This window comes from Nostoc flagelliforme FACHB-838 (assembly GCF_014698065.1).
Classification (GTDB): domain Bacteria; phylum Cyanobacteriota; class Cyanobacteriia; order Cyanobacteriales; family Nostocaceae; genus Nostoc; species Nostoc flagelliforme_B.
Window position 1 is genome coordinate 1 of record NZ_JACJSI010000048.1, and the last position, 50,570, is coordinate 50,570.

47 protein-coding genes, 1 tRNA gene and 2 pseudogenes are annotated in these 50,570 nt (G+C 47.4%); 40 read left to right on the forward strand and 10 right to left on the reverse strand.

The annotated features are described in order from the left end of the window. The 30 genes and pseudogenes from H6G97_RS21480 to H6G97_RS21610 all read left to right on the forward strand — a co-directional run. A partial coding sequence (locus tag H6G97_RS21480; protein WP_422394201.1) for a PAS domain-containing protein occupies positions 1-4,257 on the forward strand: 4,257 nt, incomplete at its 5' end. Continuing rightward, entirely contained in the window at positions 4,254-4,883 is a 630-nt protein-coding gene (locus H6G97_RS21485) for a response regulator (RefSeq protein ID WP_190913447.1), read from the forward strand. The genes H6G97_RS21480 and H6G97_RS21485, both read left to right, overlap by 4 nt. A 205-nt stretch (positions 4,884-5,088) precedes the next feature. After that, the gene (locus tag H6G97_RS21490; protein ID WP_190942712.1) at positions 5,089-5,646 is read left to right on the forward strand and encodes a DsbA family protein; all 558 of its coding nucleotides are present in this window, start codon (positions 5,089-5,091) and stop codon (positions 5,644-5,646) included. Between the two features lie 388 nt (positions 5,647-6,034). Continuing rightward, positions 6,035-6,502, forward strand: a complete 468-nt coding sequence (locus H6G97_RS21495; RefSeq protein ID WP_190942713.1) for a VOC family protein — start codon at positions 6,035-6,037, stop codon at positions 6,500-6,502. Between the two features lie 160 nt (positions 6,503-6,662). Continuing rightward, positions 6,663-7,604 (forward strand): NAD-dependent epimerase/dehydratase family protein, encoded by a 942-nt coding sequence (locus H6G97_RS21500; RefSeq protein WP_190942714.1) that lies wholly within the window; start codon positions 6,663-6,665, stop codon positions 7,602-7,604. Between the two features lie 110 nt (positions 7,605-7,714). Continuing rightward, a complete protein-coding gene (locus tag H6G97_RS21505; protein WP_242055061.1) occupies positions 7,715-8,014 on the forward strand; it encodes a hypothetical protein in 300 nt (99 codons plus the stop codon). A gap of 233 nt (positions 8,015-8,247) precedes the next feature. Beyond that, on the forward strand, positions 8,248-8,586 hold the full coding sequence (locus tag H6G97_RS21510; RefSeq protein ID WP_190942715.1) for a DUF2721 domain-containing protein: 339 nt from the start codon (positions 8,248-8,250) through the stop codon (positions 8,584-8,586). A 103-nt stretch (positions 8,587-8,689) separates the two neighbouring features. Beyond that, positions 8,690-8,908, forward strand: a complete 219-nt coding sequence (locus H6G97_RS21515; protein ID WP_190942716.1) for a hypothetical protein — start codon at positions 8,690-8,692, stop codon at positions 8,906-8,908. A gap of 92 nt (positions 8,909-9,000) precedes the next feature. Then, complete coding sequence (locus H6G97_RS21520; RefSeq protein ID WP_190942717.1) at positions 9,001-9,153, forward strand: hypothetical protein; 153 nt, start codon at positions 9,001-9,003, stop codon at positions 9,151-9,153. 48 nt (positions 9,154-9,201) lie between these two features. Continuing rightward, positions 9,202-10,068 carry an oxidoreductase gene (locus tag H6G97_RS21525; RefSeq protein ID WP_190942718.1) on the forward strand — a complete coding sequence of 289 codons (867 nt, stop codon included), beginning with the start codon at positions 9,202-9,204 and terminating at the stop codon, positions 10,066-10,068. A gap of 38 nt (positions 10,069-10,106) precedes the next feature. Next, the gene (locus H6G97_RS51380) at positions 10,107-10,283 is read left to right on the forward strand and encodes a hypothetical protein (protein WP_199349527.1); all 177 of its coding nucleotides are present in this window, start codon (positions 10,107-10,109) and stop codon (positions 10,281-10,283) included. 16 nt (positions 10,284-10,299) lie between these two features. Further along, positions 10,300-11,997: a GMC family oxidoreductase gene (locus tag H6G97_RS21535; RefSeq protein WP_190942719.1), complete on the forward strand. Its 1,698-nt coding sequence runs from the start codon at positions 10,300-10,302 to the stop codon at positions 11,995-11,997. Between the two features lie 318 nt (positions 11,998-12,315). Next, the gene (locus H6G97_RS21540) at positions 12,316-13,026 is read left to right on the forward strand and encodes an SDR family NAD(P)-dependent oxidoreductase (RefSeq protein WP_190942720.1); all 711 of its coding nucleotides are present in this window, start codon (positions 12,316-12,318) and stop codon (positions 13,024-13,026) included. A gap of 81 nt (positions 13,027-13,107) precedes the next feature. Next, positions 13,108-13,437: an NIPSNAP family protein gene (locus tag H6G97_RS21545; protein WP_190942721.1), complete on the forward strand. Its 330-nt coding sequence runs from the start codon at positions 13,108-13,110 to the stop codon at positions 13,435-13,437. Between the two features lie 142 nt (positions 13,438-13,579). Then, positions 13,580-14,638 carry an NAD(P)H-dependent flavin oxidoreductase gene (locus H6G97_RS21550; protein WP_190942722.1) on the forward strand — a complete coding sequence of 353 codons (1,059 nt, stop codon included), beginning with the start codon at positions 13,580-13,582 and terminating at the stop codon, positions 14,636-14,638. A gap of 374 nt (positions 14,639-15,012) precedes the next feature. Further along, the gene (locus H6G97_RS21555) at positions 15,013-15,699 is read left to right on the forward strand and encodes a VOC family protein (protein ID WP_190942723.1); all 687 of its coding nucleotides are present in this window, start codon (positions 15,013-15,015) and stop codon (positions 15,697-15,699) included. 170 nt (positions 15,700-15,869) lie between these two features. Beyond that, the gene (locus H6G97_RS54830) at positions 15,870-16,001 is read left to right on the forward strand and encodes a hypothetical protein (RefSeq protein ID WP_277883314.1); all 132 of its coding nucleotides are present in this window, start codon (positions 15,870-15,872) and stop codon (positions 15,999-16,001) included. Between the two features lie 183 nt (positions 16,002-16,184). Beyond that, on the forward strand, positions 16,185-16,778 hold the full coding sequence (locus tag H6G97_RS21560) for a DUF6130 family protein (RefSeq protein ID WP_199349528.1): 594 nt from the start codon (positions 16,185-16,187) through the stop codon (positions 16,776-16,778). A 398-nt stretch (positions 16,779-17,176) separates the two neighbouring features. After that, a pseudogene (locus H6G97_RS56010) lies at positions 17,177-17,710 on the forward strand (epoxide hydrolase family protein); the annotation flags it as partial. A gap of 19 nt (positions 17,711-17,729) precedes the next feature. Continuing rightward, a complete protein-coding gene (locus tag H6G97_RS51385; RefSeq protein ID WP_242055062.1) occupies positions 17,730-18,365 on the forward strand; it encodes a hypothetical protein in 636 nt (211 codons plus the stop codon). Between the two features lie 81 nt (positions 18,366-18,446). Beyond that, positions 18,447-19,433, forward strand: a complete 987-nt coding sequence (locus H6G97_RS21570) for a nitrilase-related carbon-nitrogen hydrolase (protein ID WP_199349531.1) — start codon at positions 18,447-18,449, stop codon at positions 19,431-19,433. 43 nt (positions 19,434-19,476) lie between these two features. Then, complete coding sequence (locus tag H6G97_RS21575; RefSeq protein WP_199349532.1) at positions 19,477-20,568, forward strand: redoxin domain-containing protein; 1,092 nt, start codon at positions 19,477-19,479, stop codon at positions 20,566-20,568. A gap of 60 nt (positions 20,569-20,628) precedes the next feature. Next, a complete protein-coding gene (locus H6G97_RS21580) occupies positions 20,629-21,564 on the forward strand; it encodes an NmrA family NAD(P)-binding protein (RefSeq protein WP_242055064.1) in 936 nt (311 codons plus the stop codon). Positions 21,565-21,683: 119 nt separating this feature from the next. Continuing rightward, positions 21,684-22,547 (forward strand): alpha/beta fold hydrolase, encoded by an 864-nt coding sequence (locus H6G97_RS21585; protein WP_190942725.1) that lies wholly within the window; start codon positions 21,684-21,686, stop codon positions 22,545-22,547. Further along, complete coding sequence (locus tag H6G97_RS56015) at positions 22,465-22,731, forward strand: 2Fe-2S iron-sulfur cluster-binding protein (RefSeq protein WP_422394202.1); 267 nt, start codon at positions 22,465-22,467, stop codon at positions 22,729-22,731. The genes H6G97_RS21585 and H6G97_RS56015 overlap by 83 nt, the downstream gene beginning before the upstream one ends. 119 nt (positions 22,732-22,850) lie before the next feature. Beyond that, entirely contained in the window at positions 22,851-23,447 is a 597-nt protein-coding gene (locus tag H6G97_RS21590; RefSeq protein WP_190942726.1) for a redoxin domain-containing protein, read from the forward strand. A 246-nt stretch (positions 23,448-23,693) separates the two neighbouring features. Further along, a complete protein-coding gene (locus H6G97_RS21595) occupies positions 23,694-24,746 on the forward strand; it encodes an alpha/beta fold hydrolase (RefSeq protein ID WP_190942727.1) in 1,053 nt (350 codons plus the stop codon). 53 nt (positions 24,747-24,799) lie between these two features. Beyond that, positions 24,800-26,164, forward strand: coding sequence for an epoxide hydrolase family protein (locus H6G97_RS21600; protein WP_190942728.1), 1,365 nt, complete (start codon positions 24,800-24,802; stop codon positions 26,162-26,164). Between the two features lie 142 nt (positions 26,165-26,306). After that, entirely contained in the window at positions 26,307-27,683 is a 1,377-nt protein-coding gene (locus tag H6G97_RS21605) for a dihydrolipoyl dehydrogenase family protein (RefSeq protein ID WP_190942729.1), read from the forward strand. A 58-nt stretch (positions 27,684-27,741) separates the two neighbouring features. Further along, positions 27,742-27,903 carry an alpha/beta fold hydrolase gene (locus H6G97_RS21610; protein ID WP_277883315.1) on the forward strand — a complete coding sequence of 54 codons (162 nt, stop codon included), beginning with the start codon at positions 27,742-27,744 and terminating at the stop codon, positions 27,901-27,903. A 173-nt stretch (positions 27,904-28,076) separates the two neighbouring features. Here the strand turns inward: H6G97_RS21610 and H6G97_RS21615 are convergent, their stop codons facing one another. The 3 genes from H6G97_RS21615 to H6G97_RS21620 are packed head-to-tail and all read right to left on the reverse strand — an operon-like array spanning position 28,077 to position 29,774. Beyond that, complete coding sequence (locus tag H6G97_RS21615) at positions 28,077-28,925, reverse strand: acyl-CoA dehydrogenase family protein (RefSeq protein ID WP_338421811.1); 849 nt, start codon at positions 28,923-28,925, stop codon at positions 28,077-28,079. Next, on the reverse strand, positions 28,882-29,298 hold the full coding sequence (locus H6G97_RS52765; protein WP_242055067.1) for an acyl-CoA dehydrogenase family protein: 417 nt from the start codon (positions 29,296-29,298) through the stop codon (positions 28,882-28,884). The genes H6G97_RS21615 and H6G97_RS52765 overlap by 44 nt, the downstream gene beginning before the upstream one ends. 38 nt (positions 29,299-29,336) lie before the next feature. Next, on the reverse strand, positions 29,337-29,774 hold the full coding sequence (locus tag H6G97_RS21620; protein ID WP_190942730.1) for a cupin domain-containing protein: 438 nt from the start codon (positions 29,772-29,774) through the stop codon (positions 29,337-29,339). A gap of 397 nt (positions 29,775-30,171) precedes the next feature. On the opposite strand from H6G97_RS21620, the gene H6G97_RS21625 reads away from it, so the two are divergent. The 5 genes from H6G97_RS21625 (at position 30,172) to rppA (ending at position 40,521) form a co-directional block, all read left to right on the forward strand. Continuing rightward, on the forward strand, positions 30,172-33,801 hold the full coding sequence (locus H6G97_RS21625) for a WD40 domain-containing protein (protein WP_190942731.1): 3,630 nt from the start codon (positions 30,172-30,174) through the stop codon (positions 33,799-33,801). 495 nt (positions 33,802-34,296) lie between these two features. Then, positions 34,297-35,937 carry an efflux RND transporter periplasmic adaptor subunit gene (locus tag H6G97_RS21630; RefSeq protein WP_190942732.1) on the forward strand — a complete coding sequence of 547 codons (1,641 nt, stop codon included), beginning with the start codon at positions 34,297-34,299 and terminating at the stop codon, positions 35,935-35,937. 53 nt (positions 35,938-35,990) lie between these two features. Continuing rightward, positions 35,991-39,116 (forward strand): efflux RND transporter permease subunit, encoded by a 3,126-nt coding sequence (locus tag H6G97_RS21635; protein WP_190942733.1) that lies wholly within the window; start codon positions 35,991-35,993, stop codon positions 39,114-39,116. A gap of 58 nt (positions 39,117-39,174) precedes the next feature. Next, the gene (locus tag H6G97_RS21640) at positions 39,175-39,657 is read left to right on the forward strand and encodes a hypothetical protein (RefSeq protein WP_190942734.1); all 483 of its coding nucleotides are present in this window, start codon (positions 39,175-39,177) and stop codon (positions 39,655-39,657) included. A 156-nt stretch (positions 39,658-39,813) separates the two neighbouring features. Next, positions 39,814-40,521: a two-component system response regulator RppA gene (rppA, locus tag H6G97_RS21645; RefSeq protein ID WP_190942735.1), complete on the forward strand. Its 708-nt coding sequence runs from the start codon at positions 39,814-39,816 to the stop codon at positions 40,519-40,521. 43 nt (positions 40,522-40,564) lie between these two features. Here rppA and H6G97_RS21650 read toward each other — a convergent pair whose 3' ends face one another. Then, positions 40,565-41,590 (reverse strand): hypothetical protein, encoded by a 1,026-nt coding sequence (locus tag H6G97_RS21650; RefSeq protein ID WP_190942736.1) that lies wholly within the window; start codon positions 41,588-41,590, stop codon positions 40,565-40,567. A gap of 192 nt (positions 41,591-41,782) precedes the next feature. Here H6G97_RS21650 and rppB point away from each other — a divergent pair, with 192 nt between their 5' ends. After that, positions 41,783-43,159 carry a two-component system sensor histidine kinase RppB gene (gene rppB, locus H6G97_RS21655; RefSeq protein WP_190942737.1) on the forward strand — a complete coding sequence of 459 codons (1,377 nt, stop codon included), beginning with the start codon at positions 41,783-41,785 and terminating at the stop codon, positions 43,157-43,159. Positions 43,160-43,410: 251 nt separating this feature from the next. Here rppB and dnaA read toward each other — a convergent pair whose 3' ends face one another. Then, positions 43,411-44,793, reverse strand: coding sequence for a chromosomal replication initiator protein DnaA (gene dnaA / locus H6G97_RS21660; RefSeq protein ID WP_190942738.1), 1,383 nt, complete (start codon positions 44,791-44,793; stop codon positions 43,411-43,413). Positions 44,794-44,957: 164 nt separating this feature from the next. Here dnaA and H6G97_RS21665 point away from each other — a divergent pair, with 164 nt between their 5' ends. From H6G97_RS21665 to H6G97_RS21680, 4 genes are all read left to right on the forward strand, one after another. Further along, positions 44,958-46,217 (forward strand): HhoA/HhoB/HtrA family serine endopeptidase, encoded by a 1,260-nt coding sequence (locus H6G97_RS21665; RefSeq protein ID WP_190942739.1) that lies wholly within the window; start codon positions 44,958-44,960, stop codon positions 46,215-46,217. A gap of 84 nt (positions 46,218-46,301) precedes the next feature. Continuing rightward, positions 46,302-46,835 (forward strand): peptide deformylase, encoded by a 534-nt coding sequence (def, locus tag H6G97_RS21670; protein ID WP_190942740.1) that lies wholly within the window; start codon positions 46,302-46,304, stop codon positions 46,833-46,835. A gap of 60 nt (positions 46,836-46,895) precedes the next feature. Beyond that, positions 46,896-47,516 carry a hypothetical protein gene (locus H6G97_RS21675; protein ID WP_190942741.1) on the forward strand — a complete coding sequence of 207 codons (621 nt, stop codon included), beginning with the start codon at positions 46,896-46,898 and terminating at the stop codon, positions 47,514-47,516. A gap of 379 nt (positions 47,517-47,895) precedes the next feature. Next, positions 47,896-47,969 (forward strand) — tRNA-Val (locus H6G97_RS21680). Positions 47,970-48,132: 163 nt separating this feature from the next. Here the strand turns inward: H6G97_RS21680 and H6G97_RS21685 are convergent. The 5 genes and pseudogenes from H6G97_RS21685 to H6G97_RS21700 all read right to left on the reverse strand — a co-directional run. Continuing rightward, positions 48,133-48,543 carry a TetR/AcrR family transcriptional regulator gene (locus H6G97_RS21685; protein ID WP_242055072.1) on the reverse strand — a complete coding sequence of 137 codons (411 nt, stop codon included), beginning with the start codon at positions 48,541-48,543 and terminating at the stop codon, positions 48,133-48,135. Between the two features lie 42 nt (positions 48,544-48,585). Beyond that, a pseudogene (locus H6G97_RS56020) lies at positions 48,586-48,723 on the reverse strand (TniQ family protein); the annotation flags it as partial. A 6-nt stretch (positions 48,724-48,729) separates the two neighbouring features. Further along, positions 48,730-49,095, reverse strand: coding sequence for a TniQ family protein (locus H6G97_RS21690; RefSeq protein ID WP_190942743.1), 366 nt, complete (start codon positions 49,093-49,095; stop codon positions 48,730-48,732). Further along, on the reverse strand, positions 49,085-50,083 hold the full coding sequence (locus tag H6G97_RS21695; protein ID WP_190942744.1) for an AAA family ATPase: 999 nt from the start codon (positions 50,081-50,083) through the stop codon (positions 49,085-49,087). The genes H6G97_RS21690 and H6G97_RS21695 overlap by 11 nt, the downstream gene beginning before the upstream one ends. A 20-nt stretch (positions 50,084-50,103) precedes the next feature. Then, a partial coding sequence (locus H6G97_RS21700; protein ID WP_190942745.1) for an ISAs1 family transposase occupies positions 50,104-50,570 on the reverse strand: 467 nt, incomplete at its 5' end.

Consider the following 50,570-nt stretch of genomic DNA (forward strand, 5'->3'; position numbering starts at 1 on the left):
AACGAATTTTTGAGGACGCTGTATAGCGAAAATCTGTTGACCTTTGATACACAACATTTAAGCTGGCAATGGAACATTGCTCAAATTGAAGCCCAAGATATTACCGATAATGTGGTGGAGTTGCTACTGATCCAGTTAAATAAATTACCAGAAAACACACAGCAAATTCTCCAGTTAGCAGCTTGTATCGGTGCTGAATTTAATTTAAACACGTTAGCGATTGTTTGCGAACAATCTCCTAAAGCAATTTCTCTAGATTTACTAGTAGCCATTCAAGCTGGATTAATTCAACCTATATCTGAATTAGATGAAAACCTGTTAGTTCAAGAATATAAGTTTTTGCACGATCGCGTACAGCAAGCTGCATACACCTTAATCGATGAGTCGCAAAAACTTGGGGTACATTTGCAAATCGGTCACAATTTACTCGAAAAGACTTCGCCACAGCAGCTAGCAGAGCGGTTGTTTGAAATTGTTGACCAACTCAATTATGGAACTGAGTTAATCAGTGAGCAATCCCAACGGAATGAGATTGCCAAACTGAATTTGCAAGCAGGTCAGAAAGCGCTGGCAGCGACGGCTTATGAAGCAGCTTTCAAGTATTTCAATGCAGGGCTTAAACTCCTTGATGTGGAAAGTTGGCAGCGTGAATATGACCTAACTTTGGTGTTGCATTCAGAGGCAGCAGAGGCAGCATACCTCAGTGGTCACTTTGACGAAATGGAGCGGCTTGTAGAAGAAGTTCTCAACCGTGCGAAGACATCGCTCGATAAAGTGAAAGCTTACGATAGCAGAATTCAAGCATGGCTGTCGCAGGGAGACCCTGAAGAAGCACTTAAAACTGGCTTGGAAGTGCTGCAACTCTTGGGAATTAGTTTAGTAGAAGCTCCAAGTCAGTTAGACGTTCAAGCAGGATTAGAGGAAACAGCTTTACAATTGGCTGGGCGGGAAATTGAAGATTTAATTGATCTGCCAGAGATGACTGAACCTGTGCCACTGGCAGCAATCCACATTTTAGTAAGTACAGTGGGTGCGGCCTTTAATGTGTCACCTGCTCTGATGGTGATGATTGTGTCCAAGATGGTGAATTTATCAATCGCCAATGGAAACGCTATCTGGTCGCTTCTCGGTTATGCTGCATACGGCATGATGCTATGTGGAGTTGTACAAGACATTGAACTGGGCTATCGATTTGGCAAACTATCCTTAAATTTAACGAAAAGATTAAGTAGCAAGAGAGGTAAGTGCAAAGCATTGCTGATGGTGAATTTTCACATAATTCACTGGAAAGCCCACCTTAAAGACACGTTCCCCGCTTTAGCGGATGCTTATCAAAGCGGGATAGAAAGTGGAGAGTTTGAATTTGCAGGTTATTGTGCATTTAGCCTATGTTATTGCCCCTTTTTTGCAGGACAAGAACTGACAGAACTGGAAGAACAAACAGCGATTTATCGTAAAGCCACCAATCAAATTAGACGAGAGACTGTTTCCACTTGGCTAGCGATGTTGCAGCAAACGATCCTGAACCTGCGAGGTCAATCTGAAAATCCAAGTCGCTTAGTAGGTTGTATTTATGATGAAGAGCAAGCACTAGCACAGGCGATCGCGGTCAAGGATGGAACTAGCCTTCACTACTTTTACTTAAATAAGCTGATTTTATGCTATCTGTTTGGGGATTATGAGCAAGCTGCAAAAACGGCTACTTTAGCAGAACAATATTTAAGCGCAGCCACAGCATTAGTCTCTGTACCTCCATTTCATTTCTATGATTCCCTCATATTTTTGAGCTTGTTTGCGGATGCTTCAAACTCTGAAAAAGCAGCTTGGTTGAATCGCGTTAAGGCCAACCAAGAGAAGATGCAGAAATGGGCACACCACGCCCCCATGAATTTTTTGCATAAGTTTCAGTTAGTTGAGGCAGAAAAAGCACGAGTTTTGGGTCAGTTTTTTGAGGCAGAGGAGTTTTACGAACAAGCAATTCTTGGTGCTAAAGAAAACGAGTACCTTCAAGAAGAAGCTTTAGGCTATGAGTTAGCTGCCAAACATTACTTAGCTCGTGGTCGAGAAAGATTTGCTCAACTTTATATGAAGGAAGCCCATTACTGCTATGAGCGGTGGGGAGCAACCGCAAAAGCCAAAGATTTAGAGACTCGCTATCCACAATTTTTTCCTCAGTCACTGAATCTGGCTCCCACACCAATTTACACCACTGCTGGAACTACTTCTAACACTTCACATATTGCTTTCGATTTAGCAACAGTGATCAGAGCATTCCAAGCCATCTCTCGCGAAATTGAACTGGATCAGTTACTCAATTCTTTGATGCAGATATTAATTGAGAACGCTGGGGCACAAACTGGATGCTTGATTTTGGAAAACGCAGGAGAATGGGCGATCGAGGCTGCTTGTGAATTCAATGATGGTGCGAATATTTGTACTACACAAGTACTGCAATCGGTTTCAATAGTAAATCGCTTACCCGAATCTATCATTCATTATGTGATTCGGACTCATGAATCTGTGATCTTAAATGATGCAACTCGTGAAGGTAATTTCATCAATGAGCCATATATTCAGCAGAACCAAACGAAATCACTTCTTTGTTTGCCGCTGTTGAATCAAAGTAAACTTGTTGGTGTGCTGTATCTGGAAAATCAATTAGCAACTGGAGCATTTACACCGGAGCGATTCTCCGAAGGAGACGCTATGCGAACGCAACTTCTAAATCTACTATCTACTCAGGCAGCAATTGCGATCGAGAATGCCAAACTCTACTCAAAGCTACGCACTAGCGAAAGTCAGATGGCTCAATTTCTAGAAGCGATTCCAGTTGGAATTGGCATCGTCGATGCGGCAGGTCGTCCTTATTACGCAAATCAACGGGGTATCCAGTTAATGGGTAGAGGGATTGATCCTTCCGTACCACCTAATCAAATCGCTGAGGTTTATCAGTTCTATGTGACCGAAACGAATCAAATCTATCCAACAGAGAGACTGCCAGCCATCCGGGCGTTGAGCGGCGAACGTACCAAGATTGATGATGTAGATATCCGGCAGAACAATACAACCATTCCAATTGAGGTATGGGGCACTCCTGTCTTTGATGAACAGGGCAATGTAGTTTATGGAATCGTTGCCTTTCAAGACATTACCGAACGCAAGAAAGCTGAGAGACTACTTGCTGATTATAATCGCACCTTAGAACAACAGGTTGCAGCACGGACAGCAGCTTTACAGCAAAGCGAAGCAGAACTACGTTATCGAGAACAGGAATTACGAGTGATTACGAACGCTCTACCTGTTTGTATCACATACATAGATGCCAACCAGCGTTATCGGTTTGCCAACCGCACTTACGAGGAATGGTTTCACCGTAGTCCAGGTGAGATTCTAGGCAAGCATGTTTGCGAAAACTTAGGTGAAGCGTCTTATCAAGTTGTACAACCATACATCAATCAAGCGCTGGCAGGCCAAATCACAACCTATGAGGCAGAAATTCCTTGTGTGTTTGGCAAGAAATATATCAGTAATTCCCTCATCCCTGATTTCGATGACAATGGTCAAGTGAAAGGATACTATGGTCTGATTGCAGACATTAGCGATCGCAGACGTGCTGAAGAAACTTCAATTCTGGAAGAGCGCAACCGCATGGCACGAGAAATTCACGATTCGTTAGCACAGGCTTTTACAGGCATTTTGCTTCATGTAGGATCTGTAACACAAATGCTGGTAGATGATTCAGGCTCTGCTCAGATATATCTGGAAAGGCTGGAAAAGATTGATGAATTAGCTCGAACTGGACTTGCTGAAGCTCGTCGTTCAGTGGTAGCGCTCCGTCCCCAGTTGTTAGAAGAGAATACTTTACAGAGTGCTTTACATCGCCTTGTGACTCAAATGCGCTCAACTACTAAGACGACTTTAATCTACGAAAGCAAGGGTATAATTTACTCTCTTCCAACTGAAGTGGAAAATCATTTACTACGGATTGGACAGGAAGCTTTAACAAACGCCATCAAGTACGCAAATGCTAGTATAATTCTGGTTGAGCTAGTGTATGAGGATACTCAATGTCTTCTGCACATTAAAGATGATGGACAGGGCTTTGGCGTTGGGAGCCTTTCATCACTTGGTGGCTTTGGTTTGTTGGGAATGAGCGAGCGAGCAGAACGGATTGGCGCACACCTGGCAATTCAAAGCCAACCTGGGCAAGGAACAGAAATTATTGTCACTGTCAATCGGGAGCGAGAATCATCATGAGTCAATCCACTAAAATTCGGGTTCTGATTGTTGACGATCACTCCCTCGTTACAGAAGGATTGGCAAACATCATTAACTATGATCCAGAAATGACAGTGGTTGCTCAAGCAGAGGACGGACAACAGGCGATCGACCGTTATCGTGAACATCAGCCTGATGTCACCCTCATGGATTTACGAATGCCGAGAATGGCAGGGGTTGAAGCCATTACTGCGATTTGTGCTGAATTTAAGTCAGCTCGAATTATTGTGCTAACCACATACGATGGTGACGAAGATATTTATCGAGGATTGCGAGCAGGTGCTCAGGGCTATCTGCTTAAAGATGCAAAACCAAATGAACTTTTGAATGCAATCCGCATCGTTCATAATGGTCAGCAGTATGTTTCTCCGACCGTGGGAAGAAAATTGGTAGAACGGATGAACAACCCAGTACTCAGTGAGCGAGAGCTAGAAGTGCTCCGTTTAATGGCGCAGGGATTGAGTAATCAAGACATTGGAACTGCTCTAAATATTGGTGAAAGCACTGTTAAATCGCATGTGACTCGTATTTTGAGCAAGCTGGGAGTTAGCGATCGCACCCAAGCCGTCATTGTTGCTGTTAAACGTGGGCTTGTTAATTTATAGGTTTCACTTTAGTTAAGGCTTGGATTACGACTTTAGTCTGAGTCAATCTACTGCTTTTGATGGATTACTTCGTCCATCCTTATGTTGTCCCAAATTATGGACTTTCAGTGGATGACATATAGGAATCAATTACCTATATTGAGTTCATGCAAACGCTAACAGCAATTTAGTTGCAGGGTTTAAGTTTGCTTGACAGGTCTGAAAGATGGCTGACGATCGCAAGCATCATTCTTTGTTTGTCCCGCCTTTAATTCAGGATCACATTCAAGGTGTGCTAAGTGCCAGTGTTGTACTCATCATGTATGGAGATTATGAATGTTTTCAAAGTGCAAACGCCTATAGGTTGATTAAAGCCGCTCAACAGCAGTTAAGTCCTTCTTTCGCGGAGAATGATGTGTGTTTTATCTTTCGTCATTTTCCCCAGAAACAGATTCATCCTCATGCTCAACGGGCAGCAGAAGCAGCGGAAGCAGCAGCAATGCAAGGTCAGTTTTGGCAGATGCATGAGATGCTCTTTATCTATCAACAAGCCTTAGAGAACGGATACCTTGTGGAATATGCGAATCGTCTGGGACTTGACATTCCTCGATTTTTGCAAGACTTATCCAAAGGAGTTTATGTCGATCACATCATTGCAGACATTCAAGGTGGATATCGAAGTGGGGTAAAAGCTGCACCAGCTTTGTTTGTTAATGAGATTCGTTATCGTGAGCGTTGGACTATTGAGCAATTGATAGTAGCCATTGTGGCGGCAATTAACTAACGTTTTTGATGTTTATCCCAACAAAGGTTTTCATGAGGAGCGCTTCATGACTTTAACTTCAAATCACATGGATTAGAGGTATCAGTTCAATTCATCCCAACCTTTGGTACACCGAAACTAAATTCACTTGAATGTTGAAAGTATAGGAGGACACACATCACAAATATATCCACATTACAGTGCCGCTTAATCGGCGAATGATGCGATCTTTCCCTAAAGCAGATTAAATCTAACTACTGCCAGATCATTTCCTGCTGCTTTCCTCCAATGCCGAACAATTAAATCACGTTTTAACTCAAAGAACTTGAGTGGTCTAAATTGAGCGATCGCCCAAGAATGAAAAGTAACGAAGCTGAACAGCAAATCCACCAATCTAAAGGAGAACAAGATGAGTAGCAATTCTGTAACTAGTCAAGACATGAAACTCGAAGTTGTGGTGATACCCGTTGCCGATGTCGATCGCTCCAAAGACTTTTACAAAACGTTGGGATGGCGACTCGATGCTGACTTTCCTGGCGAAAATGGTTTCCGAGTCGTGCAATTTACCCCGCCTGGATCGCAAGCATCAATCATCTTTGGGAAAGGAGTATCGTTAGCCGAGCCAGGCTCAGTTCAAGGCTTGTATCTCATCGTTTACGACATCGAAGCAGCCCGTGCCGAACTCGTTGAGCGGGGTGTGGAGGTGAGTAAAGTATTCCACGACATCGGCGGGATCTTTCACCATGCCGGAACTGAGGGACGAGTACTAGGCCCCGATCCAAAGCGTGGCGATTATGCTTCCTATGCCTCGTTCAGTGATCCTGACGGCAATGGTTGGATACTCCAAGAGGTCAGGGTGCGGCTTCCCGGACGGTAATGGAACATTGATTGCTTAAGGACAGAAGCGAAGTTCACGACAGAGGTTATGACAAGGAAATGGGTGGAGAAGTAGAGGAGCTACTATTATCCCCTCTACCTCCTCCGCTATCAACGCAATGTAGTACCATACTAGCCAACAAGTTTTGGAGGATTTACAAATGAAGATTTTTGTTGCCGGGGCAACAGGAGCGATCGGTCGCCCACTACTCGACCAATTACTTGCCAAAGGACACAACGTAGTCGCGCTGACCCGCTCCCAAGAAAGAGCAGAGTCATTAGCGGCACAGGGAATCGAACCGGCGATCGCAGATGTATTCGACGCAGATTCAGTCAAAGCGGCTATTAGTCAGGCTCAACCGGAGGTGGTGATTGAACAACTCACCGCCTTACCCAAAACTTACAGCCGCGAATCAATGAGTGCAGCAGGGCCTCTGAATACGCGCATTCGGTTAGAAGGCGGAGCCAATGTGCTGGCGGCAGCACAGGCAGCAGGGGTGCGCCGTTACCTGAGACAGTCGGTCGCCTTCTGGGGAATTCCCGGTGCTGGATTGGCAGATGAGGAAACACCGTTATCGCTTGATGCCTCCACCGCCGTTGCCGCAGATGCTCGCCTCGTAACTGAGATTGAACGTCGTTTATTGGAAACATCCAATCTCGAAGGAATTGCTTTACGCTATGGTTTCTTCTACGGACCCGGCACTTGGTTCAACCCTGATGGCGATGTAGCGCAACAAGTGCGGCAGCAACAGTTTCCGATCGTCAGGAATGGTGATGGCGTCTGGTCGTGGTTACACATTGAGGATGCAGCGATCGCAACAGTTGCAGCCGCAGAGCAGGGCAACAGGGGTGTTTATCTGATTGTGGATGATCAGCCTTTAGCGGTGCGCGATTGGCTGCCTGCGTTTGCTCGATCACTGAATGCTCCACCCCCACCGCGAGTATCCATTGAAGATGCTCTCAAACTGGAGGGGGGTGCGGACATTGTTTACTACCAAACTCAAATGCGAGGCGCATCAAACGCCAAGGCAAAACGTGAACTGAATTTTCAGCCTCGACCATTGGAATGGATGGTTAACACCGTTGCGGCTCATGCTAACTAACCAGTTCAAAAACCTGTTACTTGCCTAAGCAGCATGGTTTCATCGCAACTTGACTGCGTCTGGGTATGAAAAAGTTTGACCAGTAATTTCAACAACATTGGAGAATAATTATGACTCAAGCAAATATGACTCAAGCAAAGCATCCTGCTGATCCAACCCCTCCAACCCTGGAAGGGAAACTGGCTCTGTTACAGAAATTAAGGGATGAATTGGGCAGTGGTGATACCATTCGTCGCCTCTTTTTTGGCGACTTGGAACCCATTGCCCTTCAACCTGGCGGAGCGAACACGGTCGTTCATCTTTACAACAAAGCTGATGATGTCACGATTGCCTATTGCACTTCCTACGATGTATTTCTGGCTGCCCGTCTGGGACGAGTCACCGAATTCGACCCCGCCGAAATCAAATAGAGATATGGTTTACGCCTTATCGAATGGCACTAAAAAAAGCTGAAATACTTGCCTGGTAGGAAGTTTAGGAAACTAATAGTTTTAAGGTCGGGAATCAGAGTAATCTGCAACTCTCAGTTTGCGATCGCTGCTTCATTAGCCTAAGTTTTTCCAAAGTGATGAAACCCTTGTAAATAATACATTTGCAATTTTCTTAGTGCCATTCAACGCCTTATCTAAGAGAGCGTGGCATTATGTCGTCAATTGAGGAAGTGACAAAAGCAATTGACCTGATCATTGCGCTTGTCGTCACGATCACGGCTTGTGCCATCGTGGTAAATGGCTTGATTATCCGGTACGGTTCTCTCGGCGATCGCCTACGTACCGTTAACCACGAACTGAACGACTTGCAGGAGTCCGATCTGGCTCACAATCAAAACAAAGCTCAGAGGATACAAGAACTTGAATCCCTGCTGAGGCACCATCATTTCGTGCATGATGCTCTTGTTTTAATTAATATTTCCATCCTAGTAGTCTGCCAACCCAAAAATGCGCTTGTGAGGGCTGGGGAAAGGGGAAGGGTTAAGGGGTAAGGGATTCAAAACCTTTCCCCCCGCCCCTTATCCCCAGAGGGGGCCCCACCTTCCCCTTTACCCTTTACCCCGCTTTCGTCACGAAAGCGAACTACTAGTCTTTATGCTGGATATGCTGGTCATTACCATAGCAGTCGCCACGAATGCCAGTTGGCTATCACAGATGGCACTGATAGTCTTTCTCGGTGGAGTTGCCGTTCTGTTTGGGGGTATGGTTTTGATTGCCTACGAGCTTCGCACATCTCACTATTCCATTCAATTAGAGGTGCATCGTATTTGTCGCCTGTGCCGCCACCAACACACTAAGCCGGTAGGAAAATGAACTAGAAGCAAAAAATTCGCAAAGACCTACGCATTCAGAATATCTGAGCTAAAGATTACTCTGGCTGGCTACATTAACGGGAAAAAAACAAGATGCAAAAGAATTACTTCATCACGCAGATCACAGCCAAGCGCATCAGGTCTAACAACCTCGCTTCCTGCTGCTTTCCTCCAATCCAAATGATTAAGTCGCGTTTTAACTCAAAGAACTTTAGTGGTGTATGTTGGGCGATCGCAGAAGAATGAAGTTAATCGAGGTGGGCATTGAGCTTCACTAACCTAAAGGAGAACAAGATGAAAACGCAGAAAGTATGGTTCATTACCGGAGCCTCCAGGGGCTTTGGGTTAGAAATTGCCAGAGCAGCCCTGGCAGCGGGCAACCAAGTAGTAGCGACGGTTCGCTCTCAGTCCGCACAACTCGCCTCTATCCTGCACAGCCACCCGGATCTGTACGTTGTGCAGATGGATGTCACACAGGAAGACCAGGTACAAGAGGCCGTTAAGCAAGGCATTGCCCGTTTCGGCCGGGTTGATGTTTTAGTCAATAATGCCGGGTTTGGCATGGTTACTGCGATCGAAGAAGCCACGGATGCCGAAGTCCGCAAACAGTATGATACCAACGTGTTTGGTTTACTGAATGTGACTCGTGCAGTGTTGCCGTACCTGCGCCAGCAAAAATCCGGGCGGGTGATCAATATCACCTCGCTGTTCGGCTACGATACAGTTCCGGGCTGGGGATTGTACGGATCCACTAAATTTGCGGTCGAAGGTCTCTCAAAAGGGTTAGCAGTCGAACTAGCACCGCTCGGCATCCACGTCACGGCAGTAGCTCCTGGTCTTTTTAGTACCGACTTCCTGAGTGCTGAATCTTATGTTGCCGCTAAGACCATCATCGACGATTACCAGGAAACGGTAGGGCCGATGCGGAACGGAGCCGATGTGCTACATGGGCAGCAGCCCGGTGATCCGAAAAAGTTTGCTCAGGTGATTATTCGACTCGCCAATACAGAACGCCCGCCACTACATTTGCCCGTCGGGAAGGACACGATCGCGATGTACCAGAACAACGCCGCGAAAATGGCACAGGAAATCCAAGCATGGCTGCCAGTCGCTACCAGCACCGACCATGACCACCGAGTAGCAGCTTTGACCATCGCCTGACCTGCAACATTCACACATTATCTCCAAAGGAGATTGTGATGAAACTGGAAGGTAAGAAGGCACTGATTACTGGGGGAAACGGCGGCATTGGCTTGGCGATCGCTCGATTCTTCATTGTTTCGGCAGCCTGGATATTATCTTCGTTAACGCTGGTATTGGCGGCGCTACAAGCGGAGGAAACGGACAAGAAGCAACCTGAGTTAATTCGATTGTGAAAGCGAGGTAGGCACAATGAAAACGAACTTTGAGAATGAGTCCTTCGAAGATGAACGTGACAACTATCAACGTGGCGCTGATGGTCGCGATATTTTCGCCGAGCGTGTCCGCATCAACCAGCACAAGCTCACCTCTGAGCTAAGGCACCAGTACGATTTTATTGTTTGCGGATCTGGATCTTCTGGCTCGGTGGTTGTCGGCAGACTAGCGGAGAATCCGGATATCAGCGTTCTGCTGGTTGAAGTTGGAGGCACTGATGATGTGCCAAGTGTCATAGAAGCAAATCAATGGCCAATGAACCTTGGAAGCGATCGCGACTGGAGCTTCCCAGGCCAGCCGAATTTATATGTGAACGGTCGTTCGATTCCGTTTTCTATGGGCAAGGTACTCGGCGGTGGATCGAGCATCAACGTCATGGTTTGGGCACGCGGACACAAGCATGATTGGGATTTCTTTGCCTCCGAAGCCAACGATCCAGCCTGGAGTTATGAATCCGTCTTGAAGATTTATCGCCGCCTGGAAGATTGGCATGGCGTGCCAGACCCAATGTATCGCGGAACAGGAGGGCCAGTATTTGTCCAGCCCGCGCCAGATCCAAACCCGATCGCACCCGCAACGGTCGAAGGAGCGCGGGTGGTGGGTATTCCTACTTTTGAAAATCCGAACGGACGCATGATGGAAGCGGCGAAGGGCGCTTCTATCAGCGATGTGCGAGTTCGCAATGGCAAGCGCGAATCGCTATTCCGCTCCTACGTCTTCCCCTATATGGATCGACCAAACCTGACGGTTCTCAGTCATGCACTAGTCACACGGCTGACGTTCCAGGGTAAGCGGGTCACTGGCGTGGAGATTGCTTATCGTGACGCGATCTATCGCATTGGTGCGGCAGTAGAAGTCGTGCTGTCGCTTGGTGCAATCCATACGCCGAAAGTGCTGATGCAATCTGGTATCGGCGATGAAGCCGAGTTGCGGCGATTTGGAATTCCTGTTGTGCAGCACCTTCCCGGTGTGGGGCAAAATTTTCAAGACCACGTTGCATTTGATTGTGTTTGGGAATATCAAAACGCTCTCGCACCCAGAAACAACCTGTCCGAGGCAATCTTTTTCTCGACGAGCCAGCCCGGGCTTGACAGTCCAGACTTATTTGTTTGTCAAGCCGAGGTGCCAAAATCCAGTGCCGAGAATGCCGTCCGGTTTGGGCTGCCTGATGCAGGCTGGACATTATTCGGGGCGATCGTGCACCCCAAAAGCCGAGGCCGCCTGCGCCTTACGGGAGCCGATCCATCCGACCCGATTCTGATTGATGCAAACACGCTGTCTGACCCGGATGATCTCAAAACCGCGATCGCCTGTGTAGAACTCTGCCGCGAAGTCGGTAACTCCGCTCCGCTTCGTCCGTTCGTAAAGCGCGAAGTGATGCCAGGTAATTTGAAAGGGGCCGAACTCGAACGCTTTATTCGGGATGCTGCGACGAGTTTCTGGCATGAAACCTGCACCGCGAAGATGGGTCGGGATGACCTGTCGGTGGTGGATAGCAATCTGAGAGTGTATGGAATCGACAATCTCCGGATCGCTGATGGATCGATTATGCCGCGAATCACGACCGGTAACACGATGGCTCCCTGCGTGATCATCGGGGAGCGGGCAGCGGAAATTCTACATCTCGAACATCAGCTGCAAACCATTGTAAAAACAAACTCAGGCGAGCAATAGAACCACCGCACTTTTCATTAGTCGCTACCAGTACCGACCATGACCAGCCCATAACGGCTTTGACCATAGCCTGACTGCAATATTCACACATTATCTCCAAAGGAGAATGATAACTATGAAGACACTTGTGTTCTTTAGGTTCAAAACTCTACTAAGTTGAGGTGATTTATGCCTTATTTCCTATAGCTTGTACTACATAATTGCAATTTTGTCAATGCGTAAGTTCTGTGGCTGAAAACAGACTGCAATTGCACTGTGCCGTTCAATAGATTCGTCCCTCATTTCACCAACCCCTCAAAAGCATAAAGGAGTTTTACTATGGGCATTGAACAGAAAGTCGCTGTTATTACCGGCGCATCGCAAGGCATCGGCGCAGCCCTTGTCAAGGCGTACCGCGATCGCAACTATCGAGTGGTCGCAACCTCGCGCTCGATCGAGCCGTCGAACGATGATGAAGTCCTGGCAGTGCCGGGCGACATCGCCGATCGAAAAACCGCCGAGCGTGCGATTTCCGAAGGCGTGTCCCGCTTCGGGCGCATCGACACACTCATCAACAACGCTGGCATCTTCATCGCCAAGCCATTTACCCAATACACCGAGGCTGACTACGAGGTATATCTGGGCACTAACGTCACTGGCTTTTTTCACATGACGCAACTCGCGATCGCCCAGATGGAGAAACAGGGTAGCGGTCATGTTGTGCAGATATCGACGAGCTTGGTTGACAACCCGATCGCTGGCGTACCATCTGTACTTGCATCACTCACTAAAGGCGGACTGAATGCCGCGACCAGATCGCTGGCGATCGAGTATGCCAAGCGTGGTATCCGGGTGAACGCGATCGCGCTAGGTAACATCAAGACACCAATGCACCCTGCCGAAACCCATGCACAGCTCGCTGCCATGCACCCAATCGATCGTATGGGCGAAATTTCTGACATCGTTGATGCAATCCTCTACCTCGAATCAGCCAACTTTGTGACGGGCGAAATCCTTCACGTCGATGGTGGTCAGAGTGCGGGTCACTGACATCACCTTGAGCCAAGAATAATGACTTTGATGCTTTCAACCAGAGTTGCTCAACCGCCTAGCCTTTAAAAGAACACAGGCATGATCTACGAATTACGCATTTATCACGCCATGCCCGGACGGCTACCCGCGCTACTCGCGCGCTTCGAGAACCACACACTGCGAATCTGGGAGAAGCATGGCATCCGCCAAGCTGGATTCTGGACAACGCTAATCGGCGAAAGCGAGAGTAACCAGCTCACCTACCTGCTTGCCTGGGACAACCTGGCTGAACGCCAGGAGCGCTGGAACGCATTCCTCGCCGACCCCGAATGGATCGCGACCAAGACCGAAACTGAGAAGGACGGTCCACTCGTGCAGAACATCAGCAATGAGTTGCTAGCACCGACCGCCTTTTCCTCGGTGAAGTGAGCGATAGGGCGAGCTACGGAACTCAAACCCGTAGCATCCGGCCTACAGACTCCTCCCCACCATCACAAGTGAGTAATGCGGACAGATAATCACTTAAAGACATATATCTTGCTTGTATTATTAGCAAGCGTGGGAGATACTTATGTGGCCTAAAACAGAACTGATAGATTTGCTCAAGATCACGCATCCAATAATTCAGGCTCCGATGGTTGGCGCTTCCACACCTGAGTTGGTTGCGGCTGTTTCTAATGCAGGAGGTCTAGGCTCCTATGGTGGTGCGGCCACCGCACCAGCCAAACTTCGCTCCATTATCAGGCAAATTCGAGAACTGACAGACAAACCCTTTGGAGTTAATTTGTTTGCCCCAGCAGTTGAAGCGTATCAACTTACGCCTGAGCTATTAACAAAATGGCACAACGAACTTGATGCCGGGCCTGTGCCCGAACCAATACCGATACTAGGACCATTTGTAGATCAATTTACTGTCCTGCTTGAGGAGAAAGTACCTGTTTTTAGTTTCCACTTTGGGCCTGCGCCAATCGAGGCAATTCGTGAGATACACGCTATAGGCTCAATTGTATTAGCAACCGCGACGACCGTCGGTGAAGCAAATGCTCTAATCGAAGCAGGAGTTGATGTCATCATAGCCCAGGGCTTTGAAGCCGGAGGTCATCGCGGAACCTTTGCAGTACCTTATGAACACGGATTGATTGGAACGGCAGCGTTGGTGCCGCAAATAGCTGATGCGGTATCAGTTCCGGTCATTGCGGCAGGCGGAATCATGGATGCTCGTGGAATCGTTGCTGCATTTGCACTTGGGGCAAGCGGGGTACAGATGGGAACCGCCTTTCTCGCCTGCCCTGAGAACAATATCCCAGAAGTATATAGGCAGGCGGTACTCAAATGTAAAGACGAAGACACGGTTATTACTGAAGTATTTTCCGGCAAACCCGCCAGAGCAATCCGAAATCGATTTATACGTGAAATGGAAAATAACAGGGATAAGGTGCTGCCCTTCTCGGCTCAGATGTCTATAGGGCGGGTTTTATATCAGACTTCTGCTCAACAATCAAATCCAGATTTTGTCAGTATGTGGGCAGGACAGGGAGCAGCACTAGCCGAAGCTCTCCCGGCAGGTGAGCTGATAGAAAAGATGATACAAGAATTTCTTGCCATAACTGCTTCTTTACAACTCAAATAATAACTTAAGAGTTCAAACCAAAGTCTATCTCTGAACAACCGCTTGCATGGATTATTATGAGCAGCGTTTTGAAGATTCGGACGGAGTGGCGGCGTTTTCAATAAATGCCAGGACTTACGCAAAGTGAATTACTACCTGCTCGCCTACTGATTCCAGCAATGAATTGAAATCAGATGGATGAGAGGTAACAGTTCGATTCATCCCACCTCTTGCTAGACCGAAGCTAAATTCACTTGAATGCTGAAAGTCCAAGAGGACACACATCTAAATCGCGTTTTAACTCAAAGAACTTGAGTGGTGTAAATTGAGCGATCGCAGAAGAATAAAAAGTAACCGAAATAGATATTCAACTCACGAATCTAAAGGAGAACAAGATGAACAGCAATCACGTAAACAGCCCAAACATGAAACTCGAAGTTGTGGTGTTCAGCGTTTCCGACGTGGAACGCACCAAGGCATTCTACCAGAATCTTGGCTGGCGATTCGACATCGACGTGGTGGAGGGCGACTTCCGCGGCGTACACTTTACTCCGCCCAACTCGGATGCCTCGATTCTTTTCGGCAAGGGAGTCACTCCAAATAATTCTAGCTCGGCGCACAACTTGGTTCTCGCCGTGGACGACCTCGACGCCGCCCGCGAAGACCTGATCGCTCGCGGCGTCAACGTGAGCGAGGTCTTCCACTACGCTGGCGGCCCCTTTAACAACGCTGTGGAGAACCCACGCGTCAGTGGGCGCGACCCGCAAGATCGTTCTTACTTCTCATTTGCCTCGTTTGAGGACCCAGACGGGAACATCTGGCTGCTCCAGGAAATCACAACGCGGCTTCCTGGTCGTCTGTGGGACTCGCGAGCAGAAGACCTAGACGTTCCAAGCCTTGCAAACCTTCTTTGCGAGACGGCAGAGTACCACGATCGCTACGAGAAGACTCACGCCGAGCATCACTGGTGGGACTGGTACGCGCCCTATCTGAGTGCGCGTCAGAATGGCAGCAACCCAGAAGAGGCCGCCGCCGTCGCTGACCGTTACATGGAGGAGATTTTTCCTGTTCTTTCCACATGATGCGGTCAAAATAGGCACTCGCCAGGTTGGGTTCTGGACAACCTGGTGAGTGCTGAATTGAGCGATAGGGCGAACACAGAACTCGAACTTGTCGCTCGCCCCAGCATCACAACTGAGTCATGCAGACAGACAATACGTAACCTCAGTTAAATCCAATTGGAGAAAGATCAATGTCTGAAAAAATCAACCATCAACGATGTCGGTTTTTGGGCATTGCGGCCATGAAGATTGCGACTACACACCTAAACCGATTCGGTTGTGCGATCGCCTTTGGCGGGTCGGGCGCTCCAGCCCAAACTTAGTTTGGGCTGCCTCCAATCGAAGATTGGAGGGACTCACTTGGTGAGTAGAGCGCAATCCGACCATCGCACAATCCAGCAAAGCAAAACTAATGGATGACCACCATGACGAAACCCGGAACCGTGCTCGTCAAAGTTGGTTGACGGTTACTGATCGTGTTTAGCCTGAGCCGTGAAACGGACAATTTGCAGCAAAAAGAAAACACCATGACAAAACTGAAAAAAGTATATCACAAAACTAAAGCCCGCACCGCAGGTGCCTTCGTCCTGCTCTCGCTACTCCTCGTCGCACTCTTTGCGGCGGCAGTGTTGCTGGCACTGCCTGCTCGCGTGCTTGCACAGCAATCTGCTCAGACCAGTGCACAAACCCAGGTTGTGAACGAGGCTAGCGCGAGGGATATCCGCGGCGCTTCACCGTACATAGCGATCAAAAATGAACCAGCACCCAAGCTGATCGTGGATCCTCCGCTTCCCGAGGGGCTGCCCCAAGGCATCTTCTGGGCCCAATACCGAGTGGAGAACTTGCACATCGTACCCGTGTTCGGGACGGGCGCCCGCCAGGTATCTCCACGTGTGGGGCATCTACACATAACCGTCGACGACCTGCCCTGGTGGTGGGCAGATGCGAGTGACAGCAACACAATCGACATAGCCGGACTGCCGCCCGGCCAGCACAAGGTGAAAATCGAGTTGGTTGACCCTAACCACAAAGTCTTCCCCGGACAGGTGGTGACGCTGACGTTCACCGTGCCTGGCTATAAAAGCGCACACTTGCACTAGTAGAAGAGCACGCAAGCCCACTTCGAGCTTTGGCGCAGCAGACAGGACAGTCTACTCGTGCAGAACATCACTAACAAGTTGCTGGCACCGATCGCGTTTTCCTCGCTGCATTAAGCGATGGGGCGAGCAACGGAACTTAAACCCACAACTCGCCCCACTATTAGAGCTAAGTAATGTGGGTAGGCAATACATAACCTTAGTTAAATCCAATTAGAGAAAAATTAATGTTAAACAAAATCAACCATCAACGCCGCCGCTTTTTGGGCATTGCAGCCATGACCATTGCGACTACACAGCTCGGTCGATTCGGTTCTGCGATCGCAGAACCGAGCAATGTAAAACCAAAGGAGTCCACCACGACTCAACCTGGAACCGCGCAGTCCACCGACGCAACCGCAATCCGCCCCTTCCGCGTCAACATTTCAAAAGAAGCACTCGTCAACCTCCGTCGCCGCATTACAGCAACGCAATGGCCCGAAAAAGAAACTGTTACTGACCTGTCGCAGGGCCTACCGCTCCCAACGATGCAGAAACTCGCGCGCTACTGGGCAACAGATTACGACTGGCGCAAGGTCGAGGCAAAGTTGAACACCTTGCCGCACTTCATCACCGAGATCGATGGACTAGACATTCATTTCATTCATGTTCGATCAAGACACGAAAACGCGTTGCCGCTCATCGTCACGCACGGATGGCCCGGCTCGATCATTGAGCAGCTAAAGATCATCGATCCATTGACTAATCCTACGGCACATGGAGGAAAAGCCGAGGACGCGTTCCATCTGGTGATTCCGTCGATGCCAGGCTACGGCTTCTCCGGTAAACCGACCACTACTGGTTGGGGTGTTGAGCGCATGGCACGTGCCTGGGACGTGTTGATGAAGCGGCTGGGCTACACCCGCTACGTCGCTCAGGGCGGCGACTGGGTGGGGTGCGTTTGTCGTCGACCTGATGGGTGTGCAAGCACCTGCGGGATTGCTCGCCATCCACACCAACTATCCTGGGACAGTTCCAGCCGACGTCGACAAGGCGCTCGTGGCCGGCGAACCGCCTCCATCCGGTCTGTCGGCCGAGGAAACGCGCGCCTACAAGCAGTTGGACAGAACATTGAAGCACAGAGTCGCCTACGCCAAGTACATGGCGGCGCGCCCACAAACGTTGTACGGCATTGCGGATTCGCCCGTCGGTCTGGCTGCCTGGCTTCTCGATCACGATGATGCTGGCGGCCAGCCGGCCGCAGCGGTCGTCGCGGCTCTGAACCGAACTACGAGCGCCACAGGCGAACTGACGCGTGACGAGATCCTCGATAACATCACGCTCTACTGGCTGACGAACACGGGAGTCTCCGCGTCTCGTCTCTATTGGGAATATAAGGGTGGCTTTTGGAACGCCAAGGGTGTCTCCATTCCAGTGGCTGTGAGTGTCTTTCCCGGCGAGGCATATCAGGCTCCGCGGAGTTGGACTGAGCGGGCTTATCCCAATCTCATCTACTACAACCGCGTGGAAAAAGGCGGACACTTCGCGGCATGGGAGCAGCCAATGATTTTTGCTCAGGAACTCAGGGCGGCGTTCCGATCGCTGCGCTGAACCCCATATCAGATTCGGCTGATTGTAGGAAATCGGCTGTTACCGGAGATCATTATTATCACTTGACATGAGCAGTAAATTATGAAAATTAAAGCCGCCGCCGTGCAGATCAGCCCCGTGCTGTATAGCCGGGAGGGTACCGTCGAGAAGGTCGTGAAAAAGATTCGTGAGCTGGGCCAACTTGGCGTTCAGTTCGCAACCTTCCCCGAGACCATCATTCCCTATTACCCCTACTTCTCCTATGTACTAGCCCCGTTCGCGTTGGCAAAGGAACATCTGCGGTTGCTTGAAGAGTCGGTTACGGTTCCGTCTGCTGAAACCCGGGCGATCGCCGAAGCCGCGAAGGAAGCAAACATGGTCGTTTCGATCGGCGTCAACGAGCGCGACGGCGGCTCAATCTACAATACGCAGCTTCTCTTCGACGCAGACGGTACGCTGCTCCAGCGCCGCCGCAAGCTTACGCCGACTTATAACGAGCGAATACTCTGGGGTCAGGGTGACGGCTCGGGTTTGCGTGCCATCGATAGTACCGTTGGGCGCATTGGACAACTTGCCTGCTGGGAGCATAACAATCCTTTGGCACGGTATGCGATGATCGCCGATGGTGAGCAAATCCACTCCGCGATGTATCCCGGATCGTTCGCCGGCCCGCTGTTCGCAGAGCAAGCGGAAATTAACGTCCGCCAGCACGCCCTTGAATCCGCCTGCTTTGTCGTCTGTGCAACCGCGTGGCTAGATGCGGATCAGCAGGCTCAGATCATGAAGGACACGGGTTGCGCGATCGGGCCGATTTCTGGCGGCTGCTTCACCGCCATCGTGAATCCACAAGGACAGATCATCGGCGAGCCGCTCAAAGCGGGTGAAGGTGAAGTAATTGCTGATCTTGACTTTGCCCAGATCGATGCCCGCAAGCGGCTCATGGATGCGCGCGGTCATTACAGCCGCCCCGAACTGCTCAGTTTGCTGATTGATCGGACACCCACGTCGCCCGTCCATGAGCGCACCGCACACCCCAATGGTAATGGCTCGCACATGGTCGTCGAGGAGAGAACTGTCGAGGTTCTTTAATTCCATTGGATCTATCCGAACGCAACGACAGGGAGGTCAGTGCGTGTCTAAAAAAATCAATCATAATCGCCGCTACTTTTTAACAACCATGCTTAAAACTATTGCTGCCACCCAGCTTGGCATGATCGGCTGCACCACACAGCAGGCTACGTCAGCAACGGCTGAGTTACCGATTGAAGGTGAACTGCCTTCTCTTGTCGGCGCGATCGCGTGGCTCAATTCACAGCCATTAACAGTTGACGAACTGCGTGGAAAAATCGTGCTGATCAACTTCTGGACTTATACCTGCATCAATTGGCTGCGCCAACTCCCTTATGTTCGCGCGTGGGCTGAAAAATATAAGGATCAGGGACTAGTAGTAATTGGTATACATACACCGGAGTTTGAATTCGAGAAGAATATTGATAATGTCCGCCGAGCCTCAACAGAAATGAAAATTGACTATCCGATCGCTGTAGATAACAATTATGCGGTGTGGCGCGCTTTCGAGAACCATTATTGGCCAGCCCTTTATTTTATAGACACGCAAGGACGCATTCGTCATCACCAATTCGGCGAGGGCGAGTACGAGCAATCGGAAAAAGTAATTCAACAGCTACTGTCTGAGCCCGGAACTAGCCGTGTCGGTCAGGGAATGGTCAAAGTCGATGCTCGCGGTTTTGAGGCTGCCGCCGATTGGAACAGCCTGAAATCGCCTGAAAACTACCTCGGCTACGAAAGAACGGAGAATTTTGCGTCTCCTGGCGGCGCGGTGTTAAACAAGCCTCGTTTATATACCGCCCCTCCGCAATTGAAACCTAATCAATGGGCACTTTCGGGCGATTGGACAATCGGAAGACAAGCTATTGTACTGAACAAGTCCGGGGGGCGGATCGCGTACCGCTTCCACGCGCGCGACCTTCATCTCGTCATGGGGCCAGTCGAGCGAGGAACGTCCGTGCGGTTTCGCGTGCTTGTAGATGGGCAGCCAGCAGTTGCGGCTCGCGGACTTGACATTGATGTTCGAGGCGAAGGCGCGGCTACCGAACAGCGGTTGTACCAACTGGTCCGACAACCGAAGCCTATCACAGATCGACAGTTCGAGATTGAGTTTCTGGATTCTGGGGTAGAGGTTTTTGCGTTCACGTTCGGCTGATAACGCAAACAGATACGCCTTCGCAACAAGCGACAAGAAAATGAACGCAAGGTAAATGATATGACGATGAAATCTCCACATGACACCCCAATCCTCGTAACCGGGGCGGCTGGCGATCTCGGTGCGATCGGCCGTAACCTTACCGCAATGCTGCTCGCCAAGGGGCATAAGGTGCGCGCCTTGGTTCGGCGGGAGGATGAACGCGCTGAAGGTCTGCGCCAGCTTGGTGCTGAGGTCGTCCAAGGCGATCTGACCGACCTTGCCTCGATGCACCGGGCGATCGAAGGGGTTGCGCGCATCTATTTTGGAATGTCGGTCTCGGCGGCTTATCTCGAAGCCACGGTCAACACCGCTGCGGTGGCGCGCCACCACGGTGTCGAGGTCTTTGTGAATATGTCGCAGATGACAGTGACGCAGATGAGCGTCACCGAAACCACCCCGAGTCCGCAGCACAAGCTGCACTGGCTTGCAGAACAGGGATTGGCGTGGTCGGGGCTGCCTGTCGTCACGGTACGGCCGACAGTCTTCCTCGAAGGCTTCTTCCTGCGTCTCGCCGCTGCTGGCGTCCGGGACAGCGACGAACTGGCGCTGCCACTGGGTAACAGCAAGACCTCGCCTATCTCGGCTGTGGATGTGGCGCGCGCCGTTTCTGTGATTCTCGACGACCCTGCCCCGCACATTGGTCATGTTTACAATCTGACCGGATTTGAGTCGGCCGATTTGAACCACTACGCGCGCGTCTTTTCTGAGGCACTCGGTCGAACGCTCCGCTATCGTGACGTGCCGCTCTCCGGGTGGGTTAATACGCTTCGTGAGTTTGGGGTGCCAACGCACCTCATCAACCACCTCGCGGTGATGGCCGAACTTCACGCGCAGGGGCGGTATGACCGGATGACGGATGACCTGTTCAAGCTTATCGGCAAGACACCGACGAGCATGTACGACTTTGTGAAATTGCACGCTGCTGAATTCACGCTCAGTGAAGCCACGGCTTGAAGGGCAAACCAAAAAAATCCAAAACTACTCAAAAGGAGGACACCGTGACTCAATCAGAAGTTACGCAACAAAACAGCGGGCAGGTATCTGATGGGGGTGTAATCGGGAGGAATGAACCCATGGCCGTCTCGTTGCACACGTCCATCCAGCCGCGATTCCGCACCGTCGACGGGCTGTCCATCCGCTACGCCGAGAGCGAAGATCCGGGGCGAGGTGTACATGCCCTCCTCCTCAGCCCGTGGCCGGAGAGCCTGTATGCGTTCGAGCCGACGTGGGCGCGGCTTGCCGAGCACGCGCACCTCGTGGCGGTGGATCTCCCGGGCTTCGGACACTCCGAGCGCCGCGACGCGCTCATGTCCTCGCGCGCGATGGGCGAGTTCGTCGTGCGCGTCGCCGACGCGTTCGGGCTGGAGCAGCCGCACGTTGTCGGCCCCGACATCGGCACCAGTGCCGCGCTCTTCGCCGCGACCCTCCACCCGGCGCGGCTACGCAGCCTCGTGGTCGGGAGCGGGGGCGCGGCAGTTCCGCTACAGCTGGACGGCGTGCTGAAGGAGTGGGTCGAGGCCCCCGACATTGAGCCGTACCGCCGCCTCGACGGGCGACAGATCGTCACCGCAGCGATCGCCAAGCTCGAGCGATACACGCCGACCGACGCCGCGCGCGAGGACTACCTCTCGTCCTACGAGGGCGAGCGGTTAGCCGAGTCGATGCGCTACGTGCGCGCGTATCCGACAGAGCTTCCCGACCTCGCTAGCCTGCTACCGACGATCCGGACGCCAGTGCTGATCGTTGCCGGTAGACGGGATCACGTCGTACCCCTGGTCAACGCGGAGTTTCTCCTCGAACGGCTGCCCGTGAGCAAACTCGCCGTCCTCGACGCGGGACACTTCACTTGGGAGGATGCCGCCGACGAGTACGCGGCGCTCGTCACACGCTGGTGGGACGAAGGTTACGCGGCTACCGTCCACCGAGCTGGCGACTGAACTCTCCGACGAAGGTTCAAGAATTTCATTTGCACGCGTCGGGTTCACAGTTTCGAAGAACTCGATATTCCAGAACCTGTTGGAACTTGCCGGAGCTTGTGATGTCCCGGTGCGCTGGTTCTGCCGGACTGGAGTTTGCCACACCTGCGAGTGTGGGCTGATTTCCGGATCAGTGAAGTTATGATACCCAGCCGCTCGATGCTCCGGCGGTCGGGAATCGATTGATTTGCTGCTCGCGCCTGCAAGAAGACACGGTAATCGATCTCTAGAATGCCCGGCAGAAAATATTAAGAAGGATTTTATATGCGTTCTGACATTGTTCCAGGGGCCGTCTTCCCCGACTACGAACTGCCCGACCACACCGCAAAGCGCCGGAAGCTCTCCGAACTGCAAGGCCAACATCCGATGATTCTCGTCCTCAGCCGCGGAGGATACTGCCCCAAAGACCGCCGACAGGCTGAAGGACTTGTCCAACTCCATCGTGAGCTTGAGGTTGGCTATTGCCGACTGGTCACGATTAGCACTGACAATATCACCGAGACGAATGAATATCGCAGTGGTGTCGGTGCCCACTGGCCTTTCCTCTCCGATGCGGGACGCAGAATCCAAAAAGACCTCGATATCGCCGAATACACAGACCCTCTCCACAATCCCATGATCCCCTACACGATTGTCCTCGAACCGGGTCTGGTCATTTATAAAATCTACATGGGCTACTGGTTCTTTGGGCGACCCACTCTCGAAGAACTCCGCCAAGACCTACGCGTCGTTCTCAGAAAATGCCGACTGGACTGGGACATTACAACACCTGAACTGAAAACGGCGTGGCAGGAAGAACGCAAAGAACTCTTCTACCCATACGGCAAAACCTACGCCCAAACCCTCGGCGAACAGGATTAGAAATGGATTTGAAAGAGCAGATGGCAAGGCAACCCGCGAAAGCTCTGGGACGGTCAGCGCCGAGCAGCAGTTGTAAGCACTTGGTATCAAACTCCCGGCGATGCCTTAGTCGTTCGGAGTCTATGTGGAAGCTATACAGACGGGCAATTTGCTGTTTCTGTGGACTGGACTCTCTGGTGGAATATCCTGATAGAGTTTTGTCGCCGGCTAAAACAAGTTGAGTTGAATCCAATTGGAAAAAGATAAATGTCTGAAAAAATCAACTATCAACGCCGCCGCTTTTTGGGCACTGTGGCCGTGACCATTGCGACTACACAGCTAGGTATATTCGGTTCTGCGATCGCACAGTCGAGCAAAACAAAACCAGCAGTTCTGTCCACGACTAAGCCGGGGACAAACACGTCGTTCGGCTCACTAAAGCAGATCGATGCTGGTGTGCTGAATGTCGGATACGCTGAAACTGGTCGCGCGAATGGCCATCCAGTAATCCTCCTGCATGGATGGCCCTACGACATTCATAGCTATGTCGATGTCGCTCCTTTGTTAGCATCGGCGGGGTACCGGGTGATCGTTCCATATCTGCGCGGCTATGGCACAACGCGCTTTCTTTCGAGCGAGACGTTCCGCAATGGGCAGCAGTCAGCGATCGCTGTCGATATTATCGCGCTGATGGATGCGCTCAAGATCGAGAAGGCGATCCTCGCTGGTTATGATTGGGGGGCGCGAACAGCCAACATTATCGCGGCACTCTGGCCGGAACGCTGCAAGGCACTCGTCTCCGTGAGTGGTTATTTGATCGGCAGCCTTGAAGCCAACAAGACACCGCTACCGCCGCAGGCCGAACTCGAATGGTGGTATCAATTTTATTTTGCGACGGAGCGAGGCCGCGCCGGCTACGACAAATATCGGCATGACTTTAACAAGCTTATCTGGCAGCTCGCCTCGCCGCAATGGCGCTTCGATGACGCGACGTTTGAGCGTAGTGCCGCATCCTTTAACAATCCGGATCACGTCGGTATCGTCATCCATAACTACCGCTGGCGGCTCGGCCTAGCCAAAGGTGAGTCGAAGTATGACGAGATTGAGAAGCGGCTCGCCACAGCCCCTGCGATCGCCGTACCCACTATCACGCTGGAGGGTGACGCTAACGGCGCGCCACACCCAGATGCCAGTACCTACGCAAAGAAATTCTCGAGCAAATACGCACACCGGATCATCAAGGGCGGTGTCGGTCACAACCTGCCGCAAGAAGCACCGCGGGAGTTTGCCAAGGCCATCGTCGAAGTTGACGGTTACTGATTGGGTTTAGCCTAAGTTATAAAACGGACAATTTGCAGCAAAGAGAAAACACTATGATCAAACTAAAAAAAGTACATTACAAAACCAAAGCCCGCACCGCAGTTACCTTCGTCCTATTGCGACTCCTTGTCGCGCTCTTGGCGGCAACGGTGTTTCTGGCACCGCCCACTCGCCTGCTTGCACAGCAATTTGCCCAGACCCAGGTCGCGGGCAAGGCGATCGCGACCGAAGACAATGCCATCCGTCCCTTCCGCGTCCACGTCCCGCAAGAGGCGATCGTCGATCTCCGCAGGCGCATTGCGGCGACCCGCTGGTCTGACAAGGAGACTGTCGCCGACCAGTCACAGGGCGTGCAACTGGCGACAATGAAGGAACTTGTTCGTTACTGGGGAACGAAGTACGACTGGCGGAAAGCCGAGGCGAAGTTGAATGCCTTACCACAGTTTATAACGAACATCGACGGACTGAACATTCACTTTATCCACGTCCGCTCCAAAAATTCTAACGCTTTGCCGTTGCTCGTCACGCACGGCTGGCCCGGCTCGGTATTTGAACAGCTAAAGATTATCGGCCCACTGACCGACCCGACGGCCTACGGGGGGCGCCCAGAAGATGCTTTCGACCTAGTAATCCCGTCGATTCCCGGCTACGGCTTCTCCGGCAAGCCGACGGACACCGGTTGGGACTCCGACCGCATCGCGCGAGCCTGGGCGGAGCTGATGAAGCGCCTTGACTACACCCGCTACGTCGCCCAGGGCGGCGATTGGGGGTCTCCCATCTCTAGCGCGATGGCGCGCCAGGCACCGACAGGATTACTCGGCATCCACATCAACTTGTCGGCGACGATACCGCCTGAGGTGGCCTCGGTACTCGCCGGCGGCGGGCCCGCGCCAGAGGGACTCTCAGAGAAGGAACGCGCGGCGTTCAACTCACTCGACACGTTAAATAAGAAGAAACGGGCTTACGCCGTAGTGATGGGTACGCGGCCGCAGACGGTCGGGTACGGACTGACAGACTCGCCGACCGGACTCGCGGCTTGGATGCTCGGACATCCAGGCTTCGCGCAGTGGACGTACAGCGGCGGTGATTCCCAAAAGTCGCCAACAAAAGATGAGGTGCTGGACGACATCACGCTGTACTGGCTGACGAACAGTGCCGTCTCGTCAGCTCGGCTGTACTGGGAGAACAACACTAGCATTTTGAACGCGGCCGCGCAGAAGACCGCCGATATCTCGCTCCCAGTGGCCATCACGGTATTTCCGGAGGAGGTATATCGAGCTCCAGAGACGTGGGCCCGGCGCGCCTATCCCAACCTGAGCTACTTCCATGAGGCCGACAAGGGCGGTCACTTCGCGGCGTGGGAGCAGCCGCAGCTCTTCTCTGAGGAGATCCGCGCGGCGTTCAGGTCACTGCGTTAATTCAAGACCAATGGATTCACACCACAAACAGCAGACAAGGAGAATCGGTTGACTCAATTATGATTAGTGAAAAAGCAGCCGATTTAATTAAAGCCAGTCGTACTCAACAAACTGTAATCACCAGCTATCAACAGAGGTAACAATGGAAACAGCAGATGTAATTGTGATTGGAAGTGGTCAGGGCGGAGTTCCACTTGCGGCTGACTTTGCTAAGGCAGGTCGAAACGTCGTTTTATTTGAGCGCGATGCGTTAGGCGGCAGTTGCATAAACTATGGCTGTACTCCTTCTAAAGCCTTTTTAGCGGCTGCCCATGCCGCAGGCCGCGCTCGACAAGCTGCAAAGCTAGGCATACAGGCACATCTTGAGATAGATTTTTATACAGTAATGGAGCGTGTACGTAGTATTCGCAGCCAGTTTAACCAGGGTACTAAGCGGCGACTAGAAAGTGCAGGGGTTAGAGTCGTCTGTGCTGAAGCCGCTTTCACCGGAGAGCGAACTGTGAGCGGAGGAGGTGTGACTGTGCAGGCTCCGATCATTGTGATCAACACAGGGACATCCTCCACCATTCCCGACTTTCCCGGTTTAGCTGGAACGCCTTATCTCACCAACCGAAATTTCTTTGATTTGCAGCAGATTCCGCCTCGGTTGCTCGTGGTCGGCGGTGGCTATATTGCCCTAGAGTTAGGGCAGGGAATGGCGCGTTTAGGGAGCCAAACCGAATTGATTGTGCGGGGCGATCGCTTGCTGGCTCAAGAAGAATCCGATGTCAGTGCTGTGCTTTTGGATGCATTTAAGCAAGACGGAATTGGACTGCATTTCAATGTGACTGTTGAGCAGGTTGCTTACACTAACGGTGTGTTTACCCTAACGCTGAACAATGGTGAAGTACTCGATGGGGAAGCGTTGCTGATTGCGATCGGGCGCAAACCGAATACTGGGGCATTAAATTCTGCGGTGACAGGCGTTGAATTAGATGCACAGGGTTTTATTAAAATCGACGATCGCTTTCAGACGACTCATTCTGGAATTTATGCGATCGGGGACGCTGCCAAACAGCCTGCTTTTACCCATGTTTCTTGGGAAGACTATCGGCGCTTGAAAGCCATTCTGTGTGGCGAACACCGGACACGCAACGATCGGGTGTTAGGCTATGCCGTTTATACAGAGCCACAAGTGGGTCGAGTAGGTATGACGTTAGAGCAGGCTCAGAAACAGGGTATCTCTGCTTGCGAAGTCACCCTGCCGATGGCTCACATCGCCCGTAGCATTGAGTGGGGACATGATCTAGGTTTCTACCGCATGGTCATCGACACTCACACAAATTTGATTTTAGGAGCAACGCTAGTTGGATACGAAACGGCTGAACTCGTGCATGTCTTTTTGTCACTCATGGAAGCTAAAGCAACGTGGCAGGTACTCGAACAATCGGTTCACATTCACCCAACTTACGGTGAGGCGTTGCCCAGCCTCGCAAGGCTACTCGTTGGAGATGATATGCCAACCTGTCCCAATATGTAAGAAATATCTGAATCGAAAGCTTAAAACAACACACCAATTCACAAAAAAGGAGACTCTAATGCCTTACGTTACTGTCGGTAAAGAAAACTCTGGAAACATCGATATTTATTACGAAGATTTCGGAGCAGGACAGCCAATTGTGTTAATCCACGGATTTCCTGTAAGCGGTCATTCCTGGGAAAAACAGGTGGGAGTTTTGCTGGACAAAGGCTATAGGTAAATGGGACTAAGAAAAGCTCTAAGCTATGTGGAATAAGGACTACGACTTTTAAAGCTATTGAACAGTGCCGGGATGGGCCAGGCAATTGTCTTTGATGCAGTTTCATGGAAGCGATTGCCGATAAAGTTCATCGCAAAGAGCGATCGCTGTGCAGAGAAGCAAAGATCATTTCATCAAGAGTAAGGTGTGATAGTTGGCATTGTGCCTGTTAATGCCCAGTTGCCGACTTCCCGAATTTTGTAGTCCACAGGATCGTGGAGCGTTGCTGTACGGAGGTTTCGCCAGTAGCGATCAAAGTCATAACTCCGTGCTGTGGCGCTTGCACCCATCACATCAAACATTTGCGTTGTAATTGCTAAACCAATTTTGGTGACGAATGCTTTTGCTGTGTAAACAGCAATCGCCGCTTCTCCTCTTTGTTGTGCTGTTAAATTAATGCCCTTTTTGATGGCGGCTTGCAATACTTGGGCTGCTCGATCAGTAAGTAAGGTTGCCGCTTCTAAGTCCATCCAAAATTCACCGTAATGATGCAGAATGTAAGGGTCTTGAATCGCTTGTTCTACCCCTGATGTAATCCAAGGGCGAGTTCTAGTTGTAGTGTATTCTCGTGCAGTTGCAAACGCGCCTTGAACAATGCCCAGATAAATGTTGACTTGGTTGAGTTGCTTGGAGACATTGAATAGGCTGGCGATCGGGCTGTCACTTGGATAAATAGAAGTCAGAATTTCATCTGGTGTCACCAAAACTTGCTCAAACGTGACGCTACCTGAGTCTGTTTGGCGTTGTCCCATGTTGTCCCAATCTTCATTAAAGTGAATGCCGGGGCGATCGCTCGGAATAACTACAATTACGGGCTGTCTATAATCAGCACTTAAGGCACTGACAATCATCCTGTCTGACAGGCTTGCTCCTGTAGCAAATCGCTTGATGCCATCGAACTGCCAGCCATGTTTAGTCGGAGTTGCCACCAATCTTGGATCAAGGGCATTGGCTGCATTTGCCCAAAACCAGTTGTGCTGCACTGTATCTAAGTAGAGTGTAGAGTTGTTCTACTTGTGTTGGATTGCTGGTTGAGAGTGAGCTGACAATCGAGGTATGATTGCCAAACAGTTGACCGATAGAGCCATCAGCTTTGGCGAACTCGCGGATTAACCCAAAGATTTTGACCCAGGAAGTTTCCCCCAATCCCCCATAAATGGTAGGAATCACCAGATTGAGTAAACCGCTTTGACGCAACTGCTCAATTTCATGGATAGGACGGCTGCCACCATTGCGATCGCCTTCGGCGTAGCGAAGCTGATCGCGCTCTGCGGCTGTTTTGGCAAATTCCTCGGCAAGTTGATAACCGATAGCAAGGAAATTAAGCGGTTTTGTTGTTTCTACTAATTGCACCATATTTAGTTCTCCTTGGAAATTTTATTTTTCTCGCTGCCTCATTTGCTTGGTAGATTATCAGGTGATCCCAAAATCTCGTCGCCAATTTCAGCAGAAATACGTTGAGCTAACTCCATATCTGGTATTTCGTTTTCGTTCTGCGTTCCCACCTCTGCAATTAGTCGTGCAAAGGCACTAGGAGAAGCAACCATCAACCCGCGTGCTGGGTTGTCGCTCAAAACGCCGATCACATGGGCTGTACTAGGGGGAATTAGGAAGGTTTCGCCAGCTTTCAGCACAGCCTTGTTTTCACCTGCCCAGACCGTGAACTCTCCTTCTAGCACATACAGTTGTTCAGAGTAGCGTGTGTGGCGATGGAGAGGTGTTTGTGTACCAGGTGGGAAATAACCTTCGATCAGATCGTATTTACCTTCGGTTGTAGTGTGGTCTGCAATGATATCCAGGCGAGAGCCAAACAGCCAGAAAGATTGGGTCATGAGATTGCTCCGATTAATGCGTGAGTTATTTTCAGCATTCAACTGAATTTAGCTTTGGTGTACTTCATGTTTTGACTGTTTACGTGATTGCTACTCATCTTGTTCTCCTTTAGGTTAGTGGAGCTTGCTGCCCACCTCGATTAACTTCATTCTTGTGCGATCACTCAATTTAGACCACTCAAGTTCTTTGAGTTAAAACGTGATTTAATCGTTCTGTGGTTGAAGAAGACCGCAGAAAATAAGCCAGGAGCAATTAAATCTGGTATACTCTAACCAAAATCGAATCATTTGCTTGTCAATTTGTGTTGCTAAAACTCCCCGTCAGCCCTTGATTAAAGAAACGCCCCTAATATCCTAAGAAAAGATTCGCTCTGTCCTTTGCACAATCGGCTGATCTATGGATTCCAACTCATCAAAAACTAGACGAGGTCGCTCTACTTCTTTTCGAGTGCGAGGAGCCATCCTATCGCCTCAAGGGTGGCAAAAGTTTCAGACGGCAAAGCAGCAGGCGGAATCCGACGAAACCTGGGGTAAGCGTTTCAGCCAGGAAGATCTCAGCAATCGCACCGGGCTCTCCCTAAATACCCTTGCTCGCATTTTCAAGCGCGAACTGGGGGTCGATCGCCAGTCATTAGAGTATCTCTTCCGGGCGTTTGGGCTGGAATTGACGCAGGCAGACCTGACATCCCCTGCCTCATCTCAAGAGACTCTGAGCCACTGGACAAATCCCCAACAGGACTGGGATACGGCAATTGATGCCTCAGCATTTTATGGGCGTGAGGTAGAACTGACACAACTGTGGCAGTGGATTGTATCTGAGCGCTGTCGTCTGGTTGGAGTATTGGGCATTGGCGGCATTGGCAAAAGTACAATTTCCGTCAAGGCTGCGTTGCAAATGCAAACAGAATTTGAGATTGTCGTATGGCGCTCCCTGGCTAATGCACTACCACTAGATGAACTCCTGTCGAGTCTGCTGAAGTTTCTCATGCCGCTTTTTAAGGAAGATCCCATTATTCCTACCACGCTCGATCAACAGATATCTAAACTGATGCAATATCTGCGGTCGCGTCGATGTTTATTGCTACTCGATAATGCTGAGACCATTTTGCAGCGTGAGCCGATGGGACAATGGCTCTCGGGCTACGAAGGTTACGGACAATTGCTCAGAGCCATTGGCGAAGCATCCCACCAAAGCTGTTTGTTGCTCACTAGTCGAGAAAAACCACGCGAAATGGCACTGATGGAAGGCGCACAGGCGCTAGTGCGATCGCTGACCTTGAGTGGACTAACACCTGCTGATGGACGCGCTATCTTTCGGCAAAAAGGAGCGTTTACAGGTTCAGAAGCCGAATGGCAGACTTTGATCCATCACTACGGCGGCAATCCTTTGGCATTGAAACTGTTGGCAGCCGCAATTCAAGATTTATTTAACGGCAGCATTACCGAGGTGTTGCCCTATCTCAATCAAGGATTGGCAGTTTTTGAAGACATCCGCGATTTGCTAGACCGTCAGTTTGATCGCCTCTGTGAATCCGAACAGAAAACACTGTTTTGGTTTGCAATTCATCGGGAGCCAGTCTCGATTTCAAACATTCGAGAGAACGTGGTCGATTCTGCTGCTCAACAAAGTGTACCTAATTCGATCAACTCACTACTGAGGCGATCACTCATTGAAAAAACTGATGGATTATTCTTCTTGCAACCTGTGGTGATGGAATATGTCACAGAGCGATTCGTGCAGCAGATTTGCATGGAATTTGAGACACAGAAGCTTAACGTTTGGCAAACGCATCCCTTAGTGCAAGTACAAGCAAAAGATTACATTCGAGAGATTCAGACGCGCTTAATTGTGCAACCTGTGATAGAACGACTGCTGTCTTGTTTTGGCAGTGTAGCGGCGATCGAGGCGCAAGCAAGGCACTTATTAACGCAACAGGGAAAGAAACCAGGATACCTAGCAGGCAACCTGATTAACCTACTGGTAAAGCTTCAAGTAGACTTACGCGGCTGGGATTTTTCTGGTCTTTTGGTGCAGCAAGCCGACTTACGGCAGGTCGATTTAACAGGAGTCAATTTTCAGAATGCTGACTTAGCGAAATCTATCTTTTCAGAAACCCTCAATGTTGCGAGGTCGATCGACCTGAGCCCGGACGGACAGACCATTGCCGTTGGCGATTCCAATGGCAACATTTATATCTGGAACATTAGTACAGCCCAACTTCTGGGCATCTTTTCAGGGCACAAAGGCTGGGTTTGGTCGGTTGCCTTTAGTCCCGATGGCAAGACATTAGCGAGCAGCAGTAGTGATGGTTCGGTACGCTTGTGGGATATCCAGAATGGAAGCTGCTTGCAGGTGCTAACAGAACATAAAGGTTGTGTTTGGTCAGTGAGTTTTAGTGCCGATGGCCAGCAATTAGCGAGTTGCAGCGACGACAAAACGGTGCGCGTATGGAATTTGCAAGGGCAGTGTCTCCGTGTTTTGAAAGGGCATACCCAAAGTGTTTACGCCGTCCACTTCGCGCCTGACCAGCAAACCTTAGCCAGTAGCAGTAATGATACAACCATTCGGATCTGGGATGTGAGCAATGGCAACTGCCTGAGTGTCTTACAGGGGCATACCAGCGGGGTTCGGTGTATGCGATACAGTCCCGATGGTCAACTGCTCGCCAGCGGATGCCGGGATGGGTCGATTCGATTGTGGAGCAATTATCTGTCCCATGATCGACATCCAAAACCCCATTCCATAAATTCTAGTGCCAAGTTACTGCATGGACATGCCGATTTTGTTTGGGGCATCGCCTTTAGCCCGGATGGTCGTCTCTTAGTCAGCGGTGGTCGCGATGGCACTCTGCGCCTGTGGAATGTGCAAGACGGGCAATCCATTCATGTACTTGAGGGTCATACCCACGATGTTTATGGGCTTGCTATCAGTGCCGACAGTCAATTGTTGGTCAGCACAGGAGAAGACCAGACGGTGCGGCTGTGGAATTTGCAGAGCGGACGAAACTTGAAAACGTTGCGTGGATATACGGGTGGGGTTCACTCCCTGTGTCTCAGTGCAGATGGTCAGATGCTTGCTAGTAGTGGTCAGAATGAAACAATTCAGGTGTGGCGTTTGCAACTGGATAGCAATCTGCCACAACTTCAGCCCTACAAAACGTTTTCCAGCCCAACCCGTCGGCTGTCATCATTCAGCAACGTCAGCTTTAGTCCCGACGGTCAAACGCTGGCGATTAATCGACATGATGAATCGATCACTTTATGGAATATCCAAACTGGGCACCTTGCTCAATGGTCAGCGCACAACGCATCCATCTGGACAGTTTTGTTTAGCCCGACGGGACAAATTTTGGCAAGCAGTAGTTATGATTGCACCGTGCGACTTTGGGATGTGCAAACGCATCACTGCTTGCATGTGTTACGCGGACACCAGAGCGCTATTCGCGCGATCGCGTTTGACCCAAGCGGTCAATGGTTAGCGAGTGGCAGTTTTGATTTCACCATTCGCTTGTGGGATGTGCAAACTGGAGAATGTTTGAAGGTTTTGCAGGGACATACGGGCGCAGTTTTCGCACTAGCATTTCATCCCAGTAGTCACCGACTGGTAAGCGGCAGTCACGACCAAACCATTCGATTATGGGATCTGCAAACTGGAGAATGTCTTTATGTTTTGCAGGGGCATACAGGAGCCGTCTGGACGGTTGCCATAAGTCCTCAAGGTAATACCCTGGCAAGTGGCGGTGTAGATCAAACCATTCGACTATGGGATCTGCAAACGGGGCATTGTCTCCACATCCTGGATGAACATAGCGGTTGGGTTCGGTCAGTCATCTTTAGCTCTAACGGTCAAATCCTATTCAGTGGTAGCGACGATCGCACCATCAAGCTTTGGGATGTGCAAACAGGATGCTGTATTAACACGTTGATGGTCAATCGCCTGTATGAAGGCATGAACATTCAAGGCACAACAGGGTTGACAGTGGCTCAAAGAACGACTCTTAAAGCGTTAGGGGCAATTGACCATTGAAGCGATACACATCCAAATTCGGTGCCTTCGCTTGTGTTCAATGGTGTCTAGCAACTGTTGAAAGGCGTTGAGCGATCGCGCCATTTCCTCGTCCACAAGTTGCTCAATCTGTTCATCCGAAAGTATTTCTGTTTCGCTTGTTATAATCTGTTCATCGCTTTCACCCTCACCTGAACGTGTTCACCGTATTAATCCTAGAGTTGTGAAAAAACCTGTATCAAAATTTCGTTCTAAAAAACCGCAACACAGAGGGACTGGACAACGAGTAGAAGTTACAAAATTTCATATCAATCATCAGCTTGCTAGCCTTAACTGAACCGTATTGGTTTATAACCCAACATTTTCATATCAGTCCTCAATTTCATGCCAATTTCATTTTGAGATGAAAGACTGGGTATAAGGTGCAGAAAAATCCCCCAAAACAAAGCTAGCTTTGTTTATCAAAAATTACGATCGCAATTTCTTTGCACCCATACTTCAGGATTTCTGATAGCGATGCCCAACTCTCTGCGTTTCCAACCAATTCTAACCATTCGTTGTGTTTCTGGTAGACTTGTCAGCTTGCTATTATTGGCAAGCCCAGTAGCAGTTTTAGCCCACGCCGGACACGGAGATGAATTTCACCAAGAAAGTGAAACTACCCCAGCAACTAGCTCTATTCAAGTTGACAGTCAAACTGCCCAACGCCTGGGAATAAAAATTGAGCCAGTAAAAAGCCAGCGTTTAGCTGTGGGTATAAAAACCACAGGACAGATTGAAACTCTACCTAACAAACAAGTAGAAGTAACCACACCAATTGCAGGCGCGAAGGTGGTTGAGTTATTAGTAGAACCTGGTGCATTAGTTAAACAAGGTCAACCCGTCGCTATACTATCTAGCCCTGATTTGGTAGAATTGCGGGTTAACTCCCAAGAAAAACTGGCTCAAGGACAGGCTGATTTGCAACAAGCCTTAGCTGATTTAAAATTAGCGCAACAAAACCGCGATCGCTATCAACAAATTACCACAGCAGAGATCGCCCAAGCCCAAAGTCAAGTGGCATTTTCCCAAGAAAAGTATGATAAAGATCAACAATTAGTTGCTGAAGGTGCTTTACCACGGCGTAATGCTCTCGAATCTCAAACTCAATTGGCACAAGCTAAAGCTGAACTTACCAAAGCGAATAGCCGCAGAGAGGTTATTGAGGCTGAAAATCAACTTAGACGCGCTCAGGCATTTGTTGACGTAGCAAAATCCCGGATTAATCTCAGTAACAGCACGTATGAAACTCGGCTGCAACAACTAGGAATCCGTGGCAATGCCAAAGGACTTGTGACAGTAACATCTCCCATTTCTGGAAAGGTTGCAGATAGAGAAGTTAGTCTCGGTCAAACCTTTGAGGATGCAGGCGGTAAGCTGATGACGATTGTTAATGACAATCAGGTTTTTGCCACAGCGAATATATATGAAAAAGATTTAGACAAATTTAAAACAGGACAACAAGTTAGGGTTAGAGTTGCTTCTGTCCCGAATCGTACTTTCACAGGACGAATTGCGGTAATTAATTCTGTAGTAACAGGTGAAACGCAGGTTGTACCTGTAAAAGCCGAAATCAATAACCCTAGTGGTGTACTCAAACCAGGGATGTTTGCAGACTTGGAAGTTTTGACAAACCAAACCTCCTCAGCTATCTTGGCGATTAAGAATGCGGCTGTGGTAGAAGCTAATAATAAAAAAGTTGTCTACATCCAAAATGGCAATGCTTATCAACCAGTTGAAGTTAGCTTAGGTCAAACCTCTGGAGACATGGTTGAGGTCAAAACAGGTTTATTTGAGGGAGATATGATTGTCACCCAACGCGCACCGCAACTTTACGCCCAATCTCTGCGAGGCGGGGGGAAAGTAGAGGAGAAGGGGGGCAGGGAGCAGGGGGCGGGGGAGCAGGGAGCAGGGGGCAGGGGGCAGGGAGCAGGGGAGAAAGAAGTAACTGCTAATTCCTCACTTCCTTGGTGGGTTGGACTTGGAGGAGGAACTGTATTAAGCATTGTAGGCTTTATCGGCGGTACTTACTGGGCTAACCGCCGCATTCAATCCCGCCTAAAACCAGAAACACCAATAATCGATCGCAACTCCCAATCCTCAGCCCCCCCTCAATAAACCTCCGCGTACCTCTGCGCTTCCCTTTGCGTCCCTTTGCATTTAAATCAAATATGCTCAATGCCATCCTCAAGTGGTCAATTATTCAACGCTGGATAGTCGTGCTACTCGCAATAGTAGTCACAATTTGGGGTACATATAACCTCACCCAAATGCCCCTAGATGTATTCCCTGACTTCGCCCCGCCCCAAGTTGAAATTCAAACTGAAGCCCCAGGACTAGCACCAGAAGAAGTTGAAACACTAATTACCTTACCAATTGAAAGCGCGGTGAATGGTACACCAGGGGTAGAAACAGTACGTTCTTCCTCTGCTGTCAGCATTTCCGTTGTCAAAGTCATCTTTAAATGGGGGACTGATGTTTATCAAGCCCGTCAACTAGTAACAGAACGATTACAGCAGGTACTGCAAAAATTACCAGAGGGCGTGGAAAATCCGCAAATTTCACCCATTTCTTCCCCCATTGGCACAGTTCTACAGTACGCCTTCACTGCTGAAACAACCCCACTTATGGAAGTGCGGCGCTTAATTGACAGGGATGTTACCAATAGATTGCTAGCTGTACCGGGGATTTCTCAAGTAATTGTTTATGGTGGTGATGTTCGTCAGTATCAGATATTGGTGAATCCAGCAAAATTAAAGGCTTTCAATGTCACCTTAGATGAAGTCACAGCTGCGGCTAGAGGAGCTAACGTCAATGCTGCGGGTGGCTTTTTGGTCAATCCAGACCAAGAGTTAATTATTCGCGGCTTAGGGCGCATCGAGTCAATTGAGCAACTGGGTAAATCTGCAATAACGGCACGGAACGGAACACCTATACTACTGCAAGATGTGGCAGATGTTAGCATTGGAGCCGGCTTAAAACGTGGCGATGGCAGTTTGAATGGTCAACCAGCAATTGTGGTGATGGTCAACAAGCAGCCACAAAATGATACTCCCACAGTTACTAAAGCAGTTGAAAAGGCGATCGCAGAAATTAAAGCTGGCTTACCCCAAGATGTCAAACTCACAGAAACTTTCCGCCAAGAAAACTTTATTGAAGCTGCGATTGAAAACGTTACCAGTTCTCTACGCGATGGCATTATCATCGTTTCCATCATCTTGTTGATGTTTTTAATGAACTGGCGCACTGCGATTATTACCCTCAGCGCTATTCCCTTATCAGTTCTGATTGGCATGATGATTCTGGGCTTATTTGGCCAAGGTATCAACACGATGACACTGGGAGGATTAGCTGTTGCTATTGGTTCAGTAGTGGATGACTCAATTGTAGACATGGAAAACTGTTACCGTGGTCTACGCAAGAACCAAGTAGCAAGCAATCCAGTGCATCCATTTAAGGTCGTTTATGATACTTCTGTAGAAGTTAGAGTCAGTGTTATTTTTTCAACGATAATTATTGGCGTTGTCTTTGCCCCAATTTTCACCCTTACAGGTGTAGAAGGTCGGATATTTGCGCCAATGGGTGTTGCCTACTTGGTATCAATTTTTGCTTCTACCTTAGTGGCAATGACTTTATCTCCAGCACTTTGTGCGATTTTGCTAGCAAATCGACAATTACCAGCCGATGATACCTGGATAAGTGCTTTATCACAACGAATTTATCGACCTCTGGTCAATTTTTCCATCCGTTTCCCGACAATTATTTTGGCAGTGGCGGGTGCATCCTTAGTAGCTTCTTTGGTAATTTTACCGAGTTTGGGAAGGGTATTTTTGCCAGAGTTTCAAGAACCATCCTTAGTGAACACAGTTTTGCTTTATCCAGGGAGTTCTCTGGAGGCGACAAACCAAGTCGGATTTGCGTTGGAAGATGCGCTTAAAGACGACAAGCGATTTAAGACAGTGCAGTTACGAGCCGGACGCGCGGCTGGTGATGCAGATGCTGGGGGGGTGAATTTGGGACATTTAGATGTGGAATTGAGTGCAGAAGGATTAAAAGATCGGCAAGGGAGTATTGAAAAGCTGCGGCAGGAGTTTGGTAAGATACCTGGAGTTGCTTCCAATATTGGCGGATTTATCTCGCACCGCATGGATGAGGTATTATCAGGGGTAAGAAGTGCGATCGCAGTTAAAATTTTCGGCCCTGATTTAGCAGAGTTGCGCCACATTGGATCTGAAGTTCAATCTGCAATGACTGGAATTTCAGGAATCGTGGACTTACAACTCGAACCCCAAGTCCCCATTAAACAGGTGCAAATTCAATTCAATCGGGAAGCCGCAGCACGTTATGGTTTAACTGTAGGTCAGCTCACTGAAATGCTAGAAACCGCACTCAATGGGCGAGTTGTCTCTCAGGTACTCGAAGGGCAACAATTATTTGACCTTGTAGTTTGGTTGCAGCTAGAATCTCGCAACAACTTAGATGTAATCCGCAACTTATTAGTAGATACCCCCACAGGGCAAAAAATTCCATTAGCGCAACTCGCCAGCATTGATTATGGAACTGGCCCCAACACAATTAATCGGGAAAATGTCTCACGCTTGATTGTCGTTTCTGCTAATGTCTCCGGTCGAGATTTGGGTTCGGCGGTAGAAGAAATTCAAACTAAAGTTAGTCAAGCAATCCAATTACCCACAGGCTATTTTATTCAATACGGCGGTCAGTTTGAATCAGAGCAACGAGCTACTCAAAACTTGCTGGTATTTGGAGGACTGGCAATTGTCGTCATTGCAGTCTTAATGTACTTCGCAGTAAAATCTGTTGCTGCCATGCTGATGATTATGATTAACCTACCTCTGGCGTTGGTAGGGGGTATATTTTCCATTGCTTTGGGAGGTGGGATTATCTCTGTCGCTTCCTTGGTAGGATTTATTACCCTATTTGGCGTAGCAACGCGCAACGGACTGCTGCTAGTAGACAACTACAACAGTAAATTGACCCAGGGAATGCCTCTAAAAAAAGTTATTTTTGAGGGTTCAATGGAACGCTTGGTTGCCATTTTGATGACAGCTTTAACTTCAGCTTTAGGCATGATCCCCTTAGTAATTGGCACAGACGCAGGGAAAGAAATATTGCAACCACTTGCCATAGTGGTATTAGGAGGCTTATTTACTTCTACAGCTTTAACATTATTAGTATTACCCGCATTGTATGCCCAGTTCGGGAAATTATTGATGCCTAAACAAACTCTATCAGATGGAGAGCATAGCAGCAATGTTGGAACAGCTTTTGATTGGTAATCAATTCTAAAAATTAGAAGTTTGGATTCAATTAAGAATAACTTTTAGGAGTAAACTAATGAAATCAATAAAATCTGGTTTGATTCTTATTGCAAGTGCAGGAATAGTTTTATTGGCAGCTTGTAGTAACAGCAATCCAGCAGCTAATACAGAAAATATTCCAGCTTATAGCTCAAATCCTCAGCCTTCAGCTTCATCTATTCTTAAAGCAGAGGGACAGCATGGCAAATCTCATGGAGGTCAAATTGTCGAGACAGGAGCTTACCATTTAGAATTTGTCCCAGTCAAAGAGGCTAATGGAACTCATCTAGATTTATATTTGCAAAGAGGAGACAATCACGAGGCAATACCTAATGCCAAAGTTACGGCTCAAATTCAGTTACCTGATGGAACACAAAAGACAGTTCCTTTTACTTATGATGCAAAAGGTAAACATTACGCAGGTTTATTAAAAGAAAAAATTAATGGTCAGTATCAGGTGAAAGTTAATGCAGATATTCAAGGTAAAAAAGTAGACGGGCGTTTTAATTTTAATCGGTAACTAGTAGGGTGTGTTATGCTGTAGGTTAATGCAGCGTCAACAATTCAAGGTGCGTTGCGCTCCGCGACAACACACTTTACATTTAAATTTATCAAAATAGCTTGAAATATTAGTGCCGACTTACTGAATTACGAATTAGTATGACGAGTGAAATTTATGCGAGTGCTATTAGTAGAAGATGAAACAGATTTAGGTGATGCCATTAAGCGAACTCTTACCCAACACAAGTATTTAGTCGATTGGGTAGTAAATGGTAATGATGCCTGGGCATATTTAGAAAATAGCTGGACACAATATACACTAGCTATTTTTGATTGGATGCTACCAGGAATATCAGGATTAGAATTGTGCAAACAGTTACGCTCCCATAAAAATCCTCTGCCTGTGTTAATGCTGACAGCTAAAGATAGCATGGAAGATAAAGTGGCTGGGCTGGATGCTGGCGCAGATGACTATTTAGTAAAGCCATTTGGGATGGCAGAATTATTAGCGAGATTACGCGCATTACAAAGGCGATCGCCCCAATTTCAGCCACAAGAATTAACTGTTGGCAATCTAACTTTAGATTATGGTAATAATTTAGTTGTTAGTCAGAATGCTGCGGGAAATAAACAGGAAATTCCTCTAACAAATAAAGAATTCCAGCTACTAGAATATTTGATGAAGCACCCAAACCAAATTGTTACTACAGAACAAATTCGCAATCAGCTATGGGAAGTCAGTGCAGAACCAGTGAGTAATGTGGTAGCAGCACAAATGCGTTTGCTACGGCGCAAACTAGCTAATAGTCGTTGCGAAAATATAATTGAAACCTTGCATGGGATGGGATATCGTTTGAATCTTACCGATGAAAGTCTCTATTAATTGTTTTTTATTATAATGACTGAGTTGAGGCGTTGATAAGCAATCATTCTTCACCACCAATAACGATCAATTCGCCATCCTCCTTTTCAATATGTATGAAATTTATCTCCATTACTGACTTAAATTCTTTTTTATACCTAGGTTTCATTGCCTTAATCAAAATATTAATCATGTTATCAATACTCTGCTCTACTATTAGTAAATCTTGTATTCGTAACTCGCTAATGTTTTTTGGTAAACCCAGCTTATCTCGCATACTCACAGAAAGTATAAACATACAGCCATCTTCAAATATCACTGGTGTTTTCATCGCCTTAGTTAGATTGGCGTGTATGAAATCATTTCTAAGATTAATAATAGAGTGAAAATTTTTAAATTCCTCACTTTCGCCATCAATTAATTCATCTTTAAAGCAACTACAATATAGAGGGGCAAGTTTCAACTTAATATCAATTTGTTCTCTTGAAAGCCTATCATAAATTCTTTCATCTCGTAATTCAGGTTTCAGATATAGCTCGTAGATTAAGTTCAACAACCCTTCAAATGATGCCATAAACAAGAAAAAGGCTGCTCGACAAATATCCTTTGACATTATGTTAGAAATAATGTCAGATTTTAAAGAGTTTGAATTTATTTTTTTAAGATGCTCCATGAGGTTACTGGCACTTTGATAATAAAGCGCAAATGGGTTCTGTAGAATAAAGTTTTCTGTGTTTATAGCCGCACTTTTGATTTGCGAGTTATATTTTTGAGCTTGTTTCTGGAGTAGCTCTACAAATTCTTGACCTATTTTCTTGGCTTCTAATTCGTCACCTGAATCTGCATAGACACCCACGCTCCAACTTTCTATTTTCCAATCATATACATCTAATATTGCATTAGGAACTTTCAATTCATATGACCATTGCGACTTATTATCAATAGAGTGCCTATTAGGTTCTCCAAATAATCCTTTAAGCGTAAGATAGGCAGCATAGGGAGATAAATCATCTGGTTTCAGTAATACAGTGCGGTTTTGATAGTCTGGGTGTTCATTTTCATTTGTTAGGCGAATTTCAACTAGCTTCATAGAGAATTTTTTATGCAGGTTTATAATGAAATAATATACTAATCTGCATTCACAATACACCTTAAAGTCTAAATTTATTAACGGTGGATAGCTTAGAATACAATACCGATGCTCGAACTAGTAATGTACTGCACTGAAATGTTTGGTGGCTGGTAGTTGCTACGACCAAATTTATATGTTGATAGTTTTTTTATGAATCAGAATAAACTATTTCAGCAAACCCGCCTACGTTTAGCGCTGTGGTATGCGCTTGTCATGGCTTTGATTTTAAGTTTGTGCGGATTTGGCATCTACAGAGCAATTTCCCATGCCCATTGGATGACATTAGACCGAGAACTGGAATCTGTGGCAGGAACCTTACACGATACTATTGAGTTAAAATTACAAAAACCTGGTCAATTGGAACCAGTAATACAGCAACTTTTACCTAATATTTGTGTAGTTGGAAAAAGTTGTATTCAAGAACAATCAATTTCCAAACGCCATATTTTAAGCGCTATCAATCAAAGCAATTATTATGTTCGTTTTTTCGATAATTCAGGAAGCTTAATTGCGATCGCAGGAACTTATCCAGACGAATTACCTATAGTTTTTAACAAGGAACTTTGGCAAACCATTAAAGATAGCAAAGGCAACTTTTATCATCAAATTTCCTTTGTGCTGCACACCCAAGAAAATCTCGATTGGGGTTACATCCAAGTAGGGCGAAGTCTTGCGGACTTTAATAGTTATCTCACTGCGGTAAAACTCACTTTAGCATTGGGACTACCAATCGTAATGGGTTTAGTTGGTGTTGCTAGTTGGTGGTTAGCAGGATTGGCAATGCAGCCGATTTATCGCTCATATAAACAAGTCCAACAATTCACAGCAGATGCCGCCCACGAATTGCGGACACCTTTAGCAGCAACACAAGCGACAGTAGAATCCGCACTCATGATGTCTCAATTAGATGAAACAGAAGCGCGGGACATTCTACAAACCCTATACCGCCAGAATCAGCGACTCACAACTCTAGTTACAGATTTACTGTTGCTGACTCGCTTGGATCGTCAATCTGTGCCAATGCAACGGGAAATTTGTTGCTTGGATGATATTGTTAATGACTTAATAGAGGAATTTGCTGCCTTAGCGATCGCAGCAGGTGTAACACTGACATCTTCTGTACGGATGTCAACTCCTTTGAATGTCATTGGTAATGCAGATCAGCTTTATCGCTTATTTTCTAACTTAATTATCAATGCAATTCAATACACACCACAAACAGGAAAAGTAACCCTTTACTTAGACCGTAGTGACTATTATGCTGTGATTCAGGTGCAAGATACAGGCATTGGTATTCCCCAGCCAGAGTTAACTCGGATTTTTGACCGCTTCTATCGAGTGAATAGCGATCGCTCCCGTAGCACTGGCGGTTCTGGATTAGGATTAGCGATCGCACAGGCAATTGTTTTGGCACACCACGGCAGTATAGATGTACAGAGTGAATTTGGCAAAGGTAGCACTTTTACTATTAAGTTACAAAAAAAGCCAGAAGGCAAAAGGCAAGTGGCAGGAGGAAAAAATTATTAATAAAACTAGTTTACATCTGTGGAAAACTTGTGGAAAAAGCCAGTTAATTTTCCACAAGGTAATTATACTTAATTAAGTTTTATCGGCAAAATATCAACTTTCCCCCAGTTTTTTCCACAAAAAATCAGATTTTTCCACAATTTAAGTTGAATTTAATCAATTTTTATCCATTACTTAATATTCTCGACTAATTATTCGGTTGTTAAGACTAATATTCACGGTGCTAGTTGTGGAAAACTTAAAATACATCATCAGGATGGTTTTTGAGAACGGCTAGTCATATTGATGCGATCGCTCAGTTGGCGGATTGTTTGTGCTAAAGTGCGATCGCTCTGGTGAAGTTGAGTAATTTTATCGCAACTATAGATTACCGTTGTATGGTCTTTACCACCAAACTCCTCCCCAATTCTCGGCAAACTCAGGGACGTATGTTGGCGCATGAGATACATTCCTAATTGACGCGCCCAGCTAATCTCTCTTCGCCGTGAGTTACTTTTGAGGTCGTCTATTGAAACATCAAAATTATCCGCCACCACCTTTAAAATTGCTTCTGGGGTAGCTGCCATTTTTTCGTTAGGCGGTTCTAAAACCGGTGTGATATTTTCCACCGTCATCGGCAAGTCCCAAATAGAAATATAAGCCACCGCCCGAATTAAAGCTCCTTCTAATTCTCGAATATTAGAAGTATAGTTAGAAGCGATATACTCAATCACATCGCGGGGAAGACTAATATTTTCATCCTCGGCTTTTTTTTGCAAAATTGCCATTCTCGTTTCTAAATCCGGCTTTTGGATATCCGCGATTAACCCCATAGAAAACCGAGAACAAAGACGTTCTTGCAAGCTAGGAATCTGGTTAGGAGGACGGTCGGAAGCAATGACAACTTGTTTCCCAGCTTCATGTAAAGTATTAAAAGTATAAAAAAATTCCTCTTGGGTATATTCTTTACCCTCAAGAAACTGAATATCATCAACTAATAAAAGATCAGCGGCTCGGTAATGCTCTCGGAAACTCTGCATACTATCCTTACGAATCGCTGTAATTAAATCATTAGTAAACTGCTCAGTAGAAACATAAAATATTTTACAATCAGGACAAATTTCCCAGCGATAATGACCAATAGCTTGCATCAAATGAGTTTTACCCAAGCCTACACCACCGCACAAAAACAAAGGATTAAACTCTTTACCTGGAGATTCTGCAACTGCTAAAGAAGCAGCATGAGCCATACGATTATTAGCACCAACTACAAATCGTGAAAATACATATTTAGAATTTAATTCAGTAGTTTTATGATTGCGATTAGGAATAGGCTCAGAAATACTGCTGGAATTCGGTGATTCCCAAGAAACCTCTCGTTCACTAAAATGAGAAACTTCATCACCTTGAGCAACGGTAATGTAAATTCCCACAGGATGACCAAGAATATCTTGTACTACATGAGCAATAGTATTAATGTAATACTTCTGTAGCCAGTTACGAGCGAATGGGTTAGGAGCGCGGATAACCAAGCAATTATTTTCTAATCGCTCCGCACTAGCAGTTTTGATCCAAGTTTCAAAGGTAGGTCGGGATAGTTCAAGCTGTAGACGCTCTAGTACCTGACTCCACAGACTTTCTATGGGAATTTCCATTATCCACCAGCTTTGCTGCTAATCGTCACAATAGAAGAGAAAGCACTAATTTAGCATTGAGACACGCTAGACCTAGAATAAACTTTTAAGTTGTAATCATTTTGGGACATACCCGGTAGGAAAGATCCTAACACCCACCGACTGACACGGAGAAGCAACGACACATGAAGACAACAAATCATCACTCAGCGCCTAAAAAGATTAATATTAAGGATTTGCCCCACAGATGGGGAGCAGATAATATTCTGGGGATGCTCTCATACGGGGTAGCAGTGGTGTTCCTGGGGAGCTGCTCTCTTCTACCTGCTAAGACCTTTGAGGCTCAACAAAGCGATAGGCAAGCTCAAAAGACAATAGAATCGAACCCGGTAATTGTCCCCCCACCGATTTTCTCTTCCTCTGGAGATCCTAATTTTGTAGTGAAAGTAGTGCAACAGGTGGGGCCTGCGGTAGTTCGGATTGATTCTTCCCGAACAATTACTTCGCGTGTACCAAACGAATTTAACGATCCATTTTTCCGACGGTTTTTTGGAGATTCAGCCCCACGGCCTAGACAACGGGTAGAGCGGGGTAGTGGCTCTGGATTTATCATTAACTCCTCTGGTCAAATTTTGACCAATTCCCATGTGGTAGATGGTGCTGATAGAGTTACTGTCACACTCAAAGATGGCCGGACTTTTGATGGTAAAGTTCTGGGTGAAGATCCGGTAACTGATGTGGCGGCGATCAAAATTGATGCGAATAATCTGCCAACTCTATCTGTGGGTAACTCCGATGCTTTGCAGCCAGGAGAGGCTGTAGTTGCCATCGGTAATCCATTAGGCTTGAATAATACCGTTACTTCTGGGATTATTAGTGCTACAGGTCGTTCTAGTAGCGACATCGGTGCTAGTGACAAGCGGGTTGATTACATCCAAACGGATGCAGCGATTAACCCTGGAAATTCCGGTGGCCCATTGCTCAATGCTCGTGGTCAAGTGATTGGGATGAATACAGCTATTATTCGAGGCGCTCAAGGTTTGGGGTTTGCTATTCCCATTAATACCGTACAAAGGATTGCTCAAGAATTAATTGCTACAGGCAAGGTGGATCATCCTTATTTGGGTGTTCAGATGGTGACATTGACACCAGAAATTAAAGAAAGAATCAGAAATAGAGCAGGCGATCGCTTAAATCTACAAGCAGATGATGGCGTTTTGCTGGTTGAGATTGTACCGCGATCTCCTGCATCTGTGGCTGGGCTACGAGTCGGTGATGTGATTAAAAGCATTAATAGCCAGCCTGTTACTAAAATTGAAGAAGTACAAAAGCTAGTAGAAAAGAGCAAAATCGGTACTAAATTACCAATAGAAGTAGAACGCAATGGGCAAATTGTCCAAGTAGGAGTACAACCTGCTCCTTTGCCCGTAAGACGTGAAGGATAATATTTGTTATTTGTCATTTGTCATTATTTATTTGAAAGACAACTGGCATACTCCCCATTCCCTATTCCCAAAAAGAGTTTTATCATGACTGAATTAGTGCCAATAATCCAATTAGGCAATCCAACATTGCGCCAAAAAGCTGCTTGGGTTGAGAATATTCAAGATGAGCATATCCAAAAATTAATAGAAGACTTAATCGCTACAGTTGCCAAGGCTAACGGCGTAGGAATTGCTGCGCCTCAAGTAGCACAATCCTATCGTTTATTTATTGTGGCTTCCCGCCCTAATGCCAGGTATCCCAACGCCCCAGAAATGGAACCGACTGCCATGATTAATCCCAAAATCATTGCTCATTCAACTGAAGTTGTCAAAGATTGGGAAGGTTGTTTAAGTATTCCAGGAATTAGAGGTTTAGTTCCTCGGTATAAAGCTATTGAAGTAGAATACACTGACTGTCAAGGCAACTTACAAAAGCAAGAACTAACCGATTTTATCGCTCGGATTTTTCAACACGAATACGATCATCTTGATGGTATCGTATTTGTAGATTGTTTAGAGAATACTCTCGATATGATAACTGAACAGGAATATCAACAACGAGTCGTTAACAATAAATAAACGAATGAACGCTACAATCTATCAGAAAAGCAAAGAAATAGTTAAATCCAGAGTGCCTTCATGACGGCTGATCTGACATCTACAGCGACATCTGACTTTGTTACCGTGCTATCCGAGGCTGCGGCTGCGTATCGAGGACAAAAAGGCACACGCCCTAGTGCTGAAATATTAGTAAAGGCCTTGCTACAAGCAGAAAAAGCTGCCAAGCAGCAACGATTGACTTATCCGTTTAAGTCTCTTCTTGGTAAATGGCAACTTTGCTTTGCTACTGGCACTAAGAAAGTTAGAGAGCGCGGGGGAATTGTATTAGGGAAGGGTTTGTATGTGCCTAAATTTGTAGCAATCCATCTTTCCTTTAATGCCACCTGGGAACAGGATTTAGGCAGAGGCGAAATTGGTAATCAGGTTAAGTTTAGCCAAGTTTCATTGAAACTTACGGGGCCAGTGCAATATTTAAATAAGAAAAATTTATTGGCGTTTGACTTTAACCAGATGCTTATCAGTCTGTTTAGCCGTGTTGTTTACAACAGAGCGATCCGTTCTGGTAAAGTTCAAACAGAAGATTTTTATAGTCAGCCAATAGCTAAACTACCCTTTTTTGCCTTCTTTTTAGTGACGGAAGATTTCATTGCGGCTCGTGGTCGTGGAGGAGGATTGGCATTTTGGATTCGAGAAATTTAACTATTAGACATCTTCTGAAATTAATTATTCCTTGCGTGAAACCCTTGTAGAGAGGGAGTGCTGCTATTTATCTACATTGATCTTCGCTCTTCTGTCTGTCTTATGTCTATTATGTAAGCCCCTATTAATTCTGAAAACAGAATTAGTAGCGAGATATAAGATCGGTGATGAGAATTGCATTTGAAATCTATTTTTCGCATTGCTTTCAACAGATGCCGGATGTATCACAAATTACCCTCCGGCTTCGGCAGTTCTTCTTTGGTGAAATAACAATACCAGCCAGCCTCACCAATGATTTTCTTTTTAAATTCGAGAGCGGCAAAAAATTATCTTGCCTTTTGAAAGAAGTATATGCTAATATTGATAATTGTGTGGTTAAGGACGTATAGCTCAGTTGGTTAGAGCGCTACGTTGACATCGTAGAGGTCACTGGTTCGAATCCAGTTACGTCCATTAAGAATCCATATATAGTAAGGCTTTCAGTGTGTGACTTTACCCATAAGTTTGCCGCAATGGCAAGCTTATGGTTCCAATAGGGGGCGGCAAAGTTATGCTTCCAATTTTCCAGGTGTAGAGGAAGAAGCCAACTTACTCTGCCCTTTTAAGTCTAATAGCTTTACACTCCAATTTCACGTCGTGTTTCATTTAAAGCAGCACGAACCTGTCTGTAACGGAGATATCCAGGATGAGTCATTATTTCAGACACACGAGCTTCTGAGGGGTATTCTCCTTGATTATGCAACTTAAGTACAATCTGCTTAACTTCTCTGCAAGACTGCTGTATCTTTTCTGTATGACATGCTTTACCATAACTACGGTATTTGGCAGAAATAGCACTGCATAAATCTGGAAAGTGGCTGAAAATTGTCCGCCTATTATATCCCAAACGTGTAGCTACTTCTTTCATTGTCAGTGGTGGCTCTTTGTCGCTTCCAAGTATTGCTAGCAAAGCATCTTGTACTTGATTAGAGTTGAAAAGTTTTGGAGATGCTCTTAGTGTGGGCGATCGCCAACTTAGTAGTGGCAACTCCTGCTGACAGTGAGAACATTGCAAACATAGATATATTTTGTGTAAAGGACATACTTTTACTGAATTTATAGTCCAAAGTAGTGGTTTATAAATTACTTGTTTAGCTAAACGCCATTCTTCGTAACATACAGTACACCAAGCGCTTTGGGTACGAAACAAATTGCGCGTGGGAATAATTTCAGATCAAAATAGCAGGGTCAGCAAGTGCAAATCTTCTATAAGCGTTAGCTTCTGAAGTGCTTGTACTAAATCTATTACTATATTTCCTGTACCATTTATAGCTGTAGCACGGTCGAAAAGAGAACGTAAATCTCTACTAGTTCGGGATTTCAAAAATATTTGTTTTAGTAGTGGTGTAATAGTTCGTGAAATTAATACATCTGGAGGTACACAATGAGCCTCTGCTAATCTTTCTATGTATCCTGTAAGGCTTTCCACCATTGGTGTTCTAATGCCAACAGGCTCTAATTGATACAATTGACTGCGAGATGGAATAGAAAGCTTTTTTAAATCCCAACATTCGTATGTTACTAATCCATTAGCTAACATCTTGTTGCACTCCAATAGGATCTCTTTTGGGATTGCGTTTGCCAACTTTTCCTGGTGGACGAGTATTTTTTGGAGCTTCTTCTGGCTGTGCAATTGTTTTTGCGCCAAGTCCTAATGCAGAGCGTAAGTTTTGTACATCTGTTTCCGTTTCAGATAATTGTCGTTCGCCCTCTTGAATTTCCTTGAACATTCTCTGACACTGAGCAACCGACCAAGCACGTTTTTGTAAGTCTTTGAGAGTGACTGTTGTTGCTTGTCGATCCAGAGCATCTTTAAGAGCGCGTGTTAGCCAATTTTTCAGTATGCCAACACATCCTAATGTACGTTCATAAAAATATTCCCAATAAGTAATTAAATCTGGATGCTCTGCAAGTGGCATCTGCTGTTGAAAAGTCAACAATACGCTTTTAAAAGCCTGTACGTCTTCTGGACTGTCAGCACAATAACGGCGGAAATGAATATCGACACTACGGCGTGAGAGCTGACCGCTTAAATTACGGAATGTCAGTAATTCGTAGGTTCCTAATAGACAATGCAAGATACCTGTCATATTTGCCACAGATTTGAGGCAGTCTAATTGATCTTGTAGCTTGTATCCGCTTGCCATCTTGCCAAAATGTTGTGCTTCATCTACAAAAAATACGTCTGGATGACGATGGATGAGGGCATTTTCTAAAGCTCTGCGTAGAGCGGGTGCAACTACTTTCGACTCAACATTAATTTTTCCAAAATTATCGCGAGAGATACCACGCACACCATAATCAAACTTGTGATCGATTAAGGGTTCCTCTAAGGCGATTAAGGCGCGGGTGTAGTAATCTTTCCAGTTGAAGTTTCTCGATTCTGGGGCTACAGCTTCAACACCAACAACAGGAACACGACCTCGATCGCTTTCCAGTTTAGGTAATGCTAGTTCTGTTAATTTCTGTTCAACACGGAGTCGCAAAGTTGTTTTACCGATACCGCTAGCAGGGTTAGCGCGTCTCAAACCCTATTGACAGTGGGATTCTAGGAGAGGATTGAATTTGGGAGAGATGCGGCTAACACAGAAAGCATATACTGATCATTCATAGCGGCTCGCCGTGACTTTTGGCGAATACTGCGACGAAAAGATGATTCTTGCTCTAAGGCATTAAGAGCAATGCGACGTAGCAAAGAAAAATTCTGTGGACTGTGCAGAGAACGAATTCGACATTCATCCTCATTGAAAGTGACATCTAATGTCCAATGAACTGAATTTTCAATACCCCAATGCTGTGGAATGGCACTACCAATTTTATTAGCATTACTAGCGAGACTAGTGATGTAAAATTGCACCTCCTGGGTAGTTTTATTCCAATGCTGAATCGAACGCACTACCATCACTACTGTTGTTATTCCTGCCCATAAATCTTGTTCATGAAGTCCAGGAAGTTGTGACAGTGGTACGGTGTAAACCTGACGATTTTCCATGCGGTGATGTCCTTTTTCTACTC

Coding starts and splice junctions, on each gene's coding strand:
- H6G97_RS21485 (WP_190913447.1), top strand. CDS start 4,254: ATGAGTCAATCCACTAAAATTCGGGTTCTGATTGTTGACGATCACTCC.
- H6G97_RS21490 (WP_190942712.1), top strand. CDS start 5,089: ATGGCTGACGATCGCAAGCATCATTCTTTGTTTGTCCCGCCTTTAATT.
- H6G97_RS21495 (WP_190942713.1), top strand. CDS start 6,035: ATGAGTAGCAATTCTGTAACTAGTCAAGACATGAAACTCGAAGTTGTG.
- H6G97_RS21500 (WP_190942714.1), top strand. CDS start 6,663: ATGAAGATTTTTGTTGCCGGGGCAACAGGAGCGATCGGTCGCCCACTA.
- H6G97_RS21505 (WP_242055061.1), top strand. CDS start 7,715: ATGACTCAAGCAAATATGACTCAAGCAAAGCATCCTGCTGATCCAACC.
- H6G97_RS21510 (WP_190942715.1), top strand. CDS start 8,248: ATGTCGTCAATTGAGGAAGTGACAAAAGCAATTGACCTGATCATTGCG.
- H6G97_RS21515 (WP_190942716.1), top strand. CDS start 8,690: ATGCTGGATATGCTGGTCATTACCATAGCAGTCGCCACGAATGCCAGT.
- H6G97_RS21520 (WP_190942717.1), top strand. CDS start 9,001: ATGCAAAAGAATTACTTCATCACGCAGATCACAGCCAAGCGCATCAGG.
- H6G97_RS21525 (WP_190942718.1), top strand. CDS start 9,202: ATGAAAACGCAGAAAGTATGGTTCATTACCGGAGCCTCCAGGGGCTTT.
- H6G97_RS51380 (WP_199349527.1), top strand. CDS start 10,107: ATGAAACTGGAAGGTAAGAAGGCACTGATTACTGGGGGAAACGGCGGC.
- H6G97_RS21535 (WP_190942719.1), top strand. CDS start 10,300: ATGAAAACGAACTTTGAGAATGAGTCCTTCGAAGATGAACGTGACAAC.
- H6G97_RS21540 (WP_190942720.1), top strand. CDS start 12,316: ATGGGCATTGAACAGAAAGTCGCTGTTATTACCGGCGCATCGCAAGGC.
- H6G97_RS21545 (WP_190942721.1), top strand. CDS start 13,108: ATGATCTACGAATTACGCATTTATCACGCCATGCCCGGACGGCTACCC.
- H6G97_RS21550 (WP_190942722.1), top strand. CDS start 13,580: ATGTGGCCTAAAACAGAACTGATAGATTTGCTCAAGATCACGCATCCA.
- H6G97_RS21555 (WP_190942723.1), top strand. CDS start 15,013: ATGAACAGCAATCACGTAAACAGCCCAAACATGAAACTCGAAGTTGTG.
- H6G97_RS54830 (WP_277883314.1), top strand. CDS start 15,870: ATGTCTGAAAAAATCAACCATCAACGATGTCGGTTTTTGGGCATTGCG.
- H6G97_RS51385 (WP_242055062.1), top strand. CDS start 17,730: ATGGGTGTGCAAGCACCTGCGGGATTGCTCGCCATCCACACCAACTAT.
- H6G97_RS21570 (WP_199349531.1), top strand. CDS start 18,447: ATGAAAATTAAAGCCGCCGCCGTGCAGATCAGCCCCGTGCTGTATAGC.
- H6G97_RS21580 (WP_242055064.1), top strand. CDS start 20,629: ATGACGATGAAATCTCCACATGACACCCCAATCCTCGTAACCGGGGCG.
- H6G97_RS21585 (WP_190942725.1), top strand. CDS start 21,684: ATGGCCGTCTCGTTGCACACGTCCATCCAGCCGCGATTCCGCACCGTC.
- H6G97_RS56015 (WP_422394202.1), top strand. CDS start 22,465: ATGCCGCCGACGAGTACGCGGCGCTCGTCACACGCTGGTGGGACGAAG.
- H6G97_RS21590 (WP_190942726.1), top strand. CDS start 22,851: ATGCGTTCTGACATTGTTCCAGGGGCCGTCTTCCCCGACTACGAACTG.
- H6G97_RS21595 (WP_190942727.1), top strand. CDS start 23,694: ATGTCTGAAAAAATCAACTATCAACGCCGCCGCTTTTTGGGCACTGTG.
- H6G97_RS21600 (WP_190942728.1), top strand. CDS start 24,800: ATGATCAAACTAAAAAAAGTACATTACAAAACCAAAGCCCGCACCGCA.
- H6G97_RS21605 (WP_190942729.1), top strand. CDS start 26,307: ATGGAAACAGCAGATGTAATTGTGATTGGAAGTGGTCAGGGCGGAGTT.
- H6G97_RS21610 (WP_277883315.1), top strand. CDS start 27,742: ATGCCTTACGTTACTGTCGGTAAAGAAAACTCTGGAAACATCGATATT.
- H6G97_RS52765 (WP_242055067.1), bottom strand. CDS start 29,298: ATGGTGCAATTAGTAGAAACAACAAAACCGCTTAATTTCCTTGCTATC.
- H6G97_RS21620 (WP_190942730.1), bottom strand. CDS start 29,774: ATGACCCAATCTTTCTGGCTGTTTGGCTCTCGCCTGGATATCATTGCA.
- H6G97_RS21625 (WP_190942731.1), top strand. CDS start 30,172: ATGGATTCCAACTCATCAAAAACTAGACGAGGTCGCTCTACTTCTTTT.
- H6G97_RS21630 (WP_190942732.1), top strand. CDS start 34,297: ATGCCCAACTCTCTGCGTTTCCAACCAATTCTAACCATTCGTTGTGTT.
- H6G97_RS21635 (WP_190942733.1), top strand. CDS start 35,991: ATGCTCAATGCCATCCTCAAGTGGTCAATTATTCAACGCTGGATAGTC.
- H6G97_RS21640 (WP_190942734.1), top strand. CDS start 39,175: ATGAAATCAATAAAATCTGGTTTGATTCTTATTGCAAGTGCAGGAATA.
- rppA (WP_190942735.1), top strand. CDS start 39,814: ATGCGAGTGCTATTAGTAGAAGATGAAACAGATTTAGGTGATGCCATT.
- H6G97_RS21650 (WP_190942736.1), bottom strand. CDS start 41,590: ATGAAGCTAGTTGAAATTCGCCTAACAAATGAAAATGAACACCCAGAC.
- rppB (WP_190942737.1), top strand. CDS start 41,783: ATGAATCAGAATAAACTATTTCAGCAAACCCGCCTACGTTTAGCGCTG.
- dnaA (WP_190942738.1), bottom strand. CDS start 44,793: ATGGAAATTCCCATAGAAAGTCTGTGGAGTCAGGTACTAGAGCGTCTA.
- H6G97_RS21665 (WP_190942739.1), top strand. CDS start 44,958: ATGAAGACAACAAATCATCACTCAGCGCCTAAAAAGATTAATATTAAG.
- def (WP_190942740.1), top strand. CDS start 46,302: ATGACTGAATTAGTGCCAATAATCCAATTAGGCAATCCAACATTGCGC.
- H6G97_RS21675 (WP_190942741.1), top strand. CDS start 46,896: ATGACGGCTGATCTGACATCTACAGCGACATCTGACTTTGTTACCGTG.
- H6G97_RS21690 (WP_190942743.1), bottom strand. CDS start 49,095: ATGTTAGCTAATGGATTAGTAACATACGAATGTTGGGATTTAAAAAAG.